The organism is Serratia sp. ME47 (genome assembly GCF_903970925.1).
Taxonomy (GTDB): Bacteria; Pseudomonadota; Gammaproteobacteria; order Enterobacterales; family Enterobacteriaceae; genus Serratia; species Serratia ureilytica.
The window spans coordinates 110,367-165,536 of sequence record NZ_CAJCKE010000004.1 but is presented as its reverse complement, the minus strand read 5'-3'; the positions used below and the strand labels follow the sequence as shown (position 1 = coordinate 165,536).

The 55,170-nt window shown below is 57.9% G+C and carries 59 protein-coding genes, 2 tRNA genes and 1 other RNA gene (2 of these 62 running past the window's edge); 40 read left to right on the top strand and 22 right to left on the bottom strand.

The genetic code is table 11. From position 1 onward, the window contains the following. On the top strand, positions 1-41 hold the 3' end of the coding sequence (locus tag H7A77_RS06465) for a helix-turn-helix domain-containing protein (protein ID WP_033642706.1). 316 nt of this gene lie to the left of the window's left edge; only the last 41 of its 357 coding nucleotides appear in the window; its start codon lies beyond the left edge, outside the window; the stop codon is at positions 39-41. Between the two features lie 286 nt (positions 42-327). On the opposite strand, the gene H7A77_RS06460 is transcribed toward H7A77_RS06465, so the two are convergent. The 4 genes from H7A77_RS06460 to H7A77_RS06445 all read right to left on the bottom strand — a co-directional run bounded on the left by H7A77_RS06460 (position 328) and on the right by H7A77_RS06445 (position 2,280). Beyond that, positions 328-1,212: an SEC-C metal-binding domain-containing protein gene (locus H7A77_RS06460; RefSeq protein WP_147880238.1), complete on the bottom strand. Its 885-nt coding sequence runs from the start codon at positions 1,210-1,212 to the stop codon at positions 328-330. Positions 1,213-1,570: 358 nt separating this feature from the next. Continuing rightward, a non-coding RNA gene (locus tag H7A77_RS06455) (RtT sRNA) lies at positions 1,571-1,690 on the bottom strand. Between the two features lie 46 nt (positions 1,691-1,736). Further along, a tRNA-Ser gene (locus H7A77_RS06450) sits at positions 1,737-1,826 on the bottom strand. 364 nt (positions 1,827-2,190) lie between these two features. Continuing rightward, positions 2,191-2,280, bottom strand: a tRNA-Ser gene (locus tag H7A77_RS06445). A 446-nt stretch (positions 2,281-2,726) separates the two neighbouring features. Between H7A77_RS06445 and H7A77_RS06440 the strand changes: the two genes are divergently transcribed. The 6 genes from H7A77_RS06440 to H7A77_RS06415 all read left to right on the top strand — a co-directional run bounded on the left by H7A77_RS06440 (position 2,727) and on the right by H7A77_RS06415 (position 9,616). Further along, complete coding sequence (locus H7A77_RS06440) at positions 2,727-4,193, top strand: peptide MFS transporter (protein WP_046686867.1); 1,467 nt, start codon at positions 2,727-2,729, stop codon at positions 4,191-4,193. A 127-nt stretch (positions 4,194-4,320) separates the two neighbouring features. Continuing rightward, positions 4,321-5,262 carry a glyoxylate/hydroxypyruvate reductase GhrA gene (gene ghrA / locus H7A77_RS06435; RefSeq protein ID WP_182073956.1) on the top strand — a complete coding sequence of 314 codons (942 nt, stop codon included), beginning with the start codon at positions 4,321-4,323 and terminating at the stop codon, positions 5,260-5,262. Positions 5,263-5,352: 90 nt separating this feature from the next. Next, on the top strand, positions 5,353-6,090 hold the full coding sequence (locus H7A77_RS06430) for a phosphatase (protein ID WP_047026282.1): 738 nt from the start codon (positions 5,353-5,355) through the stop codon (positions 6,088-6,090). Positions 6,091-6,132: 42 nt separating this feature from the next. After that, entirely contained in the window at positions 6,133-6,711 is a 579-nt protein-coding gene (locus H7A77_RS06425) for a molecular chaperone (RefSeq protein ID WP_033642710.1), read from the top strand. Between the two features lie 149 nt (positions 6,712-6,860). Next, positions 6,861-7,514 (top strand): tellurite resistance TerB family protein, encoded by a 654-nt coding sequence (locus tag H7A77_RS06420; protein ID WP_033642711.1) that lies wholly within the window; start codon positions 6,861-6,863, stop codon positions 7,512-7,514. 68 nt (positions 7,515-7,582) lie between these two features. Continuing rightward, on the top strand, positions 7,583-9,616 hold the full coding sequence (locus tag H7A77_RS06415; RefSeq protein ID WP_089191551.1) for a S9 family peptidase: 2,034 nt from the start codon (positions 7,583-7,585) through the stop codon (positions 9,614-9,616). A 35-nt stretch (positions 9,617-9,651) separates the two neighbouring features. Here the strand turns inward: H7A77_RS06415 and exoX are convergent, their stop codons facing one another. Both exoX and H7A77_RS06405 read right to left on the bottom strand, forming a co-directional pair. Continuing rightward, positions 9,652-10,320 (bottom strand): exodeoxyribonuclease X, encoded by a 669-nt coding sequence (gene exoX, locus H7A77_RS06410; RefSeq protein WP_033644251.1) that lies wholly within the window; start codon positions 10,318-10,320, stop codon positions 9,652-9,654. A gap of 26 nt (positions 10,321-10,346) precedes the next feature. Further along, positions 10,347-11,093, bottom strand: coding sequence for a carbon-nitrogen hydrolase family protein (locus tag H7A77_RS06405; RefSeq protein WP_182073955.1), 747 nt, complete (start codon positions 11,091-11,093; stop codon positions 10,347-10,349). 369 nt (positions 11,094-11,462) lie between these two features. On the opposite strand from H7A77_RS06405, the gene dksA reads away from it, so the two are divergent. Next, positions 11,463-11,888: an RNA polymerase-binding protein DksA gene (gene dksA, locus H7A77_RS06400; protein WP_147837897.1), complete on the top strand. Its 426-nt coding sequence runs from the start codon at positions 11,463-11,465 to the stop codon at positions 11,886-11,888. 177 nt (positions 11,889-12,065) lie between these two features. Further along, positions 12,066-13,019 carry a prolyl aminopeptidase gene (gene pip / locus H7A77_RS06395; RefSeq protein WP_164106080.1) on the top strand — a complete coding sequence of 318 codons (954 nt, stop codon included), beginning with the start codon at positions 12,066-12,068 and terminating at the stop codon, positions 13,017-13,019. Positions 13,020-13,050: 31 nt separating this feature from the next. Here pip and H7A77_RS06390 read toward each other — a convergent pair whose 3' ends face one another. Next, complete coding sequence (locus H7A77_RS06390) at positions 13,051-13,281, bottom strand: DNA polymerase III subunit theta (protein WP_033642715.1); 231 nt, start codon at positions 13,279-13,281, stop codon at positions 13,051-13,053. A gap of 340 nt (positions 13,282-13,621) precedes the next feature. On the opposite strand from H7A77_RS06390, the gene ftnA reads away from it, so the two are divergent. The 5 genes from ftnA to H7A77_RS06365 all read left to right on the top strand — a co-directional run bounded on the left by ftnA (position 13,622) and on the right by H7A77_RS06365 (position 17,040). Further along, positions 13,622-14,140 carry a non-heme ferritin gene (gene ftnA / locus H7A77_RS06385; RefSeq protein WP_033642716.1) on the top strand — a complete coding sequence of 173 codons (519 nt, stop codon included), beginning with the start codon at positions 13,622-13,624 and terminating at the stop codon, positions 14,138-14,140. 326 nt (positions 14,141-14,466) lie between these two features. Continuing rightward, positions 14,467-14,850, top strand: a complete 384-nt coding sequence (gene yobA, locus H7A77_RS06380; RefSeq protein WP_004940886.1) for a CopC domain-containing protein YobA — start codon at positions 14,467-14,469, stop codon at positions 14,848-14,850. Positions 14,851-14,852: 2 nt separating this feature from the next. Continuing rightward, entirely contained in the window at positions 14,853-15,734 is an 882-nt protein-coding gene (gene copD / locus H7A77_RS06375; RefSeq protein ID WP_033642717.1) for a copper homeostasis membrane protein CopD, read from the top strand. A gap of 69 nt (positions 15,735-15,803) precedes the next feature. Continuing rightward, positions 15,804-16,145, top strand: a complete 342-nt coding sequence (locus H7A77_RS06370; protein WP_016928154.1) for a YebY family protein — start codon at positions 15,804-15,806, stop codon at positions 16,143-16,145. 490 nt (positions 16,146-16,635) lie between these two features. Then, the gene (locus H7A77_RS06365) at positions 16,636-17,040 is read left to right on the top strand and encodes a hypothetical protein (RefSeq protein WP_147837903.1); all 405 of its coding nucleotides are present in this window, start codon (positions 16,636-16,638) and stop codon (positions 17,038-17,040) included. On the opposite strand, the gene H7A77_RS06360 is transcribed toward H7A77_RS06365, so the two are convergent. Beyond that, positions 17,037-17,255, bottom strand: coding sequence for a hypothetical protein (locus tag H7A77_RS06360; RefSeq protein WP_182073954.1), 219 nt, complete (start codon positions 17,253-17,255; stop codon positions 17,037-17,039). The genes H7A77_RS06365 and H7A77_RS06360 overlap by 4 nt on opposite strands. A 76-nt stretch (positions 17,256-17,331) precedes the next feature. After that, positions 17,332-17,676, bottom strand: a complete 345-nt coding sequence (locus tag H7A77_RS06355; protein WP_033642719.1) for a hypothetical protein — start codon at positions 17,674-17,676, stop codon at positions 17,332-17,334. Between the two features lie 248 nt (positions 17,677-17,924). Between H7A77_RS06355 and H7A77_RS06350 the strand changes: the two genes are divergently transcribed. The 7 genes from H7A77_RS06350 (at position 17,925) to H7A77_RS06320 (ending at position 22,375) form a co-directional block, all read left to right on the top strand. After that, positions 17,925-18,275 (top strand): DUF4377 domain-containing protein, encoded by a 351-nt coding sequence (locus tag H7A77_RS06350; protein WP_049300685.1) that lies wholly within the window; start codon positions 17,925-17,927, stop codon positions 18,273-18,275. 169 nt (positions 18,276-18,444) lie between these two features. Then, a complete protein-coding gene (gene fabV, locus H7A77_RS06345) occupies positions 18,445-19,644 on the top strand; it encodes an enoyl-ACP reductase FabV (protein WP_033642722.1) in 1,200 nt (399 codons plus the stop codon). A 157-nt stretch (positions 19,645-19,801) separates the two neighbouring features. Then, complete coding sequence (locus H7A77_RS06340) at positions 19,802-20,365, top strand: DUF2975 domain-containing protein (RefSeq protein WP_033642723.1); 564 nt, start codon at positions 19,802-19,804, stop codon at positions 20,363-20,365. A 7-nt stretch (positions 20,366-20,372) separates the two neighbouring features. After that, complete coding sequence (locus H7A77_RS06335; RefSeq protein ID WP_025302459.1) at positions 20,373-20,588, top strand: helix-turn-helix transcriptional regulator; 216 nt, start codon at positions 20,373-20,375, stop codon at positions 20,586-20,588. A gap of 637 nt (positions 20,589-21,225) precedes the next feature. Continuing rightward, a complete protein-coding gene (locus H7A77_RS06330) occupies positions 21,226-21,525 on the top strand; it encodes a hypothetical protein (RefSeq protein ID WP_033642724.1) in 300 nt (99 codons plus the stop codon). A gap of 61 nt (positions 21,526-21,586) precedes the next feature. Continuing rightward, positions 21,587-22,006 (top strand): hypothetical protein, encoded by a 420-nt coding sequence (locus H7A77_RS06325; protein WP_182073953.1) that lies wholly within the window; start codon positions 21,587-21,589, stop codon positions 22,004-22,006. 33 nt (positions 22,007-22,039) lie between these two features. Next, positions 22,040-22,375 (top strand): hypothetical protein, encoded by a 336-nt coding sequence (locus H7A77_RS06320; protein ID WP_164106078.1) that lies wholly within the window; start codon positions 22,040-22,042, stop codon positions 22,373-22,375. Between the two features lie 37 nt (positions 22,376-22,412). Here H7A77_RS06320 and dcuR read toward each other — a convergent pair whose 3' ends face one another. From dcuR to H7A77_RS06305, 3 genes are all read right to left on the bottom strand, one after another. Then, a complete protein-coding gene (gene dcuR, locus H7A77_RS06315) occupies positions 22,413-23,132 on the bottom strand; it encodes a two-component system response regulator DcuR (protein ID WP_033642727.1) in 720 nt (239 codons plus the stop codon). Beyond that, positions 23,125-24,738 (bottom strand): sensor histidine kinase, encoded by a 1,614-nt coding sequence (locus H7A77_RS06310; RefSeq protein ID WP_033642728.1) that lies wholly within the window; start codon positions 24,736-24,738, stop codon positions 23,125-23,127. The genes dcuR and H7A77_RS06310 overlap by 8 nt, the downstream gene beginning before the upstream one ends. A gap of 125 nt (positions 24,739-24,863) precedes the next feature. After that, entirely contained in the window at positions 24,864-25,706 is an 843-nt protein-coding gene (locus H7A77_RS06305; RefSeq protein WP_033642729.1) for a class I fructose-bisphosphate aldolase, read from the bottom strand. Positions 25,707-26,202: 496 nt separating this feature from the next. Here H7A77_RS06305 and H7A77_RS06300 point away from each other — a divergent pair, with 496 nt between their 5' ends. The 5 genes from H7A77_RS06300 (at position 26,203) to H7A77_RS06280 (ending at position 31,636) form a co-directional block, all read left to right on the top strand. Further along, positions 26,203-27,132, top strand: coding sequence for a sugar ABC transporter substrate-binding protein (locus H7A77_RS06300; RefSeq protein WP_033652022.1), 930 nt, complete (start codon positions 26,203-26,205; stop codon positions 27,130-27,132). 75 nt (positions 27,133-27,207) lie between these two features. Then, positions 27,208-28,692, top strand: coding sequence for a sugar ABC transporter ATP-binding protein (locus H7A77_RS06295; RefSeq protein ID WP_033642731.1), 1,485 nt, complete (start codon positions 27,208-27,210; stop codon positions 28,690-28,692). A 15-nt stretch (positions 28,693-28,707) separates the two neighbouring features. Then, entirely contained in the window at positions 28,708-29,748 is a 1,041-nt protein-coding gene (locus H7A77_RS06290; RefSeq protein WP_033652114.1) for an ABC transporter permease, read from the top strand. Positions 29,749-29,813: 65 nt separating this feature from the next. Further along, positions 29,814-30,734, top strand: coding sequence for a sugar ABC transporter substrate-binding protein (locus H7A77_RS06285; protein WP_182073952.1), 921 nt, complete (start codon positions 29,814-29,816; stop codon positions 30,732-30,734). Between the two features lie 137 nt (positions 30,735-30,871). Further along, on the top strand, positions 30,872-31,636 hold the full coding sequence (locus H7A77_RS06280) for an SDR family oxidoreductase (RefSeq protein ID WP_089196937.1): 765 nt from the start codon (positions 30,872-30,874) through the stop codon (positions 31,634-31,636). Between the two features lie 46 nt (positions 31,637-31,682). On the opposite strand, the gene metQ is transcribed toward H7A77_RS06280, so the two are convergent. Beyond that, complete coding sequence (metQ, locus tag H7A77_RS06275; RefSeq protein WP_015377546.1) at positions 31,683-32,498, bottom strand: methionine ABC transporter substrate-binding lipoprotein MetQ; 816 nt, start codon at positions 32,496-32,498, stop codon at positions 31,683-31,685. Positions 32,499-32,734: 236 nt separating this feature from the next. Between metQ and H7A77_RS06270 the strand changes: the two genes are divergently transcribed. From H7A77_RS06270 to H7A77_RS06250, 5 genes are all read left to right on the top strand, one after another. Continuing rightward, a complete protein-coding gene (locus H7A77_RS06270; RefSeq protein ID WP_033652024.1) occupies positions 32,735-33,253 on the top strand; it encodes a hypothetical protein in 519 nt (172 codons plus the stop codon). Positions 33,254-33,399: 146 nt separating this feature from the next. Beyond that, positions 33,400-33,825 carry a universal stress protein gene (locus H7A77_RS06265; RefSeq protein ID WP_033642735.1) on the top strand — a complete coding sequence of 142 codons (426 nt, stop codon included), beginning with the start codon at positions 33,400-33,402 and terminating at the stop codon, positions 33,823-33,825. A gap of 110 nt (positions 33,826-33,935) precedes the next feature. Further along, entirely contained in the window at positions 33,936-34,250 is a 315-nt protein-coding gene (locus H7A77_RS06260) for a helix-turn-helix transcriptional regulator (RefSeq protein WP_033642736.1), read from the top strand. Continuing rightward, the gene (locus H7A77_RS06255) at positions 34,247-34,576 is read left to right on the top strand and encodes an SRPBCC domain-containing protein (RefSeq protein WP_033652026.1); all 330 of its coding nucleotides are present in this window, start codon (positions 34,247-34,249) and stop codon (positions 34,574-34,576) included. The genes H7A77_RS06260 and H7A77_RS06255 overlap by 4 nt, the downstream gene beginning before the upstream one ends. Positions 34,577-34,621: 45 nt before the next feature. Then, positions 34,622-35,215, top strand: coding sequence for an ATP-dependent Clp protease proteolytic subunit (locus H7A77_RS06250; protein ID WP_046686880.1), 594 nt, complete (start codon positions 34,622-34,624; stop codon positions 35,213-35,215). A 43-nt stretch (positions 35,216-35,258) separates the two neighbouring features. Here the strand turns inward: H7A77_RS06250 and H7A77_RS06245 are convergent, their stop codons facing one another. After that, positions 35,259-35,675, bottom strand: a complete 417-nt coding sequence (locus tag H7A77_RS06245) for a hypothetical protein (protein WP_046686881.1) — start codon at positions 35,673-35,675, stop codon at positions 35,259-35,261. 621 nt (positions 35,676-36,296) lie between these two features. On the opposite strand from H7A77_RS06245, the gene H7A77_RS06240 reads away from it, so the two are divergent. From H7A77_RS06240 to hutU, 7 genes are all read left to right on the top strand, one after another. Further along, entirely contained in the window at positions 36,297-37,373 is a 1,077-nt protein-coding gene (locus H7A77_RS06240) for an LLM class flavin-dependent oxidoreductase (protein WP_072271514.1), read from the top strand. A 45-nt stretch (positions 37,374-37,418) separates the two neighbouring features. Then, positions 37,419-38,033 carry a cysteine hydrolase family protein gene (locus tag H7A77_RS06235; protein ID WP_046686883.1) on the top strand — a complete coding sequence of 205 codons (615 nt, stop codon included), beginning with the start codon at positions 37,419-37,421 and terminating at the stop codon, positions 38,031-38,033. Further along, positions 38,030-39,118, top strand: a complete 1,089-nt coding sequence (trpD, locus tag H7A77_RS06230; RefSeq protein ID WP_052752684.1) for an anthranilate phosphoribosyltransferase — start codon at positions 38,030-38,032, stop codon at positions 39,116-39,118. Before H7A77_RS06235 ends, trpD begins: the two co-directional genes overlap by 4 nt. Further along, on the top strand, positions 39,078-40,298 hold the full coding sequence (locus H7A77_RS06225) for a hypothetical protein (protein ID WP_116286418.1): 1,221 nt from the start codon (positions 39,078-39,080) through the stop codon (positions 40,296-40,298). Before trpD ends, H7A77_RS06225 begins: the two co-directional genes overlap by 41 nt. A 17-nt stretch (positions 40,299-40,315) precedes the next feature. Next, a complete protein-coding gene (locus H7A77_RS06220; protein ID WP_046686884.1) occupies positions 40,316-41,548 on the top strand; it encodes an MFS transporter in 1,233 nt (410 codons plus the stop codon). Between the two features lie 12 nt (positions 41,549-41,560). Beyond that, a complete protein-coding gene (locus tag H7A77_RS06215) occupies positions 41,561-42,973 on the top strand; it encodes a UbiD family decarboxylase (protein WP_182073951.1) in 1,413 nt (470 codons plus the stop codon). A 79-nt stretch (positions 42,974-43,052) separates the two neighbouring features. Further along, positions 43,053-44,747: a urocanate hydratase gene (hutU, locus tag H7A77_RS06210; protein ID WP_047026273.1), complete on the top strand. Its 1,695-nt coding sequence runs from the start codon at positions 43,053-43,055 to the stop codon at positions 44,745-44,747. Positions 44,748-44,887: 140 nt separating this feature from the next. Here hutU and H7A77_RS06205 read toward each other — a convergent pair whose 3' ends face one another. The 6 genes from H7A77_RS06205 to H7A77_RS06180 form a co-directional block, all read right to left on the bottom strand. Further along, positions 44,888-45,760 carry a hypothetical protein gene (locus tag H7A77_RS06205; protein ID WP_047026272.1) on the bottom strand — a complete coding sequence of 291 codons (873 nt, stop codon included), beginning with the start codon at positions 45,758-45,760 and terminating at the stop codon, positions 44,888-44,890. A 44-nt stretch (positions 45,761-45,804) separates the two neighbouring features. After that, the gene (locus tag H7A77_RS06200; RefSeq protein WP_182073950.1) at positions 45,805-46,554 is read right to left on the bottom strand and encodes a molecular chaperone; all 750 of its coding nucleotides are present in this window, start codon (positions 46,552-46,554) and stop codon (positions 45,805-45,807) included. Further along, on the bottom strand, positions 46,554-47,894 hold the full coding sequence (locus tag H7A77_RS06195; protein WP_089191562.1) for a fimbrial protein: 1,341 nt from the start codon (positions 47,892-47,894) through the stop codon (positions 46,554-46,556). The genes H7A77_RS06200 and H7A77_RS06195 overlap by 1 nt, the downstream gene beginning before the upstream one ends. Positions 47,895-47,921: 27 nt before the next feature. Further along, a complete protein-coding gene (locus H7A77_RS06190; RefSeq protein WP_182073949.1) occupies positions 47,922-50,453 on the bottom strand; it encodes a fimbria/pilus outer membrane usher protein in 2,532 nt (843 codons plus the stop codon). Between the two features lie 20 nt (positions 50,454-50,473). Further along, the gene (locus tag H7A77_RS06185) at positions 50,474-51,196 is read right to left on the bottom strand and encodes a molecular chaperone (RefSeq protein ID WP_182073948.1); all 723 of its coding nucleotides are present in this window, start codon (positions 51,194-51,196) and stop codon (positions 50,474-50,476) included. A gap of 89 nt (positions 51,197-51,285) precedes the next feature. Further along, entirely contained in the window at positions 51,286-51,819 is a 534-nt protein-coding gene (locus tag H7A77_RS06180) for a fimbrial protein (protein WP_042784243.1), read from the bottom strand. Positions 51,820-52,194: 375 nt separating this feature from the next. On the opposite strand from H7A77_RS06180, the gene H7A77_RS06175 reads away from it, so the two are divergent. Continuing rightward, positions 52,195-52,878, top strand: coding sequence for a helix-turn-helix transcriptional regulator (locus H7A77_RS06175; RefSeq protein ID WP_232093919.1), 684 nt, complete (start codon positions 52,195-52,197; stop codon positions 52,876-52,878). Between the two features lies 1 nt (position 52,879). On the opposite strand, the gene H7A77_RS06170 is transcribed toward H7A77_RS06175, so the two are convergent. Further along, positions 52,880-53,380: a helix-turn-helix domain-containing protein gene (locus tag H7A77_RS06170; RefSeq protein WP_069100075.1), complete on the bottom strand. Its 501-nt coding sequence runs from the start codon at positions 53,378-53,380 to the stop codon at positions 52,880-52,882. Positions 53,381-53,535: 155 nt separating this feature from the next. On the opposite strand from H7A77_RS06170, the gene H7A77_RS06165 reads away from it, so the two are divergent. Beyond that, a complete protein-coding gene (locus H7A77_RS06165) occupies positions 53,536-53,964 on the top strand; it encodes a tautomerase family protein (RefSeq protein ID WP_116286412.1) in 429 nt (142 codons plus the stop codon). Positions 53,965-54,018: 54 nt separating this feature from the next. On the opposite strand, the gene H7A77_RS06160 is transcribed toward H7A77_RS06165, so the two are convergent. After that, positions 54,019-55,170: the 3' portion of an efflux RND transporter permease subunit gene (locus H7A77_RS06160; protein WP_182073947.1), read on the bottom strand. Its footprint extends 2,175 nt past the window's final position; only the last 1,152 of its 3,327 coding nucleotides appear in the window; its start codon lies off the right edge, out of view; it ends in the stop codon at positions 54,019-54,021.

Here is a 55,170-nt window from a genome sequence, read left to right as displayed (position 1 = left end):
CACTGGCGCAGCCGACGGCGGTGAGATGCACGCACCACTGAGCGGTTTGGCAGTGGGAATAAAAAAGCCTGAATTTGCGTTCGGGCTTTTTTATGGCGGTGAGGGAGGGATAGATTCGCTGCGCTCACCCTGCGGGCCGCCGTTGGCGGTCCAAAATGCAAGCGTTTTTTCGAACCCTGTCGAGGGTTTCGACATCCACATATTATTTCAATGTTTTTTTGATACACATTAATAAAAATATATCCAGAATTATAATTTAACGCTGTGTTTTTTGGATAATTGGTTGCACTAGTAGATGAGTTTTCAGCAATAGTGATTTATTAATTTTCATACGAGTAACCCATGACATTGCTTGAATCTCAATCCGCTACCACAGGGGCAAGGACCGACTCGAGATTCGGGTTGATAGGGTAGTAATGATGGATTTTGGCGATAAATTAGGCCTGTTTGTATATTCATGCCGGTTCCACAATGTGAAATAAAACAACCTTTAATATTGTTTTTTTGAATGTTAGTTCCTGATGGTTTAAGTTCGATACCTTCTCCGCCTATTATATAGTACACCTCTACAACGGTAATTGGATAATTGATTTCATTATTGGCCTGAAGACATGTGCTCTTATATTTTTTGTACGCTTCTCCTGCTGTTTTTACGACTGAGAACTTAACTGATAGGTGATCACCATTCTCATAGTCGATTCTAAGTTCTTTACCTTGTGGTGGAGAGTTGACATCTTTGGGATCTCCAATATTTGTCCATATATTGTCTTCGATCAAAGCCCTTTCTTTAGGAAGAACACTTAGCATTTTTATGTTTAATCTAAGGTAGCCTTCTTCATCACGCTTGAACCAAACTACATCGTGTCCATCTATCTGTAATACTTTTAAAGTATCGTAGTAGAAATTTCCCCCAACCACCGCTAACAAGTCATTCCTCAACCAATCAAATTGACCTTTAACTTTATCTGCCTGAGTCTTGTTATTCTTGAAAGCTCTTAGCTGATCATTTGTGTATGCACCACCATCAGCTTTTTTATGGTGGTGTATACACAGAGCAATCATTCCTTCGGGGGTGTGATGATTCTTAATATGCCAAGGAGGATCAAAGTGATGCCATTCCAAGTATGGATTTGCACATCCGTCAATGGGGCATCCAAAGCCAACTTCATTTCGTAATTTGCGTATCACATCTACTGGTGGGGTTCGATTCATACATATCCTTTAGCAATAACTATGTAAAAGTTATTACATAGTAATATATCCTAGGCTAAAAGTTGCAAAACATTTCAGTTATAAGATAAATTACCTTATCATTCAATATGTTGTCCAGTCGTCTTGGTGCTCTTATTATATGTGTTTGCATTCAAAAAAGCCTGAACTTTCGCTCAGGCTTCTTCGTAGAAGATGGCGATGAGGGAGGGATAGATTCGCTGCGCTCACCCTGCGGGCCCCTTGGCGGTCCAAAACGCGGGCGTTTTGTCGAACCCTGTCGATGGCTCTCACCCTCCCGGTCGGTGCGCGATGCAAACAAAAAAGCCTGAACTTTCGCTCAGGCTTTCTCGTTAGAATATGGCGGTGAGGGAGGGATTGATTCGCTGCGCTCACCCTGCGGGCCGCCGTTGGCGGTCCAAAACGCAGGCGTTTTGTCGAACCCTGTCGAGGATTCTCACCCTCCCGCTCGATGCGCTATGCATACAAAAAAGCCTGAACGCGAGTTCAGGCTTCTTCGTAGAAGATGGCGGTGAGGGAGGGATTCGAACCCTCGATACACTTTCGCGTATACACACTTTCCAGGCGTGCTCCTTCAGCCACTCGGACACCTCACCATATTTTTTTGTTGCGAAATCATCGCTGCAACGGGGCGCTACTATAGGGAGTGGGGCCGATCCGGTCAAGAATAATTTCTGTGTTTTTGCTTGTCCGCTCAAGCCGTGTTCACTTTGTTGAAAACTGCGGCGAACTACACGTCAGAAGTCATGAAAGGGCGAGAAAATCAGAGAGGCGGTTCGAGGAGAACCGAGAAAAAGGGGAACCTCGGTAGCGTAAGGCGGGAGGCGTTCGCGGCGGGCCGCCGTTGGCGGTCCAAAACGCGGGCGTTTTGTCGAACCCTGTCGAGGCTTCTCACCCCTCTCGGCGGTGCGCCATGCAAAAAAAAAGCCTGGACGCGAATCCAGGCTTTCTCTTTGAATTTGGCGGTGAGAGAGGGGTTCGAACCCTCGATACACTTTCGCGTATACACACTTTCCAGGCGTGCTCCTTCAGCCACTCAGACACCTCACCGTTTTGTTGCCGATAACGCCTTGCGCTGTCGACGGGCGCTAATGTAGGAGAATCTGATCTCAGCGTCAACCCTCTTATTTCATTCTCATGACTGTTTAGCCAAACTTGCAGCAATTTGCTGATTTACCGAACGATATCCTGACTCTCGGCCGCCGGCGGACAGGGCGGCAGCGAGCAAAATGCGTGAAAGCCGATTGTTTGACTTTTTTCTGTACAAATAGCTCAATATCTCGCCATTGAGGTGAGGTTGTTTGCTGTTATATGCATTAATACTGGATTATTAGTCAGATGTGTCGCTAAATGGAATCATGTCGGCGCGGCGTTTTTGGCAAGGAACATCACGTCGCCGCGCAGATTGCCGGTTGACAGGCCGGCGATACCGCAGACAGGGACAGACTCATTACATAATAATGCAGTAGAGGTTCGTTTTGACTCCTTCAGATGCCATGCCGGCGCCGCAAGCGCGCCATGCCATTCCCCCCGGCGCGGGGGCGCTGTTCTTCATCCAGATCTTCGCCACGCTGGGTTTCGCCGTGCTCTATTCCACGCTGGTGCTGTACGCCACCAAGCGATTGGGTTTCAACGAAAGCAGCGCCAATGCCATGATGGGCGTGTTCGGCGCCTTCAACTATGGCCTGCACATGTTCGGCGGCTATCTCGGCGGCCGTTTCCTCAGCAACCGCAACCTGTTCGTGCTCGGTATGGTGCTGCAGGTGTTCGGCTGCGCGCTGATTGCCGTCGCGGGCGTGTGGGGGTTGTACTGGGGGCTGGCGATGTTCCTGACCGGCAGCGGTCTCAACGTGACCTGCATCAATATGATGCTCACCCAGCGTTTCAAACCGGACGATGATCGGCGCGAATCGGCGTTCCTGTGGAATTACGCCGGCATGAACCTCGGGTTCTTCGTTGGCTTTACTGTGGCCGGGTATTTCCAACTGACGGAAAATTATCGCGCGCTGTTCCTGTTCGCCACGCTGGGCAACGCGGCGGCGATCATCGTCGCCGTCTGTCGCTGGCGCATTCTGGCCGATCTCAATACGCCGCTCCACGACGCCAGCCGCAGCCAATACCGCTGGCGCATGCTGGTCGGGTTGGCGGTGCTGGTGGCGCTGGTGCCGATTATCCGCGTGATGCTGACCCATGCCGAGTTCAGCGGCCATTTCGTGATCGTGCTCGGCGCGCTGATCTTCCTGATGCTGTGCGTCGTGACGCTGCGCCACCATCCGCGCGATGAGCGCCGCAGAATGGCGGCCTATCTGATCCTGGCGCTGGGGTCGCTGGTGTTCTGGGCGCTGTATCAGCTGGCGCCGATGGGGCTGATGCTGTTCTCCGAGCACAACATCAATCTGAACGTTTACGGCATTCAGGTGGCGCCGCAGTGGATCCAGAACATCAACACGCTGGTGATCGTGGTGGGCGGCCCGCTGCTGGCCTGGTGGTTCAACCGCCTGCGCGCTCGCGGCTGCAACATCGACATTCCGCTGCAGTTCTCCGGATCGCTGTTTTGCATCGGGCTCGGCATGCTGGTATTGCCGCTGGGCATCAGCATGGCCGGCGGCGACGGGCTGGTGGCGTTTAAATGGATCGTCATCAGCTATGTGCTGCAAAGCGTCGGTGAATTGATGATCTCGCCGATCGGTTACGCGATGATCGGCAAGCTGGCGCCGCCGCGCTATCAGGGCGTGATGATGGGCTGCTGGATGATGGTGACCGGCGTCGCTTCGGTGTTGGCGGGCTACGTATCCGGCCTGATGCCGGAAAACAGCGGCAGCACGCCGCTGCAAACCAATCCTGGCTACAGCGAAATCTTCAGCGCGCTGGGTTGGGGGGCGACGGGCGTCGGCGTGGCGATGCTGATTTTAATTCCGCTGTTGCGGCGTCTTATCCGGCGCGACGGCGCGTCTGCCGCCTGATTTTGCGAACATGCACAACAGCCCCACTGGTCGGGGCTGTTTTTATTTTGGGCTTTAACGCTTGCATCCGGCGATGAATCGCGGAAGGCTGAAGGAAAACCAATAAAAACAAACGGGAGCCCGCAGTATGAACATCATCTATTACCATCCCTTATTTAACGCCCAGGAATGGCTGACCGGCATCAAGCAACGCCTGCCGCAGGCCGAGATCCGCGAATGGCAGCGCGGCGACGAGCGGCCGGCGGATTACGCGCTGGTATGGCGCCCGCCGCACGAGATGTTAGCCAACCGCCACGATCTGAAAGCGGTGTTCGCCCTCGGCGCCGGCGTCGACGCCATTCTCGATCAGGAGCGCAAACACCCCGGCACGCTGCCCGCCGGCGTGCCGCTGCTGCGGCTGGAGGATACCGGCATGGCGCAGCAGATGCAGGAATATGCGCTGAGCTATGTGCTGCGCTATTTCCGCCGTTTCGACGAGTATCAGGCGCTGCAGCAGCGGCAGGAGTGGCAGCCGCTCGATCCGCACTCGCTGGATGATTTCACCATCGGCATCCTCGGCGCCGGCGTGCTGGGGCAGAGCGTGGCGCGTAAGCTGACCGAGTTTGGCTTTAGCGTGCGCTGCTGGAGCCGCAGCGCCAAACAGATTGACGGCGTGCAAAGCTTCGCCGGGGAGGATCAGCGCGCGGCCTTCCTCGACGGCGTCAAACTGCTGATCAACCTGCTGCCCAATACGCCGGAGACCGTTGGCATCCTCAACCGCGAGCTGTTCGCACAGTTGAGCGCGGGCGCCTACCTCATCAACATCGCGCGCGGTGCGCACCTGGTGGAAGCCGATCTGCTGGCGGCGTTGGAACAGGGGCAACTGGCCGCCGCCACGCTGGACGTGTTCGCCCGCGAGCCGCTGCCGCAGGATCACCCGTTCTGGCGTCATCCGCGTGTCACCATTACCCCGCATATTGCTGCCATCACGTTGCCGCAGCAGGCGATGGATCAGATCGCCGCCAACATTCGCGCGCTGGAGGCGGGGCATACCCCTGCCGGCGTGGTCGACAGGCAACGGGGGTACTGATCCTTCAGCCGCCGTTCGGTAACTGATAAGCTGACACCGTCATCGCGCCCGCCCGCACCGCTGCGGGCAGGCCCTCTGGAAGGAGAAACAATGTATCCCGTTGATTTGCATATGCACACCGTCGCCAGCACGCACGCTTACAGCACGCTGCACGATTACATCGCCGAAGCCCGGCAGAAGGGCATCCAGCTGTTCGCCATCACCGATCACGGCCCGGACATGGCCGATGCGCCGCACTACTGGCACTTTATGAACATGCACGTTTGGCCGCGCCGGGTGAACGGCGTGGGCATTTTGCGCGGTATCGAAGCCAACATCAAAAACCTGCAGGGCGATATCGACTGCACCGGCCCGATGCTGACGGCCACCGACGTGATCATCGCCGGTTTCCATGAGCCGGTGTTTGCGCCGCAGGATAAAGCGTCCAATACTGAAGCGATGATCGCCGCGATGGCGCAGGGGGACGTGCATATCATCAGCCACCCCGGCAACCCGCGTTATCCGATCGACATTCCCGCCGTCGCGGCGGCGGCGGCCAAATACGAGGTGGCGCTGGAGCTGAATAACTCGTCGTTCACCCACTCCCGCAAGGGCAGCGAGGCCAACTGTCGGGCGATCGCCGCCGCGGTACGCGACGCCGGCGGCTGGCTGGCGCTGGGCTCGGATTCGCACGTCGCCTTTTCGCTGGGTAACTTTGAGCACTGCGAGCGCATTATCGAAGAGGTGGGCTTCCCGCAGGAGCGCATTCTCAACGTCAACCCTCGCCGGCTGCTGGATTTTCTCGAGCGGCGCGGCAAGCCGGCGATTGCGGAATTGGCCGATTTGTGACATCGTCCCGGCAAAATTTTCCGTATTGAATAAGGCTTTATCATGAATGAGTTTTCGATTGTCTGCCGCGTGCTGGGTACGCTGTTCTACCGCCAGCCGCAGGATCCGCTGTTGGTGCCGCTGTTCGCGCTGATTAAAGAGGGCAAGCTGCAGCAGCACTGGCCGCTGGAGCAGGATGACCTGCTGAAGCGCCTGCAGCAGGGCGGCGACGTCAACCAACTGGCGACCGACTTCAATGCGATGTTCGTCGGCAGCGAATGCAGCGTGCCGCCGTTCCGCTCCGACTATGTCGAAGGCGCAAGCGAGGCTGAAGTGCGCGCCTTCCTGCAGCAGCGCGGCATGCCGCTGGCTGAGGCGCCGGCCGACCATTTCGGCCAGCTGCTGCTGGCGGCGTCCTGGCTGGAAGATCAGTCGCAGGAAGATGAAGCGCAGGCGCAGATCGCGCTGTTCGACGAGTTCCTGCTGCCGTGGTGCGGCCGCTTCCTCGGCAAAGTGGAAGCGCACGCCACCACCGGTTTCTACCGCACGCTGGCGCTGATGACCCGCGACGCCCTCCAGGCGATGCGCGACGAGCTGGCCGAGTACGAGCAGGACGACGAAGCGGGCGACGAAGACGCGTAACGCCGCAGCCATCCTGGCGGGCCGCCCGGCCCGCTAAACACAGGTTTGCATCCCCCAGACGTAAATTGACAAAAGATCCCCTAATCTGGCGGTTTACCGTCGGTTCGGGCGCGCCTGCGCGCCGCGTTTTTTCACGCAAGGGGTAGATGATGAAAAGTAACTGGATGCAGCAGATTCAAACGTTGATCGGGCAGAAGGCCGGCGCGATGGGCGGGGCAGAAGGCATCGGCAAACTGCTGGCGCCCACGGCGCTGGGCGGCCTGGTCGGCGTGCTGTTGGCCAACAAATCTTCGCGCAAGCTGGTGGGTAAGTTCGGCAAGAATGCGCTGATTATCGGCGGCAGCGCGGCGGTGGGCGCGGTGCTGTGGAACAAGTACAAGCAGCGGGTGAAAGAGACCCATCAGGACGAACCGCAGTTCGGTTTGCAAACCACGCCGGTGGATCTGCGCGCCAAGCGTTTGGTGCAGGCGCTGGTGTTCGCCGCCAAAAGCGACGGCCATATCGATGCCGACGAGCAGCGCGCCATCGATCACAGCCTGGCGCAACTGCAGGTGGGGGAAGAGGCGCAGGGCTGGGTGCAGGAAGCGCTCGACCAGCCGCTCAACCCGGCGTTAATCGCCCGCAGCGTGCAAAACGAAGACGAGGCGCTGGAGGTTTATTACCTGAGTTGTCTGGTGATCGACGTCGATCACTTTATGGAGCGCGGCTATCTTGATGCGCTGGCGCAGGCGCTGAAGATCCCGGCGGACGTCAAGCAGGGCATCGAGAGCGACGTCAACGAGAAAAAGCGCGAGCTGGCATAGCGCCGCTTGGCAAGCCGGGGGGAATCGTGTCACTCTTGCCGCAATCTATGTAAGCGGATGATTTAGCAATGATGACCCCACCGAAAGCGGAAAAACGGCCTTATCCCATCACTATCCACGGCGATACGCGCGTGGATGACTACTACTGGCTGCGCGACGATGAGCGCGCAGACCGTCAGGTGCTGGACTACCTGCAGGCGGAGAATGCCTACACCGATGCGATGTTGAAGCCGCAGCAGGCGTTGCGCGAAGCCCTGTACGAAGAGATGGTGGCGCGCATCCCGCAGCAGGAACATTCGGTGCCTTACGTGCGCCACGGCTATCGCTATCAGACGCGCTACGAGCCGGGCAACGAATACGCGATTTATGTGCGCCAGCCGCAGGCCGAGAGCGAGCAGTGGGATGTGCTTATCGACGGCAACCAACGCGCCGAGAACCACGAGTTTTACACCCTGGGCGGGCTGGACGTCAGTCCCGACAATCAGCGTCTGGGGGTGGCGGAGGATTTCCTGTCGCGCCGCCAGTATGACATTCGTTTCAAGAACCTGGCCGACGGCAGCTGGGCCGACGAAGTGCTGGAAAACACCTCCGGCAGCTTCGAGTGGGCCAACGATTCCTCGACGGTGTACTACGTGCGCAAGCACGCCAAGACGCTGTTGCCGTATCAGGTTTATCGCCACGTAGTCGGCAGCGATCCGCAGCAGGACGAGCTGATTTACGAAGAGCAGGACGATACCTTCTACGTCGGGCTGGAGAAGACCACCTCCGAGCGCTTTATTCTGATCCACCTGAGCAGCACCACCACCTCGGAGATCCTGTTGCTGGATGCCGATCGTGCGGACGCCAAACCGCAGCTGTTCGTGCCGCGCCGCAAGGATCACGAGTACGCCATCGATCACTATCACCAGCATTTCTATATCCGCTCTAACAAGGACGGCAAGAACTTCGGCCTGTACCAAAGCGAACAGGCGGACGAAGCGCAGTGGCAGACGCTGATCGCCCCTCGCGCCGACGTGATGCTGGAGGGCTTCAGCCTGTTCCGTGATTGGTTGGTGGTCGAAGAGCGCAATGCCGGCCTGACGCTGCTGCGCCAGATCCACTGGCAAAGCGGCGAAGAGAAGCGCATCGCCTTCGACGATCCGACCTACACCACCTGGCTGGCGTATAACCCGGATCCGGAAACCGCGCTGCTGCGCTACGGCTATTCGTCGATGACCACCCCGACCACGCTGTACGAGCTGAACATGGACAGCGGCGAGCGGACGATGCTCAAACAGCAGGAAGTGAAGAATTTCACGCCGGAAAACTACCGCAGCGAGCGGGTGTGGGTGAAGGCGCGCGACGGCGTCGAGGTGCCGGTTTCGCTGGTGTATCGCCAGGACAGCTTCCAGCGCGGCGCCAACCCGCTGATGGTGTATGGCTACGGCTCTTACGGCAGCAGCATGGATCCGGCGTTCAGCGCCAGCCGCCTGAGCCTGCTGGATCGCGGTGTCGTGTTCGCGTTGGCGCACATTCGCGGCGGCGGCGAGCTGGGGCAGCTGTGGTATGAAGACGGCAAGTTGTTCAACAAGCAGAACACCTTCAACGACTTTATCGACGTGACCGAAACGCTGGTCGCCCAGGGGTACGGTGATGGCAAGCGAGTGTTCGCGATGGGCGGCAGCGCGGGCGGCCTGCTGATGGGCGCGGTGATCAACCAGGCGCCGCAGCTGTTCCACGGCGTGGTGGCGCAGGTGCCGTTCGTCGACGTGGTGACCACCATGCTGGATGAGTCCATTCCGCTGACCACCGGCGAATACGACGAGTGGGGCAACCCGAACGAGCAGGCCTATTACGACTACATCAAGCAGTACAGCCCGTACGATCAGGTGAAAGCGCAGGAGTACCCGCATCTGCTGGTGACCACCGGCCTGCACGATTCGCAGGTGCAGTATTGGGAGCCGGCCAAGTGGGTGGCCAAGCTGCGCGAGCTGAAAACCGACGATCGGCAGCTGCTGCTGTATACCGACATGGATGCCGGCCACGGCGGCAAATCCGGCCGCTTCAAGGCCTATGAGGATATTGCGCTGGAGTACGCCTTCATTCTGGCGCTGGCGGAATAACGGCGTGCGGCGGGCGGCCTGAGCCGCCCGCTGTGTTAGCCAATCAGATAGTATTTCAGCGTGTGTTTCATGTCCGGGCTCAGATCGTCGATGGATTTCAGCATCCAGCGCAGATAGCCGGGGTCTTCCTGGGCGATGCGGTCGATCTCCTGCCCGCGATACTTGCCGAACTTGAACTTCTTCAGCAGCACCGGCTGTTCGGTGATCTGCACCATTTGCTCCGGCGTCCAGCCCGAATCCTTGATGATGCGTTGCAGCAGCGCGGCGGTGACGTAGCAGTCATACAGCGCGCGGTGCGGGTACAGCGTGGCGTCTGCCGGCAGCTGCACGTCCAGATTCAGCGCGTAGCGCAGATACTGGTTGCCGTACTTGATGTCCGGATACAGCGTGCGCGCCAGCTTGAGGGTGCAGATCCAGGCGCCGTTCATCTCCGGCAACACCCCGCGATCAAAGGCGGCGTTGTGCGCCACATAGTAGGGGCTGCCCTGATAGCGGCCGATCGCCACCGCAATGCGCGGTTTGCCTTCCACCATCTGTTCGGTGATGTGATGAATCGCCATCGCGTCGAGGCTGATGGGGCGGTCCGGGCTGATCAGGTCGCTCATCGGGTTGGTCAATTGGCCGTCGAGCAGATCGAGGGAGGCCACTTCCACCACGCCGCCGTCCAGCCCGCAGGTCTCGGTATCTATTACGCGTAACGTCATGCTTTCCTCCGCGTTGCCGTCAGGTTTCAGCTTAACCGGCACAGGCGGCCGTGCCAACCGTCGTGGATCCTGTCGGCGATGATAAGACCAGGGGCGTCATCCGGCGCGGCAACCAAAAGCGCTCCCGTTTCATTCCAGATGGCGCTGCGGCCTGCCGGGATCCAGCCTCCGGTCGGCGCCGCATGGTTGGCCATCAGCGTGACCATGCCATAACGACGGGCATAGCCTGCCAGCGCAGCGCTGTCTTTCGCGTAACCGGCTTCAGATACCAGCACGCCGGCGGCATAAATCTGCGCCCCCGCCAGCGCGGCGGCGCTTGCGTGGCCGGGTTGCGAGGTGTCGGCGCAGATAGCCAGCGCGATGCGTTGCCGATGTATTTCCAGCAGCGTGCCGCCATTACCGGGCAAGAACCGTTGTTGTTCCGCGCCGTGCAGATGTTGCTTGGTATAGGCGGCCACCGCGCCGTTGGGGTGAAAGATCAAGGCGGCGATATGCAGCGCCTGGCCGCTGCGCAAGGGCGCGCCGACGATGATCGTCATCTGATGCGATTGCGCCGCCGCAGCGAGCGGTTGCAGACGCGGATCGCCCAGCGTCAGCGCCAGTTCGGCGGCATCGGCCAGCTCATAGCCGCTTAGCGACAGTTCGGGAAAAACCAGCAGTTGCACCTGCTGTTCGGCTGCCTGCGCGACAAATTCAAGGTGACGTTCAAGGTTGCAGGCGATATCGGCCGCAGCGGCGGGGTATTGGGCGGCGGCGAGGGTAAAGCAGGACATTGGCCATCTCTCCAGTGAGGCAATAAAAAACCCGCCTTGGCGGGTTTAATGACGGATGGAAGGACGCTTACTCACCAGACGGATGCGCTTTTTTGGCGCGTTTCTCCGCACGTTTCTCTGCTGGGGTTTTCAACGGCTTCTTCTTCGCATTTTTTTTGCTATCCATTCCCTTACTCATGATGGCCTCTCGTTACCTATGATTGGGTGGCTTGCTCAGCCATTAACCGCCTAAAGCCGACAGGATGCAAGCGACAAAGTGCAAGTAGTATGTAACCGGCTGTTTGCACGTGAAATTTTGTTTTTGGATGACCGGGTGCTTAAAATAATTATTATGTTATAATATTACACTTTTGGGGTTCGGAGAACGCAATGACAGTGATGACATTACCGGATGCGCAGCAACTGCTGGCCATGCCGGATTCTGATTACATGAACTCGGTTCAACGGGCTTTTTTCCGCCAGCTGCTGCAGGATGAGCGGCAAAAACTGCTGCTGCACATCGATGAGCTGAAGAAGGCGATCGACAACGGCGAAGCGACGGGCGATGAAGCCGACAAGGCGGCGCGCGAAGAAGAGCTGCGCCTGTTGTTCCGCCAGTTGGATCGCGAAAGCCGCCTGCTGCCGAAAATCGATGCGGCGCTGGCGCGGTTGCAGAACGGCGAATACGGCTACTGCCGGGAAACCGGCGAACCCATCGGCTTGGCACGCCTGATGTTGCGCCCGACGGCGGAGCTGAGCATCGAGGCGAAAACGGCACAGGAGATGCGCGAGCCGCATATGCGTAAAGGCGTGTAGGCGTAACAAGGCGTGAACTGATCGGGCCTGTGGGCATTTTGCAGGCGGGTCGTTGCGATTTTGAGCAAACGCGCGCCGAGTTCCCGGCGCGCGTTCGAGTTTTCAGGTTTTACCGTTGACCTGCCGGGCGGCTTCCGCTTTGATGAAAGCATGACTCACAGAGAGACGGAAAGCGCCATGGAACAATTACGAGGTTTGTACCCGCCGTTAGCGGCATACGACAGCGGTTGGCTGGACACTGGGGATGGCCACCGGATCTACTGGGAGCTGAGCGGCAACCCGAACGGTAAACCGGCGGTCTTCATTCATGGCGGGCCGGGCGGCGGCATCTCTGCGCATCATCGCCAGCTGTTCGATCCCGAGTGCTACAAGGTGCTGCTGTTCGATCAGCGCGGCTGTGGCCGCTCCCGTCCGCACGCCAGTCTGGACAACAACACCACCTGGCATTTGGTGGCCGATATCGAGCGGCTGCGCGAAATGGCCGGCGTCGAGCAGTGGCTGGTGTTCGGCGGCTCCTGGGGATCTACGTTGGCGCTCGCCTATGCGCAGACCCACCCGGCGCGCGTCAGTGAAATGGTGCTGCGCGGTATCTTTACCCTGCGCAAGCAGGAGCTGCATTGGTATTACCAGGACGGCGCCTCGCGCTTCTTCCCGGACAAGTGGGAGCGCGTGCTGTCCATTCTGTCGGATGACGAGCGCAAAGACGTGATTGCCGCCTATCGGCAGCGGCTGACTTCAGCCGATCCGCAGGTCCAGCTCGAAGCGGCCAAACTGTGGAGCGTGTGGGAAGGGGAAACGGTGACGCTGTTGCCAAGCCGTGAATCCGCTTCGTTCGGCGAGGATGATTTCGCGCTGGCGTTCGCCCGCATTGAAAACCACTACTTCACGCATTTGGGGTTCCTGGAGAGCGATGACCAACTGCTGCGCAACGTGCCGCTGATCCGCCATATCCCGGCGGTGATCGTCCATGGCCGCTATGACATGGCCTGCCAGGTGCAGAACGCCTGGGATCTGGCCAAGGCCTGGCCGGAGGCGGAGCTGCATATCGTGGAAGGGGCGGGGCATTCGTTTGATGAACCGGGCATTTTGCACCAGCTGATGATCGCCACCGACCGATTCGCCGGCAAGTGACACGAAAAACCCGCCGTAACGGCGGGTTTTGTTATTTGGCCTTCGGTTCGTAAGGCAGACGCGAAAACTTGTGGGATTCCGCGCGGTAGTGCGCCACGCGCTCGCGAAAATAGTCGCGCAGCGGCTCCGGCTGCTCGCGCTCCACCACTTCCGGGATCACCGGCATGTTGTAACGCTCTTTGTACGCCACGCCTGAGGCGGCGAGATCCACATTCACCCTGTCCATTTCTTCTTTGGACAACTCGGCCAGATTGTAACCCACCTTATACTCCTTACTTTACCGCATTGAATCTGCGCAGAAGGTAATCCACCCGGCGGCGCTTGGCAAGCCCGTTGCGCCGCGGCGGCGGGCGATATTTATCCAAGAGTAATGCAATCTATTTATTCTTTTAAATAAGAATGATTCGCTTTTTGATTAAAATAAAAGATCTAAATAATTATCATGTTAATTACCAATAATTTTATGATATTTTAACTTATTGATATAATTTGTTTTTGTAATTGATTTGGTTTGAATGTAAATAAGGTGTTTTTATTTTTACGGCGACAGGGCATAATGCGCGGAAATTAAATTCATGACCTGCAAAATAAAAGGAATGATTATGCTGACGCAAGAAATGACTCAAAAGCTGAATGAGCAACTGAATCTGGAGTTCTACTCCGCCAACCTGTATCTGCAGATGAGCGCATGGTGCAGCGACAAAGGCTTTGAAGGCGCCGCCGCATTTCTTAAAGAGCACTCTCAGGAAGAGATGCAGCATATGCAACGTCTGTTCGACTACCTGAGTGACACCGGCTCTCTGCCGCTGCTGGGCACCATCGCGGCCCCGCCGGTGGCGTTTGAGTCGCTGGCGGACGTGTTCGAGCAGACCTACGAACACGAGAAGCTGATCACCCGTCAGATCAACGAGCTGGCGCACGCGGCAATGTCCTCTCACGATTACTCCACCTTCAACTTCCTGCAATGGTACGTGGCGGAGCAGCACGAAGAAGAGAAACTGTTCAAATCCGTGCTGGATAAGCTGGCGCTGGTGGGCACCAGCGGCAAAGGCCTGTTCTTCATCGACAAAGACCTGAAGAAAATGGGCGCGATGGGCCAGGGCGGCAACGGCCAGGCCTGATTCCTGACTGAACATTGAAAAACCGCGCGCGGGGCAAACCCGACGCGCGGTTTTTTTTACCCTGCGTTTATCGCGGTTATGCGGCGATACGTGCTGCCGGATCGCAAAATGCCAGTGATGCGCTCGACTTGCTGAGGCGTGCTCGTTATGATTTACCGCGATACGCTACAGGGATGGTAGAGTCAAAACAGCGGGTTAGCCGATACAACCCGTTTTTCTGTTTACCCGTGGCGCAATCATTTGCGGTGGGTTGGGGCCGCTGATACATCGCCTTGGCTGTGGCCTTAACCCTTATGACCCTCTTTATATTGTTAAGGGATACCACTGTGATCGGTAAAATTCGTTCCTCCTGTCGCCTGCTTTCCACCGTTTTCGTCCTGTTCGTTGGCCTGTCTTCACAGCAAGCCTTGGCGCACGCTCACCTGAAAGTGGAAACGCCGAAGGCCGACGCCAGCGTCAGCCCGGCGCCGAAGGCGCTGACTCTCAGCTTCTCCGAAGGCATCGAGCCGAACTTCAGCGGCGTGAAAATCACCGGCCCGGATAACGCCGTGGTGAAAACCGGCAAGCTGCAGCTCGATCCGAACAACAACACCCAGGTCAACGTGCCGATCGAAGGCGAGCTGAGCGCGGGCAAATACAACGTCAGCTGGCATGTGGTGTCGGTCGACGGGCATAAAACCAAAGGCCAGTACAGCTTCACCGTAAACTGATCGTGAGTTTGGCGACCCTGTTCGTTCTGTGTCGCTTGGTGCACTTTGCGGCGGTGATGCTGATGTTTGGCATCAGTCTGTTCACCGCCTTATTGGCACCGCAGCGCCTTTCCCCGATCCTCTCCCGCGATGTGCGTCCGCTGCTGCTTGCCGGCACCTGGATTGCCGGGCTTTCCGCCGTGGCGCTGCTGGCCATTCAGGCCGGGCAGATGGGCGACGGTTGGCAAGACACCTGGCGGCTGGAGGTTTGGTGGGCGGTGCTCGGCACCACCTTCGGCGAAGTGTGGCGCTGGCATCTGGGCCTGTCGCTGCTGGCGATCCTGAGCCTGCTGCTGCCGAAACGGCCGCGCGCGCAGGCGTTGGCGCTGTGTTCAGCGCTGCTGCTGGTGAGCCTGGCGTTCATCGGCCACGCGGCGATGCACGAAGGCGCGCTGGGCGCGCTGCACCGCGCCAACCATGCGGCGCACCTGCTGGCCGCCGGTTACTGGTTCGGCAGCCTGGCGCCGCTGCTGGTTTGCCTGCGCTACCTGCAGCCGCCGCAATGGCGCAGCGATGCCATCACCACGCTAATCCGTTTCTCGCGCTGGGGGCACCTGGCGGTGGCGGCGGTGATCGTCACCGGCATCGTCAACAGCCTGATCATACTCGGCGGTTGGCCGCTTAATCTCAGCTCGCCTTATCAGCGCCTGCTGCTGATCAAAACCGCGCTGGTGGCGCTGATGGTGATGGTGGCGCTGGCCAATCGCTATGCCATCGTGCCGGCGATGAGCCGCGTACCGGCGCTGGCGCAGCGCGGGGTGGTGCTGGCGTGCTGGCTCGAAGTCGGGCTGGGGATGGCAGTGCTGCTGCTGGTCAGTTTATTTGCAACCTATGCGCCGGTTTGACATTTCAGCTTGCCGCAGGCCGGCAAGCTGCGGGAAAATCGACGCGAATAGCAACCTTAAGGCCATCACATGAAATCGGTATTACTCGGCATTACGCTGCTGGCAACCGCGACCGGCGCGCTGGCGGCAGACAAACTGGTTAACATCACCAAACTGGAGTACGGCAAACAGTGGGCGTTCACCAAGGAAGAGGTGACGCTGCAGTGCCGCAGCGGCGGCGCGCTGTTCGTGCTGAATAACAGCACCCTGATGCAATACCCGCTCAACGACGCAGCGGAGCAGCAGGTGAAGAAGGGCCATCAGCGCGCACAGCCGCTGGACGTGATCCTGCTGGACGATCCCGCTGAACCGGGGAAGAAAATGAGCATGGCGCCGTTTATCGAACGCGCCGAGAAGCTGTGCGCTGACTAACCGCTTGTTTGCCAACGCCTTGCCCAGCGCGCGCAGATTGATGCGCATTTGCCGCATAGTTATTTCGTCACGAAACTATCACGCGGCCGCCGGGCGGCTGGCAAAACTGGCGCGGTAGGCTACTCTTAAAGTGCACGGCTGAACAAGCCCTGCATTAAATGCCAACTTTTAGCGCACGGCTCTCTCCCAAGAGCCATTTCCCTAGACCGAATATAGGAATCGTATTCGGTCTTTTTTTGTGTGATTGATTTATAAGTAAATTTTACCTAAGACGCCAGCAACAATCCCCGTTTCTCTTTTCGCGTCACAGCCATCAGCCCGAGCTCCCGTCTCACCCCCCAACCGCACACATCGCTAATTTGGCCGCACCAAAAGTCATTACGTCATCTATGGCGCTGATAAGCTTCGGCCATTGCTCCCATCAACGGTTTAACGAGAGTGTCATTATGGGAAATATCCCGGCATCAGGCGCTATAAAAGGTAACCCGCAGTGAACGAGCAACTGAGTCAATTAAAGATGATGTTGCCCGGCTATCTCGAGGCGTGGCGTGAGGGGGCCTTACCCTCTGACTGGGAGCAGGTGGCTAATCCTGAAGTGATCGCCTCCCTGTTGGCGGAGTGGGAGGAGCTCAGCGAGTTGGCCTCTCGGTTCGACACCGCCACTGAAACACGCGCCGACGCCACCGCGTTTTGGCATGCGCGCGCCGAGCTGATGGCGCAGCGCAATCGTGATCTTATGGCCCAACTGGCGACGCCAATCCGTTTGCCCAGCGCACGGGTGGCCTTTTTTGGCTATGTGAAAACGGCCGTGATGGACGCCAGGCAGGTTAAGGCGGCGATTCGCGATGCCGGTTTTATCGTTGCGGGCGGCGCTCCCAATAAGAACACGGCTTAACGCGGTTTCTTCTCAAATTTCTCGGCAAAAAAGAACCGCAGCAATTTATGGGTCCACAGCAGGATGGCGCCGACCACCACCAGCGAGACGACGAAATGCGACAGATTTTTAGGCGCGGCGTAGCCGTGGGTAAAGGAGACCCCCGCGCCGCTGAGCAGCAGGGTGGCGATCCAGAAGCCGAGCAGCAGGCATATGGTACGAAACAGTTTAAACATGGTTATCACCCAAAATACGGAAAGCACCGACCGAACGGAGAGAGGCTCAGCCGGGGCTTTGATTAATTAAAACCGCTTAGCGCGAACAGGTATTGCCGCCTTTATTGCTATTGCAGTTGCTGCCGCTGTTTTTGTTGCCGCCTTTCCCCATGCCGACGTTGCCGCCGCCTTTGCTGCCTTCCTTGAAGCAGCCGCCGTTGAGCGCGCCCACCGCCAGGCCGCCAAGGCCGCCCAGAGAACCGGTGATCACGCCGTTAACGCAATCCGGCGAGGTGTGCTTGCCGTAGAATCCCTGATTGGATGACCCGCCCCCGTTCTTGTTGCCGCCGTTGTTGTTGACGCGGCCATTGCTGCCGCGGTTGTCGGCAAAGTTACCGGCGCCGGCGATCAGGTGAAAGTGTTTGGCATCGATCTCTTGCATAAAATTCCCTCTTTATCGATTCAGTTAAATTCAGTAAAGCTTGCGCAAGCCAGCTGTTTTTAACAGAAAAAATAGCGGGGGTAATTACCGGTTCGGATAAGAACAGGGGGTTTATTTTGCGATATTTTCCAGATTGATAGAGCACCGAGGAATGATATTTTGGGCGTGTGGATCCGTATCGTTATCCGTTCTCTTGAGCCGGTTAATTTGTTAGCATGGCGCCCCTGGATGACTATTGGTGCAGTACATTGAAAATTAAAGCGTTGTTATTTGTTGCGTTGGCCGCGCTGGCCGGCTGCAGCCAGGAGGGAACCTCGATGAATCAGCCCGCAAACGAGAAAGGCGGCCAAACGGAAGTGTTGTTGGTCAACAGCGCGCTGGTGGACTGCGTGGGCGTCGGCCCGATGAAGTGCATGCAGGTGCGACGCTCCGCGCAGCAGCCGTGGGAGTTGTTCTATACCGGCATCGAGGGTTTCACCTTCGAACCGGGCTATCAGTATCGGCTGAAAGTGCGCGTCACCCCGGTGGAGAACGTACCGGCCGACGCCTCATCGCTGCGTTACACGCTGATCGAGCAGTTGGAAAAGCACAAGGCATGACCCTCAACAGGCCGGGCAATAGCAACCTGGCCTGCTATCATTATCCTTTGCCTGTGTCGCAGGGCCGTTGACTGGTCTGTTCACTGCGCTTGTTTTCGCACTTTCTTAAGTATATCGAGAAAATCAGGTATATTGTCCTTCGGTTTTTAGCTACCAAGAAAAAATTACTATGATTATCAAACCTAAAATTCGTGGTTTTATCTGCACCACCGCTCACCCGGCAGGCTGTGAAGCCAACGTCCGTGAGCAAATCGCTTACGTTAAGTCGCGCGGCGAACTGAAAAACGGGCCTAAAAAGGTGCTGGTCATTGGTGCATCCACCGGTTACGGTCTGGCCTCGCGCATCAATGCCGCTTTCGGCAGCGGTGCGGCCACCATCGGCGTATTTTTCGAGAAGCCTGGCAGCGAAGGCAAAACCGGTTCCGCCGGTTGGTACAACTCCGCCGGTTTCGATAAGGCAGCTAAAGAAGAAGGCCTGTACGCGAAAAGCATCAACGGCGACGCATTTTCCAACGAGTGCCGTCAGACCGTTATCGATCTGATCAAGAAAGACCTGGGTCAGGTTGACCTGGTGGTTTACTCGCTGGCTTCGCCGGTGCGTAAGATGCCGGAAACCGGCGAAGTGGTGCGTTCCGCACTGAAGCCGATCGGCGAGCCGTACAAATCCGTCGCGCTGGACACCAACAAAGACGTGCTGGTTGAGGCCGTGGTCGAGCCGGCCAACGAGCAAGAAATCGCCGACACCGTGAAGGTGATGGGCGGCCAGGACTGGCAGCTGTGGATGGACGCGCTGGACGAAGCGGGCGTGCTGGCGGATAACGCGCAGTCTGTCGCTTACTCCTACATCGGTACCGATCTGACCTGGCCAATCTATTGGCACGGTACGCTGGGCAAGGCGAAAGAAGATCTGGATCGCGCGGCGCACGCCATCAACCAGAAGCTGCAGGCCAAAGGCGGCGCGGCTTACGTTGCGGTGCTCAAGTCGGTGGTGACGCAGGCTTCTTCCGCCATTCCGGTGATGCCGCTGTATATCTCCATCGTGTTCAAGATCATGAAGGAGCAGGGCATTCACGAAGGCTGCATCGAGCAGATCCAGCGTCTGTTCGCCACCAAGCTGTACAGCGGTGCGGCGCCGGATACCGACGAGAAACACCGTCTGCGCCTGGATGACTGGGAACTGCGTGACGAAGTGCAGGAAACCTGCCGTGAAATCTGGAAGCAGCTTAATGACAGCAACATCAACGAACTGACCGATTACCAGGGCTACAAGGCGGAATTCCTGCGCCTGTTCGGCTTCGGTCTGCAGGGCGTTGATTACGATGCCGATCTGAGCGGCGAAGCCAACTTCGATGTGATCGAACTGGTCTAAGCGCGTCGAGCGGTCAAACAAGGTCGGGTTAGCCCGGCCTTTTTTTTTGTCCGCGCGTTGGCGACCACCGCCTGACTCATCAGTCCACTTGATCATTGACAGCAATAAATTATCGTTTTACGATAATTTATTGCTGTTGATTAAGGGATAGAAAATTATGGGCGCTGCGCCAAGGATCCATCTGCCGCTGTATGTGCGTTGTCTGTGTTTGCTCATTATGGCGATGCTGATCGTCAGCACCGGCGTTGAGATGTTCATCATCGTGCGGGACTGGCTGCAGGGCGTAGCCTATCGCGATATCGTCGCCTCTTACCGGGAATATTACCCGGAGCTGCTCGCCTACGCGATCCCGCAGCAACGCTGGGCGCTGTTCGCCACGCTGGTTATCGACATGCTCGGTTATTTGCCCTATTACAGCGCGCTGCTGTGCGGCGCCGGGCTGTTTTATCAATTCTTCCGCGGCAACGTGTGGCATCGCAACAATATGGTGCTGTTGCAGATCATTGGCATCTTGCTGATCGTCGATGTGTTGTTCCCGTCGTTAGCCGGTCTGCTGCAGGTGATGGTATTGACCGCCGATGAAAAAATGCTGTTTATCCTTTATTATGGCGTCAATAGCGAGTCGGTGCGCTCGCTGATCGTAGGCTGCGCAATCCTGGTATTTAGCCGGGTATTTCTGGAAGCGTTGCGGCTGAATGAAGAACAGCTTTCTTTCGTGTGAGAATAGAGTGGCAATAATCGTAAGTCTTGATGTCATGTTGGCCAAAAGGAAGATGCGTTCAAAGGAGCTGGCGGAGCAGGTGGGGATCACCGAGCAAAACCTGTCTCTGTTGAAAAACGGCAAGGTCAAGGGAGTCAGGCTGGAAACGCTGGACAAGATCTGCCGCATTCTCGACTGCCAGCCTGGCGATCTGCTGGCCTGGCAGCCGGACGGCGAAGAGTAAGATCCCAGCGCACTCGGAAGTGCGCTGAGCCTGCTGGCCCATTTCTGCGATTAGCGTTGTCTTATTGAACGATATTTGTTTGATTCAGGTTAATTAAAATAACGGGTGATTAACACTTGCGTATTCTTTTTGTCGCAGGCGATTGCATGCGGCGAAAGTTATTAAACTAAATAAACTCGTTTTTCATTTACCGTCACTACCAATAGCGTTATTTTAAGGGAAATAGTATGACATGGCGTAATTCTCTTCTGGCATTGTGTCTTGTATTAAACGGATGCAGTGCCATTCACCCCACTGTTTCATCCTCATCCTCCTCCACTCACTGGGGGAATTGGGGAACACCGCAGCCCGCAACGCGAGAACAGAAACAGCGCATTATCGCCGGCGAATCCGCCGCTGCCGTACTGAATGAAGGCCGGGTCGGTATCGGCGGTACGCTGGACTGGTCGAAAATAGGGGGGCGCTAACCGCCGCTCTTTATTCGGCGGGGCGGCAGACGTTATCTCAAAGATATTGTGGAACGGTTTATTATTAATTCGCTACTCTGTTTTTCCGATGCGTTATTTATCTTTAAACGATGAATCTCTGCTTGTTGAATATATATCAACATACCCAGACATCCTTACAGGAGTTTTCAATGGCAAAGCGTATTGTCGCCATGTTGATAATGTCGTTGTTGAGTCTGCAAGCAAATGCGGCCCGTTACGATCGGCAATGCGAGGGAATTTCTCCCGTGCTGTTTCAGAAGAAATTGAAAGAGCTGGCGCATGGCCTGCGACAAGAGATGGCTGAGCCGACCCCGCCCACGGAGAATGAGGCCGAAACCTTGGCGCGTCTGGCGGAATGCGATGCCGAAAACGCGAAAGCGCCGGCGACGGGAGGGCAACATGCGCCCGATCCCGCGGAGCCTCAGGTGTCTTCACTCAACGGCTGTTGAACGGTTCTCTGCGTCGTTTTTCGCGGCGCGCCCCAGTCGGCTTATTCATGGAGCTTGTGTATTGAAACTACCTTCGTTAATCGCTGCGGCGCTGCTGGCCTCATTTTGCAGTCAGGCGTTCATCGATCGCCATTCCTCGCCCGGCGCCTCGACGGAAAGTCCCTCTGCGGCGGGGTGTCCGGCGCGGCTGGATGGCTTGTTGCAGCATATTTGGTTGGCTGAACAGATTCAGGCGGAGCGCATGCAGCTGGCGCTGCTGCGTGCGGAGCGGGAAGCGTTGGAAATCCGGTTGCAAACGCAGGAAGCGGCGAGACCTTCCGCGCAGGGGCATCAGAGCGCCCGAACGGCCTGTGAGCAGGGTGCCGATATCGTCCGTTGCCTGTCGCTGCGTCTGCGGCGGACGTCTCTGACGGGGCCGCATCGGCCGTTTGTCGGCGTTTATTGCCGCGCCTGGCTGAATGGCCGGCCGCTGAATTGCTAAAGATGAGAACAGGGATTTGTCAGGAGTTTATCGATGAAAAGGCTAGTGTTGGCCGGCGTGGCCCTGTGTTGCGCCTGCTTTGCGCAGGCGCGGGTGGATTTGGAATACCACGCGGCGCCGCCGAAGGACAATAAAGTCCCCGAGGAGTACCAGAAAAAACGCAGCGCGCTGCGCCACAAGGTGTGGAATGTCGACAGCCTGACGCAGGCCAATGAGCAGGCGATCGCGCGTGAGCAGCAGCGCGAGGCCGCAGAAGCCGCCAAGCGGCAGCAGCGTCAGCTGGAGCAACAGCAGAAAAAGCAGCGCTGCCTGCGGATACACTCGAAAGATCCTCACCGCGAGGCGAGGTGTTACATGTACAACTTCTAGCTTTCAACGTCCGGGCGCTTGCAGCGCCCGGCGTCGTTTATGCCGGGCGGCAATGCTCTTTCAGCATGGCGATCGCATCCGGCTTCAGCTGATACAGATAGACTGGGCGGCCCGTCGCGCCGTACAGAATGCGGGTACCGAGAATGCCGCTTTCCGCCAGATAGATGAGGTACTTGCGGCAGGACACCCGCGAAATGCCGATGGCGTTGGCCAGGTTGTCGGTGGAGAATTCGCTGTCGTGCTGCTGTTCTATCCACTCGCAGACCGTGCTCAGGGTGATGCTGGTCAGGCCCTTCGGCAGCTTTTTGCTCTCCTGGCCGCCGGGCTGGCGGCGCAGCAGACTGTCGACGTCAGCCTGCGAAAACTCGCGCTGCGCCAGCAGCTGCGACTGTTGTCGATAGTGGCTGAGCGCCTCTTTGAAGCGGCTAAACTGGAACGGCTTGATCAGGTAATCCACCACGCCGTAGTGCAGCGCCTTTTGCACCGTGTTCACATCGCTGGCGGAAGAGATGATGATCACATCGGTCTTCTCGCCGAGCTCGCGCAGGCCGGGCAGCAGATCCAGCCCGTTCTCCTGCTGCATGTAGATATCCAGCAGCACCAGATCGATGCTGACGCTGGCGTCGGCCAGCAGGGCGCGCGCCTGGCCCAGGGTGGCGACCGTCGCCTGGCAGTGAAAACCGCCGATCTGGCTCAGGTAATATTTGTTCAGCTCCGCCACCATCGGGTCGTCGTCGACAATCAGTACGTTAATCATGGGTTTCGCTCTTGGCCTGATAGGGAAGGTGCACGAAAAATTGGGTCAGCTCGCCCGGTTCGGACTCGACATCGATGCCGCCGCCCAGTTTCTCCAGATGGCTGCGGATCAGCGCCAGGCCGATGCCGCGTCCCGTTCCCTTGGTGGAAAATCCGTGTTCAAAGATGTGCGCGGCGATCGCCGGATCGATGCCGGGGCCGTCGTCGCTGACGATACAGTGTAATTGATCGTCGTGGTGATGGAAGCTCAGGCCGATCTCGTGGCCTTCAACGCCGTCGATGGCGTCGATGGCGTTTTCGATCAGGTTGCCGAGCACGCTGATCAGCACGTGCGTGGTTTCCGCGTCGTCGGTTTCCGGCAGCAGGCTGGTTTCCTCGATGGTCAGTTCGATGCCGGCTTCGTGGGCGCGGCTGATCTTGCCGATGAAGAAGCCCGCCACTTCCGGCGAGTGGATCTTGCGCAGCAGCGCGCCGATCTCTTCCTGGTAGTTGCTGGCGGTATTGATGATGTAGTTTTCCAACTGCTGATAAGCCTTCATGTGCAGCATGCCGAGTATCACGTGCAGCTTGTTCATAAATTCGTGCGACTGCACCCGCAGGGCATCGGCGTAGTGCGCCATGCCGCTCAGGCGCTGCAGCAGGCGGCTGACCTCGGTCTTGTCGCGGAAGGTGGCGATGGCGCCGGTCACCTGGCCGTTGACGATCACCGGCACGGTATTGGTCAGCAGTTCGCTGCCGTTGAAGCTGATCTGTCGATCGCGCAGCGGTTTGCCGCTGGCCAGCACTTCCGCCAGATGCAGCTGCGCCGGCCAATGCTTGCTGGCGGCGTCCAGCAGCAGGTTTTCCACCGGGCCGCTCTGGCGCAGCAGGCGCTTGGCCTCGTCGTTGACGATGGTGATGCGGGAATCATTATCGACCGCGATCACGCCTTCTTTAATCGACTGCAGCATGGCGTTGCGCTGCTCGAACAGGGTGGAGATTTCGTAAGGCTCGAAACCCAGCATGATGCGTTTGAGCGCGGAGACCAGGAAAAAAGTGCCCAGGCTGCCGACCAGCGCGGCGAAGGCGATGGTCCAATAGATGATCCAGCGGCTTTCCGCCACCACCCGCTGCACGGTGTCCAGCGCGATGCCGAGCGCCACCACGCCGATTTGCCGCCGCTGCTCGTCATACACCGGCACGAACACCCGTAGCGCCGGGGCCAGCGTGCCGCGGTTGATGGCGCTGTTGACGTTGCCCTGCAGCGCCGGCGCCAGATCTTCGCCGATGAAATGTTTGCCGATCAGCCAGGGTTTGGGATGCGAATAGCGGATGCCCTGCATATCCACCACCACCACGAACAGCAGCTCGTTTTGATGGCGAACCTGCTCGGCGAAGCGCTGCACGGCGCCGCTTTGATCGCGTCGCTGCAGGCCGTCTATCACGGTGCTCGAGAGCGCCAGCGTGTTGGCGATAGCGATGGCTTTTTGCTGCAGCTGATCTTGCCCTTCGCGGCTCATCTGCACGAAAAACAGCGCGAACACCACCAGCAGCACCGAAGCGATGATGGCGGACACCATCAGCGTGATGGAGGTGCTCAGCTTGAGCGGCACCCGTTGTTTTGGCATGGCGGTTCTCCGAATGGCGATATCACGGCGTATTCTAGCGAGGAATGAGGCAAGCTGCAGTTACCGGCAGCAGGTTATAGCATGCTGCCGGGTCGCGAAGGGGTTATTTTAGTTACAAAAGCGGGTCACTGCTGGTGGTAGATCTCCAGCGCCTGTTGGCCGCTGGCGCCTTGATGGATGATCGCCATCAGGGCGCGCACCACCTGCGACGGATTGCTGTGTTGATACACGTTGCGGCCATAGACCATGCCGGACGCGCCCTGGGCCATCAGCGCCGCGGATTTCTCCAGCACCGGGCCCAGCTCCCCCTTGCCGCCGCCGCGCACCAGCGTCGGGCAGCGCGCCGCTTCCACCACGCGGTGGAAATCTTCCACCCGTTCGGTCGGGTCGGCCTTGATGATGTCGGCGCCCAGTTCGCGCGCCAGCCGCACCAGCGGCACGATCTTTTCCACGTCGCCGAGCGACCCGTAGGCGGCGCCCTGGCCGGCCGGGGCCATCACCAGCGGTTCGATCATCAGCGGCATGGCGTAGCGATCGCAGGCGTGGCGCAGGCGGCCGATGTTCTCTACGCACTGGCGGAAAATGCCGGGTTCATCCGGGATCATATACAGATTGACCACCACCGCGGCGGCGTCCATTTGCAGCGCGGCGAGGATCGGCGCTTCCGGGTTGTGCAACACCGCCCACATCTCACGGTGGCGTGCTGCGTTATAGGCGTTGCCGACGTCGGTGCGCATCACCAGCGCCGGCTTTTCGCGCTGCGGCGCGCGCTGCAGCAGCTCCGCCTGGCCGTAGTTGACCTGAATGGCGTCGGGGCGCGCGGCGATCAGGTTGCCCATCACCCGTTCGATATCTTCCAGACCGATTAAGAAATCTGGTTCGTTGGCGATGCCGTGATCGATCGCCACATCCAGGCACTTGCCGTTATTGAACAGGCGGTTCATCCGCACCTTACTGCTGAGCTGCATGTCAGGTCCTCCTGAGATAGGGATATGTCCATTATTGCCGAGTAAGGATGGTCGGGAAATGCGGAAACCGCAAACTGCGCGCCCGCTCGCAGTTTTTGCCGACGCCCGGCGTGGCGCACGCGCGGGGCGCGTTACCCGATGGCTTTCACTTCATTTGTTAGATCCGTGTCATGTTTTTGTTAATAAGCCATTCCAAAACGCATGTTTCGCTTGTTTGGGTTAAAAAGTTTCAATAATCTCAATTATGAAATAAACATTTAAAAAAGCGGCGAAGACGCGGCTTGCTCTGCCAGGGGTTTATTTCAATTGATTGTTTTTAATCTGTTTTGAGATATCGATCACCATTTTGTTCACGGCCTTAATACGGTGATAACGCGGTAATTTCGCCGTATCAAAGGGATAACACCGACCGTAATGTTGTTTGAATGTAAAAAATATCTTTCATTAGCTGTCAATCAACAGACCACTTCATTCTAACGATTAAAGGGTAACGAACATGAAGCTGAAGAAACTGATCGCCGCCTCCGTACTGATGTGCATGCTGCCGGCCAGCGTGTTGGCGAAAGACATCAAGATCGGCGTTTCCATGGCTTACTTCGATGACAACTTCCTCACCATTCTGCGCCAGTCGATGCAAAACAAAATGAAAGCCGACGGCAACGTCAGCGGCCAGTTTGAAGACGCCAAGGGCGACATCGCGCAGCAAATTCAACAAATCGAAAACTTCGTCAGCCAGGGCGTCGACGCCATCATCCTCAACCCGGTGGATACTCAGGGCGTCAAGCCGATGATCAAATTGGCCGAGAACGCCAAAATCCCGCTGGTGTTCGTCAACCGCAAGCCGGAAGTGACGCTCCCGGCCGGCATGGCCTACGTCGGCTCCGATTCCAAGCTGGCCGGCAAACTGCAGATGGAAGCGTTGGCCAAGCTGATGAACGGCAAGGGCAACGTGATGATCCTGATGGGGGAATTGTCGAATGAATCGACCCGCGACCGCACCCGCGGCGTGGAAGAGGTGGCGGCCAACTATCCCGGCATCAAGATTGTCGATAAGCAAACCGCCAAGTGGACGCGTAAAGATGCGGTGGATATCACCACTGACTGGGTGCTGACCGGCCAGCAGATCGACGCCATCGCCTCCAACAACGATGAAATGGCCATCGGCGCCATCCTGGCGCTCAAGCAGGCTAAAAAGTCCGGCGTGCGGGTGGCCGGCGTGGATGGCACGCCCGATGCGCTGGAATTCATCAGAAAAGGCGATCTGGCGCTGAGCGTGTTCCAGGACGCCAAAGGCCAGGGCGAAGGCGCGGTGCAAACCGCCGTTCAGTTGGTGAAAGGCGAGAAGGTGGAGAGCAACGTGCTGATCCCTTATCAGTTGATCACCCAGGCCAATTACCAGCAATTCGCCGATAAAAACAAAAAATAAGCCTTGAAGCCTGCCGCGGGCGCTCCACCTGAGCGCCCGCGGCAGAAAACGTGGGTCAGTGCGGAGGTAAGCGGTATGTACCCTTATGTTCTTGAGGCCGAAGGCATCAGCAAGCAGTTCCCCGGCGTCAAAGCGCTGGATAAGGTCTCGATTAAAATCAAACCCGGCAGCGTGCATGCGCTGATGGGCGAAAACGGCGCGGGCAAGTCGACGCTGATGAAATGCCTGATCGGCATCTATCACCCGGATGAGGGCTCGATCAAAATCAAAGGCCGGCCGGTGACCTTCAGCGACACGTTGCAGGCGCTGCATTCGGGCATTTCCATGATTCACCAGGAGCTGAACCTGGTGCCCTACATGACGGTGGCGGAAAACATCTGGCTGGGGCGTGAGCCGGCGCGGCTGGGGTTCGTCAACCACGAACAGCTGAATGAACAAACCCGCGAGCTGCTGGCGCGGCTGAACATCAAACTGCGGCCGGAAACGCTGGTGGGCGAACTGAGCATCGCCAGCCAGCAGATGGTGGAGATCGCCAAGGCCGTATCCTACAACGCCGACGTGCTGATCATGGATGAGCCGACCTCGGCGCTGACCGAAGGTGAAGTGGTGCACTTGTTCGCCATCATTCGCGAGCTGCGCGAGCAGGGCAAAGGCATCATCTATATCAGCCACAAGATGGACGAGATCTTCGCCATCACCGATGAAGTGAGCATTTTCCGCGACGGCACCTTCATCGCCTGCGACAAAACCGAAAACCTGACCAAACAGTCGCTGATCACCATGATGGTGGGGCGAGAACTGACGCAGATGTTCCCCAAATTCAACAACAATATCGGCGAGGAAGTGCTGCGGGTGGCGGGGCTGCGCCGCAGCGGCTGGTTCCATGACGTATCGTTCAGCGTCAAGCGCGGCGAGATCCTCGGCGTTGCCGGGCTGGTGGGCGCCGGGCGCAGCGAAGTGATGGAGAGCCTGTTCGGCATGCACCCGGCGGACGGCGGCGAGATCTTTATCGAAGGCCAGGCGGTAAAAGTGGATTCCCCGGCGAAGGCGATCGAGAGCGGGCTGGCGTTCCTCACCGAAGATCGCAAGAAGTCCGGCCTGTTTCTGGTGCTGTCGGTGGTCGAAAACATGAGCATCGTCAACCTGTCGGAATACATCGGCAAGAACGGCTTCGTCAGCCATGTGCAGATGGCCAAAGACTGCATGGCGCAGATCAAGAAGCTCAACATCAAAACGCCGACCATGGATCAGATCATCAATAACCTCAGCGGCGGCAACCAGCAGAAGGTGCTGATCGCGCGCTGGCTGCTGGCGCAGCCGAAAATCCTGATACTTGACGAACCGACGCGCGGCATCGACGTGGGAGCCAAAGCGGAAATCTACCGCCTGATCAGCGAGCTGGCCAACCGCGGCGTCGCCATCATTCTGGTGTCTTCCGAGCTGCCGGAGATCCTCGGCATGAGCGATCGGGTGATGGTGATGCACGGTGGCCGCATCACCGGCATTTTGGACAAAGACGACGCGGACCAGGAAAAGATCCTGGCGCTGGCCTCAGAATAACGAAGGGTGAACATCATGAGTAACGTAAAGATTGAGAAGCCGCTCTCCGCCGATTCAACGGGCAAGGGATCGCTGTTCTCCGGGCTGAGCGGCAAAATGCCGAAAGACACCGGTATTTTCATCGTGATGCTCGGCATTGCGCTGATCTTCGAAATCCTTGGCTGGTACATGCGCGATCAGTCGTTCCTGCTTAACCCGAACCGCCTGCTGCTGATCGTGCTGCAGGTGGCGATCATCGGCATCATCGCGGTGGGCGTCACCCAGGTCATCATCACCACCGGCATCGATCTCTCATCCGGTTCGCTGATTGCGTTGACCGCGGTGGTGGCGGCCAGCCTGGCGCAGACCTCGGACAGCATTTCGCCGATGTATCCGGGGCTGCTCGATCTGCCGGCGGCGATCCCGATCGGCGCGGGGATCGGGGTGGGCATCGTCTGCGGCTTTATCAACGGCTTCCTGATCACCCGCACCGGCATTCCGCCGTTCATCGCCACGCTGGGGATGATGGTATCGGCGCGCGGTCTGGCGCAGTACTACACCAAGGGTAACCCGGTCAGCTTCCTGTCGGATGGCTTCACGGCGATCGGCCAGGGGGCGATGCCGGTGATCATCTTCCTGGTGATCGCGGTGATCTTCCACATCGCGCTGAAGCACACCCGTTATGGCAAATACATCTATGCCATCGGCGGCAACATGACCTCGGCGCGGGTTTCCGGCATCAACGTCAATAAGTACCTGGTGACGGTTTACACCATCGCCGGCGGGTTGGCGGGGCTGGCGGGCGTGGTGCTGGCGGCGCGCGTCAGCAGCGGCCAGTCGAGCATGGGCATGTCCTATGAGCTGGACGCCATCGCCGCGGCGGTGATCGGCGGCAGCAGCCTGATGGGTGGCGTCGGGCGCATTACCGGCACGCTGATCGGCGCGGTGATCCTCGGCCTTATCAAAAGCGGCTTCACCTTTATCGGCGTCGATTCTTACATTCAGGACATCATCAAAGGCGTGATTATCGTCGCCGCCGTGTCGATCGACATGCGTCGCAACCGCAAAAAACACTGATTGCCGTGAATTGCCGCCGGCGCCAAGGTTGGCCGGCGGCGTTTTTTTACCCGGGGGGACACATCATGAACTTTCTGAAAGGGCTGTGGCTGGCGGCGGCGCTGTGCGCTTCCGCGCCGGCATGGGCGCAAACCATCGGCGTATCGATGGCCTATTTCGACCAGAACTTCCTCACCATTATCCGCCAGGCGATCGACAAGGAGGCCAAAGCGCGCGGCATTACCGTGCAGCTTGAGGACGCGCGCGGCGACGTCGGCCGCCAGACCGATCAGGTGCAGAGCTTTATCAGCGCCGGGGTGGACGCGATTATCGTCGATCCGGTCAACTCGGCCAGCACGCCGGTGATGACCAAAATGGTGCAGGCCGCCGGCGTGCCGCTGGTGTACGTGAACCGCACGCCGGGCGACGCCAGGCTGCCGCAGGGGGTGGTGTTCGTCGGCTCCGACGAGCGGGAGTCCGGCACGCTGCAGATGGAAGAACTGGCGCGGCTGGCTAACTATCAGGGCAACGTGGCGGTGATGATCGGCAACCTGACCGACGCCGGCGCGCTGCAGCGCACCAAAGACGTGGAGCAGGTGGTGGCCAAATACCCGAAGATGAAGGTGGTGCAGAAACAGAGCGCCAACTATTCACGCAGTGAAGGTATGGACCTGATGATGAACTGGCTGACCAACGGCGAAACGATCGACATCGTCGCCGCCAACAATGACGAGATGGCGATCGGCGCGATCATGGCGCTGCAGCAGGCCGGCAAAGCGGACAAGAACGTGCTGATCGGCGGCATCGACGCCACGCCCGACGGCCTCAAGGCGCTGGCCTCCGGCAAGATGCAGGTCACGGTGTTCCAGGATGCGGTCGGCCAGGGCAAGGCGTCGGTCGATGTGGCGCAGCGCATGATCAACGGCGAAAAGCTTGAGCCGTATTACTGGATCCCGTTCGAGTTGGTGACGCCGGCCAATCAGGAGAAATACGCGGCCAAACCGTGAGTTCGCCGTCGGATCCGCGTTGCCGGGGCGCTGCTTGCAGCGCCTTTTTCATGGCGCCAATTGCATGTCCGCTTGCGGCCAGCGCTGCGCCGGATGTTGCGTCACACTGAGGCTCTTTTACGGTGTGAGGATAAGAGATGAACGCATTGAACGGTAAGGTGGCGGTGATTGGCGGCGCCAGTTCGGGGATCGGGCGGGCGGCGGCGCTGTTGTTCGCCCGGCAGGGGGCGACGCTGGTGTTGGGCGCCCGGCGCGAGCGGCTGCTGGCTGAACTGGTGGAGGACATTCGGCGCGAGGGCGGCCGGGCGTTGGCGGTAGCCGGTGACGTGCGCGACGAAGCCTTCGCCGAACGGTTGACGGCGACGGCCGTCGATGAATTCGGCGGGCTGGATATCGCCTTCAACAACGCCGGCACGTTGGGGCCGCTGGGGCCGTCGCTGGCGCTCAGCGCGTCAGAATGGCGCGACGTGCTGGAAACCAACCTGTCCAGCGCTTACTACAGCGCCAAATATCAAATCCCCGCCATGCAGGCGCGCGGCGCGGGCTCGGTGATCTTCACCTCCACGTTCGTCGGCCACACCGCGGCGTTTCCCGGTACGGCGGCCTATGCGGCCAGCAAATCGGGGCTGATCGGCCTGACGCAGGCGCTGGCGGTGGAATTTGGCGGACACGGCATTCGGGTGAACGCGCTGCTGCCGGGGGGCACCGACACGGCGATGGGGCGGCAGATGAGCAATACCCCGGAAGCATTGGCGCAGGTGGCCCAGCTGCACGCGCTGAAGCGGTTGGCGATGCCGGAGGAGATCGCGCAGGCGGCGCTGTATTTGGCGTCTGACGCTTCCTCGTTCGTCACCGGCACCGCAATGCTGGTGGACGGCGGCGTTTCCATCCAGCGCGGCTGAGGCTGTCATCGCCCGTGGCCAGGCGCCACGGGCTCTACGCGCGGCGTTACCAGCCTTTGACGGCGTCGCCCTTGTAGATTTCGGCGGCGCTGGCCGCCACTTCATCGGTCTGATAGGCCTTGACCAGATCCTTCACTTTCTCGCTGTCTTTGTTGTCGATGCGGCTGGCGAAGATGTTGACGTAAGGCGAGTTTTTGTCCTCGACAAACAGCCCGTCCTTCGCCGGCGACAGACCGATCTGGCTGGAATAGTTGGTGTTGATGATCGCCAGCGTCACCTGCTGGTCGTCCAGCGCGCGCGGCAGCTGCGGCGCTTCAATCTCGACGATTTTCAGCTTTTTCGGGTTGCTGACGATGTCCAGCGCGGTCGGCAGCAGGCCGACGCCGTCTTTCAGCGTAATCAGCCCCTGTTTTTGCAACAGCAGCAGCGAGCGGCCCAGGTTGGTCGGATCGTTCGGCACTGCCACCTGCGCGCCGTCCGGCAGTTGGCTGAGCGCGGTGATTTTCTTCGAATAGCCGGCGATCGGGTAGACGAAGGTGTTGCCTACCGCCGCCAGTTTGTAGCCGCGCTCCTGCATCTGTTTGTCCAGATACGGCTTGTGCTGGAAGGCGTTGACGTCCAGATCGCCGTTGTTCAGCGCTTCGTTCGGCAGCACGTAATCGTTGAAGGTCACCACCTCCACGTCCAGATCGTATTTCTGCTTGGCCACTTTCTGCACCACCGCCCACAGCGACTGATCGATGCCGGCGCTGATGCCGACCTTGATGTGGTGATCGTCCTGTGCGGTCGGGCCGCAGGCGGTCAGCAACAGCGTGCCAGCGGCGGCCAGCGCCAGCGTGAGGTTTTTCAGCGTAAATGTCATTTTCCCAGGGTCCTTGTCAACATTGCCTGCTAATTTAGGCGGGCAGAATAGTGGCAGTGACTGTAGGTAATCGCTGAGCTAAAACAAAATACTGATTCACTATGACTAATAGCGATTGGCTATGAGTAGCCGCCGCCCGGCGCGATGCGGATTGCTTTGACGGCGAATCGGCGGGCTTATTATGATAGCCGCTGGCCCGCGAGGGCAGACTGGGTACTGAAACGAAGGAAAAGACAATGCGATTGAACACTTGGAGCAAGGCGCTGCTGCCGCTGGTGGTGTTGGCCTGCGTCTCGGCGACTCAGGTTCGGGCGGCGGAGAGCGATACCGGGCCGATCCCTAAACAGCTGCTGGGCAACTGGCGCGTCAGCAAAATCGTGCCGACCCAAACCACCGGTTGCTGGGATCAGCAGCAGGCGCAGAGCCTGATCGGCGGCAAGATCAGCTATAAAGCGGATGCGTTCAGCTGGAACGGCACGGCGCTGAAAAGCGAGGGGGCTACCGTCAGCACCGTAGAGGCGCAGGAGTTTGTCGAGGACAACGCCGGCAGCAGTTCCTACATCGATTTCCCGATGCTGGGCATCAGCACGCCGTCGGTCGAGCGCGTGGCCATTCAGCATGCCGATACCGCCATCAAAGGCATCACCGATCAAGGCACCGAAGGGGTGCCCGGCGACAACGTGCTGGTGAAAGACGCCAACACGCTGATCCTGTCGTTGTGCAACGTCTGGTTTGAGGCGCAGCGCGAGAAGTAATTTCTGCCTTCAGCCCCGGCAACGGGGCTTTCCCACCGCATCACCTCCCGCCACGAGCGCCATTCTGAACTAAAATTAACCATAACGATATGACCCCGGCGTGATATCGGAGCCTCGGCTCTACCGAGTCCATGACAGGAGGCGCTATGTGTTACCACCATATTGTCATCGCCACCGATCTGAGCGATGACGGCAAACGGCTGGTCGAAAAGGGGGCGCTGCTGGCGGAAGCGCTGAAGGCCAAACTCTCGCTGATCTATGTGGACGTTCACTACGACACCTACCACGCGGCGATCGGCTTTTCTGAGCGCAGCGACGACGGCGTGCCGTTCGAAGAGAAGATCCGCAAAGAGCTGGAACCCACCACGCAAAACGTCAATTACCCGATCGCGGAAGTGATTATCGGGCGCGGCGGCTTCGTTGACGAACTGCGCACGGCGATCGTGGATAAAGACATCGATCTGCTGGTGTTCGGCCATCACCACGATCTGTGGAGCAATCTGTTTTCTTCCACCCGCAACGCCATCAACCAGTTGAATATCGACGTGCTGGTGATCCCGATCCGTTCATAAGCGCGATCATGCCTCGTCCATTCACTCCGCGCTGCGGCGCGGAGTTTCTTTTGCAGCAAAAAATGCCTTGCTCGGTTGCATAATACATAAGTGAATACTAATGTGTTTGTATGAACGAAAATGACATCTTCAAGGCGTTGGCCGATCCGACCCGCCGCTGCATCTTCGACAAACTCGCCGCCGGCAGCATGAACGCCAGCGCGCTGCGCGAAGGGCTGACCATCAGCCAGTCGGCGATGTCGCAACACCTGGCGGTGCTGCGCAATGCCGGACTGGTGCGCGAGGCGAAACAGGGGCGCTTCGTCAATTATCAGGTCGACCCGGAGGGGCTGGCGCAGATCGCGCAGTGGCTGGCGAAGTACCGTGCTTACTGGCCGGCGCGCATCGACGCGCTGCAAACCTTGCTGAAGGACATGGATCAATGAACAAACAGGCCGAGCCGCCGCCGCATGAACGGCTGGTGTTGGAATATTCGCTTGATGCGCCGCCGGAAAAAGTGTGGCGAGCGCTCAGCGTGCCCGAATTGCGCGAGCAGTGGCTGCCGACGGGAGATCTGGCGCAGGCAGAACCGTTGGCCGCCACGCCGGGCGAAGCGGTGAGCTATCGCCTGCGCGACGACCAACCGCCGTTTCTCGAAAGCGTCGTCACCCTGCAGATCGTGCCGGACGCCGGCGGCGGCAGCCTGCTGCGGATTATCCACCAGCTCGACGCCGCCAACGATGGCCCGACGACGGTAATGCGCGCCGCCTGACGCGTTAAACACCTTTCTCTTTGTTGCCAACCCAGGAGTTCACCGATGCGTGAGAAGATGATGCTCGTCCCGATGGTGGTGGAGCAGACCAGCCGGGGAGAACGTTCCTTTGACATTTACTCGCGCCTGCTGCGCGATCGGATCGTGTTCCTCAACGGCGAAGTCAACGACGACGTGGCCGAAATGCTGTGCGCCCAGCTGCTGTTTCTGGAAGCGGAAAACCCGGAAAAACCGGTCCACCTGTACATCAACTCGCCGGGCGGGGCGATCACCAGCGGGCTGGCGATTTACGACACCATGCAGTATATCCGCGCCCCGGTGCATACGCTGTGCATGGGCACCGCGCGCTCGATGGGGTCGTTCCTGCTGATGGCCGGTGAACCGGGGCACCGCATGGCGCTGCCCAACGCCAGTCTGCATGTGCACCAACCGCTGGGCGGCTTTCAGGGGCAGGCGTCCGACATTCTGATCCAGGCAGAGGAAATGAAACGCACCAAAGACCGGGTGATCCGGCTGTATGCCCAACATTGTGGCCTGAGCGAAGAGGAAGTGGAGCGGGTGTTGGATCGCGATCGCTTTATGACCGCCGACGAAGCGGCGGCCTGGGGATTGATCGATCGGGTATTGCGGGCGCGGTGAGTGTCGGCTCCGATAGCGGAATGAAGGGGGCAATATCACTCGATTATTGGTAGGTGAGCGCCGTTGAGGTGATCCAGCCACGCTGACCGGCACATTCGCCGGTAATGATGGAGATTTCTTTCCATTCCGCATTGCCGATGTCCATTGCAGCGCTTTTACCTGTCAATGCGACCTGTGTGCCGGCGATGAGCTGGCAAATATGTTTGGTGGGTTCCAACAAGTTACCCATATTGGGTTGAGCAATTAAAGGCATCGGCCGCTTCAGCACTAGCTGAGGCGCCTTTTCACCCGGTGTGTTAGTGATGGTGATATTTCCGCTATTACTACCAATCGTCGTATTCGCGCTGCCATTAACGAACTGACTGCGTGTTTCCGTTGAAGATGAAAAGGCAGAATAACCAGCGAAGAGGGTGCCGATAATGGTGGCTATGCCCGCGAGGATGGTGAGTTTATTTTGCAAGATATTTCTCCAGAGATATTTATTATATTGATGTTTGGTAAATATACCTTTCTCAATAAAATGGGTAAAGCGTAAATGAAACTATAATCCATCATATTTAAAAATGCATTTATGTTTAATTATTCACTTGGAATATAACTACAAATGCGTGTCATTCTAATTATTGTATTTGGTTGTTTCCTTATGTTAATAAACCAAGTTGGGAGAAATGTTTCATCTTTCTCACAATCATTCACGCGGGGATGTTTGTTTTTTCTTTATTTAACAGTAAAGTTAGCCATTTTTTGTCTCACTTTTGCACACTTCACGTTGCCTCTTTTTTTGAACCAGTAATGTCTTTTTTTCTTCATGGCTAATTGTTATGAATTTGTTATTGATCACAAATTAAGCAATTTCGTGTTGCCATTGCCTTGTCTATACAACTATATACTTAAGGGGAAAGTAATGTTCAATAATCATCTTAACTTTTCGTGGTTAACTTTTTCAGGTGTTTGATTTTACGACTTAATAATGTCTAAGCATTAATTCATTTTTAATTTGAATGAAATTGATGGGTTGAATGTCAATTTGCCGTATATCACGTGCTAATCGGGATTTTACGCTTCAAGGAGATAATCGAACATGAAACTTGGCGCATTTTTAATGCCGGCACATCCGCGTTATCGCTCGTTGCACGATGGGCATTACCACGATCTTGATACCTTGAGGTTTTTGGACAAAATCGGTTTTGATGAGGCTTGGATTGGCGAGCATTATACGATGCCGGCTGAACCGTGCCCTTCTCCAGATTTGCTCATCGCTCAAGCCATTTTGCAGACTGAGCGCATAAAATTGGCGCCGGGCGCCTTTATGCTGCCGTTTCATCATCCAGCCGAGTTGGCTCATCGCATTTGTTGGCTGGATCATATATCGAAGGGGCGATTAATGGTGGGAATTGGCGCCAGCGGTACCACGTTGGATCTCGACATGTTCGACATAGATCATAAGTCGGGTGTGCATCGGGAGATGACGGCAGAATCGATAGCGATCATGATGCGATTTTGGAATAGCGATGGGCCATTCGAATTTAAAGGTAAGTATTGGACAGCGCGTCGGCCGGCGGATCAGTGGGATAAAACCTCCGGTTATCACCTCAAGCCCTATCAATCACCCCATCCGCCAGTAGGCGTGACCGGCCTTTCACCTTCATCCTCGACGTTAAAGATTGCCGGTCGTAATGGCTGGATCCCTATCAGCTTTTGTTTTACGCCGCAGTATCTCCATACCCATTGGCAAGTTGTTGAAGAGGGCGCCGCATTGAATGGAAGGGTTCCTCCGGCCAGGGATACATGGCGTGTCAGTCGTCCTATTCTGATCGCCGACACAGATGCGCAAGCATGGCGGCTTGCTGTCGAAGGCGAAATGGGACGTTACTTTCGTGAGGATTACTTGCCGATGATCGCCGGCAACAAGGCGCTTGGTTTGTTCAAACATCACCCGGATGTACCCGACAGTGAAGTCACCGTCGAGTATTGCGCCAAGCATTGCTGGCTCCTTGGATCGCCGGAGACGGTACGTGAACGCATAGAAGAAATGCAATCGCTGTCTGGCGGATTCGGTGTGTTGCATGTCATGGGGTTCGATCATTTGGATGAATTGAAACCCGTACGTGAAAGCCATCGCGCATTGCAAGAGATCGTCACGACGTATTTCGCCTGACCCAGACCGAATATCGGCACCGTGCGGTCATTCATGGAGAGAAAGATGCAACGTCAAAAAGCAACTCAGCCCCCCAATCGGACACGTCGATTTGCCGTTTTGGTGATCGACATGCAATACGACTTTCTGGATGAAGATGGTCCTGTTCCTTGCGAAGGAGGGCGGGAGATTATCGCGTCGCTTCAAGTTTTGTTGAGCTTTGCGCGCGGTGCGGGCATCCCGGTGATCTATACCCAGGAAAGTCACCGCGTCAACCGTGTGGACTTCGGCCGGGAGCTTGACTACGGCGAGACACTTCATTGCCTCGAAGGGAGTCGTGGCGTTGAGATCATCGCAGATTTATCTCCACAGGTTGGCGATCAGGTATTAATCAAACGCCGTTACAGTGCGTTCTTCGCCACCGACCTGGATCTTCTGCTGCGTGGGATGGGAGTAGATACCGTCGTTCTGACCGGTGTTGCCACGGATGTTTGTGTTCGTGCGACTGCTCAGGACGCCATGCAATTAGATTATCGCGTCATAGTGCCGCGCGAGTGCGTCGCGGGGACGCGTCAAGTGCGACATGAGGCGGCGCTTGAGAACATCGGTTATGTATTTGGCAGTATTCAGAGTTTGACTGAGGTTATGAATCTCTTGCGGGTGGGATTGGAGGAAACATGAACGCAACGCTGTCGATAAAACCGCTGGAAGAGCGATTCAGAAACGTCTTGCAAATCTTGGTTGAAAAACGGCTTAGCTTGAGCCGGGAACAGACCCGAGATCTGGTCCAGGCCATGCTGGGACAGCAATTGGATGATATGCAGATCGGCGCGTTGCTCGTCGCTATGGCACAAAAGGGCGAGTCCGCTGATGAGATCGCCGGTGCGGTTGACGCAATAGCGGCACGTTGCCGGCCATTGGTAAGCGGTTTGCCGCTTACGTTGAATATCGGTGGTACTGGAGGAGACCGGAGCGGGACCTTCAATATTTCCACCACGGCAGCCTTGGTTGTGGCCGCAACTGGCGTGCCAGTGATCAAGCATGGCAATAGTCGCGTGACCAGCGTCAGCGGCAGCAGCGACATGATGTCGGCGTTGGGCATTGATGTTTCGCGCAAGGGTGATGAAGCGTGGCTGCGGCGATCGTTGGCAACGAGCAACTTCGCGTTTCTCTCTACTTCGTCTTGGTATGCGTTTCCTGAACGGCTGACTGCTGTACGGCGCGCTTTGGGTGTTCGTAGCCTGTTTAATCTGAGTGGGTCGTTGGTTCATCCTGCTAACGTGACGCACCAACTGATAGGCGTTGCGCATGCTTCGCTTTTGTATCCCATGGCTGAGGCGCTGGTGAGGTTGGGCAAGGTGACGGCTTTTATCGTACATGGTGCCGGAGATTTGGATGAAGTCAGTTGCCTGGGAGAAACCCAGGTCCTGTGTGTAAGTGATGGCTGTATAGGTCGGTTTTCCGTGCAGCCGGATGATTTTGAGGTCCCTGCCTGTGAATTACGGGCGCTGCGAGGGGGGTCTGCGGAGCGTAACGCGAAAATCTGCCTGGCAGTGCTTAACGGCGAGCGGGGGACCTATCGCAACGCGACTATAGTGAGCGCCGCGACGGCGCTGGTGTTGGCCGGCAAGACGCGCTCCTTTGGCGAGGCGGCGAAACTCGTGCGGCAAGTATTGGATAACGGGCGGGCGTATCAGGTTCTTAAACGATTCAAGGAGACGATGAATGAGAACGAGAGTGAAAGTCTGCGGCATCACGCACCTTGAGGATGCTCTGGCGGCATTAAACGCGGGGGCCAATGCATTGGGGTTCATTTTTTCACAAAGTCCACGTCAGGTTTCGCCCGACGAAGCCCGTTCGATCATTGAACGATTGCCGCCTTTTACTCAGGTGGTCGGCGTGTTTGTCAATGAACCCAGGGAATGGGTGCAAAACATTATATGTTATTGCGGCCTGGCAGCGATTCAGCTTCAGGGTGACGAAACGAATGAGTATTGCCAGGCATTTGATGTCCCGGTCATTAAAAGTTTCCATCTCGAAAGCACTTTGGCTCTGGACAGGATAAACGACTATCAGGTTAGTGCATACCTATTGGACACACAGGTCGAGGGGCTGAGCGGCGGTTCTGGAAAGCCATTCGATTGGAGTTTGTTGAAAAACAAAACATTTGCGCGGCCGGTAATTGTTGCGGGTGGACTGCATGCCGGCAATGTCAGCCATCTGATTCAGCATTGTTTCCCCACGGCCATTGATGTCTGTTCTGGCGTCTCTCGGTCCGCGCGCCGTAAGGACCCTGTGCGACTCCAAACCTTTTTTGACGCTGTCGCCTATGCCGATCGCCTTCGCGTGCAGGCGCCGGCTGAGAGTGGGCAAGAGGACATCCTCAAGGCGTCTTTTGATCGGCAGCCTTTGGTGGAGATTCAGGGGCGGCGGTTTTTGTTGAATGCTCTGACGGAACAGATCCCGGCAACCCCGGCTGAACTCTTGCGTGAAGCAGCCAGGCGAGTCTGCGATGCGGCGCAATTTCCGCCGGGAACCAAGCTGGTGGGGGAGGAAGACAAAGGAGGCGGTTTATTGGCTGCCGTTTCGCTGCTTTCAGGCCTGTCATACGGCATTGCCCGCTGGTACCCATCCGGTCTTGAAGGACAGGTTAAGGTTGATTTCGATTGCGAATATACCGGCGGCAGCCTCTTTTTGAACGGCGTGGAGCCCGGCGATAACGTTTATATCGTGGACGATCTCATCAGCACTGGCGGAACATTGGTGGGGTTGGTTTGTGCAGTGCGGAAAGCAGGGGCTGATGTATCAGGCATCTTATGTGTGGTGGAAAAACGCAATTATGGTGGAGCCAGGCGCGTGTTCGAGGCGACGGGGATCTCGGTGCAATCGCTTATTGAAGTGGATGTGAGCGGCGAGCATTCGGTCGTTGTCGGCGTTAATTATTAAATAAAAAGGAGGCTGTGATGGTCAAGGAAAGAAAATTCCGCGGTTGGTACATGGTCGGTGCCGTTCATCTTTTACTGGCGGTTATTTTTGGCGCTGCTTACTCATTCGGGGCATTTTTTACTGCATTACAGACGAACTTTGACGCAGGGCGTTTTTCTACCGCCTCAATCTTCTCGCTGACGGCGTTAATTTACTATGCCGTTGGGGTATTTTCCGGTGCCTGGAGCGATCGTACTTCGGTAAGGACGGTAACCGGCATTGGTATTTTACTGCTTTCGCTGGGATTCTTCGGCAGTAGCCTGCTGGCGTCGTCACTGACGGCGTTTTTGCTCACGTTTTGCCTGTTGGTAGGGGTTGGCGTCGGATTGGTTTACGTGCCGGCTGTTTCAACCATTCAACGCTGGTTCGTCGTTCATCGCAGCTCGGCTTCCGGCCTGGCGCTGGCTGGCACCGGCTTGGGAACGCTGGTGGGGCCGATGGTGGCCGGTGGGCTGATGCGACATTTGTCCTGGCAAAGCACTCTGCAAGTGTATGCCGTCGCTATCGCCGTGTTGGGGTTGGCTGCCGCCTTCATTTTACGAGGCCGGCCAGAGGACGTGGGCGAATATCCCGATGGGCTTCGTCCCGTTGAGGTGACCTCAATGCAGCGTCCAGGCTTCAGCGGTAGCGTCACGCTGCGAGAGGCCGCTGGCCGAGCTCAATTTTGGTGGTTTTTTATCGCGATATTTTTCGGCTCTATCGGACTGTTCCTGGCGTTGGTTCATATCAATCCTTATGCGCAGCAACAGGGGCTGCATGTAACACAAGCCAATCTGCTCATCGGTTTGATCGGCGTGGGCAATATCGGCGGCCGTCTGGTTTTGGGACGAATAGGCGACCGTCTGGGCGCGCGGCGTTTTTTGGTTATCGTCACGTTGAGTTTGGCCCTGTTATGCGGTTTTTGGAGTGTGGCGCACAGCTTTACCGCGCTGGCGATTTTCGCGCTGTTGTTCGGCGCGGCCAACGGCGGCTGTATTGCGCTGTACCCGGCAGTGGCCAGTACATGGTTCGGCACCGCCAATCTGGGCGCCATTCTGGGGGCATTGTATATCGCCGTGGGGATCGCCGCCGTTGGCGGGGGCAGCGCCGCCGGTTGGCTGTATGATTTGTATCAAAGTTACACGTTGTCTATTGCGTTGGCCGGCATGGCGGCGCTGCTGTCTGCGTTGGGGATCGTCTTGGCTTCTCGCTGTACTTCCCGGATGGGATGAGGGAGGAGTCAAATGCTATTGCCTAATGACTTGCGCTCTGCCTTGGCGTTGTTGCGGCAAGCAGGGGATGAGATTACCCCGGTGGAGAGATCGATTTCTCCCGAGGTGGAGATGATTGAAGATTTTCTCGATGCCTATCGCCAGCCTGGCGGTTCCTGGTTTGCCGATGAGCAACCGTTACGGCTTTATCGACGACCAACGCGGGGCGAGTTTCCCGTTTTGATGGGGATGTTTGGTAATCGCCGTCGTTGCAGGCTGTTTTTGGATCCCTTCGGACGTTATTCCGCAGACATATCAAATGCTCAGTTGTTGCTGCAGGCGGCGAGTAGGCCGATAGCGCCCAGATTACTGGGCGGGGAGGAACGCAACTTTCACAACGTGCGTAAGCCTGCTGAAATCCTGGCTTTGCTGCCGATCCTACGTTATCTGCAAGATGATCCTGGGCCGACGGTGACGTTGGGGTTGATCTATGCGCACGATAATCGAACCGGAGCCGCGAATTGTTCTTACCACCGAATTACCTTCAAAGAGGATTCGGCGGTGGTGGCGATTGACTCTCGTGGTCACTTGCAACACATGCTTTCGACACATCTGGCGCGCGGAGAGCTACTGCCGATTTCCGTCAATATCGGGCTTGATCCGGCCATTTATCTGGCTTCGACATTGACTCGGCCTTGTCTTTCTTACGGTAGCGACGAGTTAGGCGTTGCGGGGGCCCTGCGCGGCAATGCGATGGAGATTGCGCCATGTCACGCCAATACGGGGCGATATATCGCCCATGCCGAGATCGTTATAGAAGGGATGTTGGGGGCGGAAAAAGAACCGGAGACAGCGGAGGTGGCCGGTTTTTCCTTACCTGAGTATCTCGGTTATCGCTCGCCATGTGGTATGGCCACAACACTGCAGGTTCAGGCGGTAAGCCACCGCGCCGGGGCGATATATCAGACGCTGTCGGGTCCTGGTGTGGAGCAATCCATTCTGCTTGGTTTAGGCCAAGAGTGTTCGCTGCTCGCCCGACTAAAAACAGAGGGGCTTGAGAGGCTGTTTTGTCGCGTCGCGGCTCTGCCTTCCGGCGGCGGTCACTTGCTTACCGTATTGCAAGTCGTTAAACGCGCTTGCAGTGATGACCTGCGCGTTATCGACGCAGCCAAGAGATTGCTCGGTGAGGTGCCGTCACTCAAAAATGTGTTACTGGTGGATGAGGATGTTGACCCTTATTCGGAGCGTGATGTCCTCTGGGCTATGAGTACGCGCGCCCGACTTGAACGCGATATTCATGTCAGCGCTTTGCTGCCCGGCACTTCCCTTGATCCCTCGCAATTGCCGCTCTATGGCGGGAGTGATGCGAATGGGCTCGTCAATAAATGCGTCGTTGATTGTACGGTTCCTTTTAGCTCTCGGCGGCGTTTTCAACGGGCGTTTTAATGTGAGCGGTACGCCTTTCTGTAGCCTGCCTGACCAGGCTGGCGAACCATGATGTCTGTCATGTTGAAGGAGACAAACCATGACGAATACTCTCGATCCTCGTTTCGATTCCACCCGGACTATTTGTGCTCCCAGGGGCAACGAATTGACCTGCAAAAATTGGCTGACCGAGGCGGCCTATCGCATGATTCAAAATAATCTGGATCCCGACGTCGCCGAAAACCCGCAAGGGTTGGTTGTGTATGGCGGTATCGGTCGCGCTGCGCGCAATTGGCAATGTTACGATCAGATTTTGGCCTCACTTAAAGCGCTCAATGAAGACGAAACTCTGTTGGTTCAATCCGGAAAACCGGTTGGTGTATTCCGCACCCATACCGATGCTCCCCGAGTGTTAATCGCCAATTCTAATTTGGTTCCACAGTGGGCCAATTGGGAACACTTCAGCGAGCTTGATCGCAAGGGATTGTTCATGTACGGGCAGATGACTGCCGGTAGTTGGATCTACATCGGCAGTCAGGGCATTGTGCAGGGTACGTTTGAAACATTTGCCGAAGCAGGCCGCCAGCACTATGGCGGGGATCTGACCGGACGCTGGATCCTCACCGCCGGGCTGGGGGGGATGGGCGGGGCGCAGCCGTTAGCGGCGACATTGGCCGGCGCGGTTTCGTTGAATATAGAGTGTCAGCAGAGTAGCCTGGATTTTCGTTTGCGTACGCGCTATCTCGATAAACAGGCAAAAGATCTGGATGAAGCTATCGCCTTGATCAAGGAGCACACGGCGGCCGGACAGGCGGTTTCTATAGGCCTGCTGGGCAATGCCGCAGAGGTGTTGCCTGAACTGGTTAAACGCGCGCATGCAGGCGGTATCCGACCCGATCTGGTTACCGATCAGACGTCTGCGCACGACCTGATCCACGGTTATTTGCCGGTGGGATGGAGCGTGGCGCAGTGGAAAGCAGCGCAACGCGATCCGGGGCAGCATGCCAGGTTGGCTGACGCCGCAGCCGCTAGCTGCGCCATTCATGTGCAGGCAATGCTTGATTTCGTTGACATGGGTGTGCCGGCTGTTGATTACGGTAACAATATTCGCCAGGTCGCACGCGATATGGGCGTGGAAAATGCTTTCGATTTTCCTGGCTTCGTGCCGGCTTATATTCGCCCCCTGTTTTGCGAGGGCAAAGGGCCGTTTCGCTGGGTGGCGTTATCTGGCGATCCGGAAGATATCTACAAAACGGACGCCAAGGTTAAAGCGCTGTTTCCTGAAAACCAGCATATCCATCGTTGGCTGGATATGGCGCGTGAGCGCATTGCTTTCCAGGGATTGCCGGCGCGTATCTGTTGGTTGGGGTTGGGCGAGCGTCATCTGGCAGGCCTGGCTTTCAACGAGATGGTGCGTAGAGGGGAGCTTAGCGCGCCGGTTGTTATCGGCCGAGATCATCTGGATACTGGCTCCGTCGCCAGCCCCAATCGTGAAACCGAAAGCATGAAGGATGGAACCGATGCCGTTTCCGATTGGCCGTTGCTGAATGCATTGCTCAATACTGCGGGCGGCGCTACCTGGGTGAGTTTGCATCATGGTGGCGGTGTGGGGATGGGATATTCGCAGCATTCGGGAATGGTGATCGTGTGCGATGGCAGTGATGAGGCTGACCGGCGGCTTGCTCGGGTGTTGGTCAACGACTGCGGTTCCGGCGTGATGCGCCATGCCGATGCTGGCTATGAGCAAGCCGTTGCTGCCGCGAAAAGGTTTGGATTGAAACTGCCGATGCTTTGAGAATAAGAGCATATTGAGGCTTTATAGCGGTTCTTATCGGGTAGAACCGCTATTTCTCTATAGGATGATTTTTACACCGTATTGCCTGTCTTGTGAGTATTTCACCTCTGGGCATGTGACGATTTAGTCTTGGCGTCAACTTACGGTTTTGCTGTCTGGCCTTCTTGCCAGTTTTGCCAAACGTGTTCAAGCCCGAATTCGACCATCGCGAAATAGAGACTGAAATAACGCTCCGCCATGATGAAAAACGAACTGTTGAGTTCGATCACCACATTATTGGTGGTGGTCAGCAGGCCGGATTTTTCCGCCGCCTGCAGAATGCGGTTCACGTGAGCGCGAGAGACGGAACACGACTTGGCGATTTTCGCCGAGGAGAGCAGCAGAAAGGGGGAGTCCTGTCGGATGCTTTCGATAAACAGCATCAACAACACCATGTGGCCGGCGTCTTTGCTGATAAACAGCCCGGACTGTTGCACCAGATCGATCAGGTAGATCTCCTTGAGCATCAGTTGCCCGTAGGCGGCGAAAAAGGTGGGCAGAAAGTCGGGCGCCGCCAGCAGCGCCGCGATGGGCATCTGTGGCGCCAGCGCCTGATAAGGCCGCGCCATTGAGGCGATCAGCGCCTGGGTTTCCGCCAGCGCGTGCGGCGTAGGCTTATAGCGCAACTGGCGTTTGTCATGCTCGCAGGGTTTGACCTCCAGCCGGCGCCCGACCCGTAAAAAGAACAGAAAGGAATCCAGGGAGTTCTCGCTGATCATATTCTTCCCTTTGAAAAAGGCTTTGATGTCTTTCAGCGCGGCGGCGGGCTGGTGGTAATAAATGGACAGGATGGTGGAGCAGATGATGAACCGGCTGTTCCTGAAAATGATTTTGTAAAACAGCGGATGCTTCTTGTAGGTCTCCCTCAATAATTCCCCGTGTTTGACGATGGCGGTGTGAAACGCCGCTGACTGCCTGATGTTGTTGGCCTGTTTCTCCAGATGAAACTGTAGCTGGAATCTGCTTAGACTCATTTTCCCTATTTCCTGTACTTAAAAAAATGCGCTGCTTTTTATCGTTATGGGTTTGCTGTGTATGGCTTGACGATCTGCTGGCCCTGGTCGTTGATGAGGGTGGCCTGAACGGTGACCCGAGAGGGGAGCGCGGATGCCGAAACGCCGTCGAGGTGATAATCCCGCGAGCTGAATGGCGCGGTCATCATGTCGCTTTCTTGCCGCACCGGGTAATCGCGCCTGTCGGCGTGCACGGCGATGCGCGCGAACGAGAGATAAAACGCCGATCGGTTTTGACAGCGCAGCAGATAACCGTCCGGCGATTTTTGCAGCGTGAATGAGACGGCCTCGGCCGCGTTTTCGGCTTTTCCCTTCAGCGCCCTGGGCCGGTAGAAGATTTTCATCTGGGTGTTCATCGCCAGCGTCACGCGCGACGCCAGCGGCGGCGTGGTCGGCCGGGTGGGCGGGATCTCATACAGGTTAAGCCAGAACACCGACTCTTTGTCGGCGGGCAGGTTCGCGCCGGCAAACAGGATCCGCAGCCCTTTCAGCGCCGAAGGCTGCAGCGCGAATACGCTGGGCAGGGCGACAAACGGCGCGCGAGACAGTTCGGGGGCGGCGTTGACGTCACCGTTATCGACCCAGGTTTGCGCCACGATCGGGTAGCCGTTGGTGTTGAGCAGCATCAGGGTTTTTTCCGTCTCGCCCTCGTGAAAGATCACCCGCGTGGCGGAGGCGATGATGCCCGCCTGCGCGCCGATGGAGGTCAGCGCCAGCAGCAGGGCGCATCCCATAATCAGGTATTTCTTTCTCATCATTGCACCTTAACCCAGACGTAGGCCCTGGCATCCACCTTGCCGGCGGTGACGGTCTGGCCAGGCAGCCGGGCGAGCGTGGCGGTGAGCTGGGTGGTGTAGTGGGTAAACCCCGCTGCGGTGCTGCCGCCGCCGCTGGCGCCGTTGAGCACCGGATACCAGCCGGCGTCGCTACCCTGCGGGCATTGCCCGGCGCTGCAGCGCGCCCAGCCGACAAAGTTCATCGGCGCGCCGTTGCCGGCGTTGGCGAGCGCGATGCCCACGCCGGTGGCGACGCTGCTGTCGGTGCCGTAGCCGCTGGAGAGCAGGTAACTTACGCCGCCGTTGGCGCTGACCAACCCGAGCCGCTGCGCCGCGACATAGCTTTCATACGGCACCTGCAGGCCGAGGGCGGTATTGTTGCTGCTGACGCCGGACACGGCGGCGTTGTCGCATTCGATATTGAGGGTGAACTGCGCCTGCGAGGTTTGCCCGGCGGTCAGTTGGCTGACGGAGAGGGTCGGCAGGATCACCAGCGGCGTGACGTTGCGCGCCACGCAGGTGGCGGTATAGGTCAGCGAAGAGATCGGTGCGGTACCCATGCCCATCGCGTTCCAGCGCCCGGTGCCCCAGGTGGCGTAGTTGGTGGCGGAGTCGCTGCCGATAGGATCCGAGGCGATGCCGGGCCCCTGAAAGGTGACATAGCCGTTCGGCTGCGTGCAGGTATAGTTCGAATTGCCGGTGGTCGACGCCATGCCCACCAGCGGGTTGCCGGCGCTGTAGCCGCAGTAGTTGCTGGCGCCCGCGCCCGGCAGCGAGCTGATGCGGATCAGATCGGCGCGGATGGCGCTGAAGTCTTTCACCCGGATCTGGATTTTGTTGCCGACGGTGGCGTAGCGGGTAATCGGCGCCGACTGCCAGTAACGGGTAAAAACCTTGCCGGAATCCAGATGGGTCAAACGAATGCCGACGTAAGGGAAGTAGGTGGCGTAATAGTTGGGATTGCCGTCCCTGGCGCCCAGATCGTAATAGCCGCCGACGCGATCGTCGCCGTTGGTGGCGAAGACTTCATAAATTTGCCCAACATCGCCGACATCGCATTCATACAGCACCTTGTTTGGGTCGGGATAGCGGGTGCCGGAGGTCAGATCGAACACGCTGGTGCCCAGCGGCGTGCCGACGGGCTGCAGATAGGTGCTGGTCAGGTTGACCCGACCCAGCGCCGTGCCCACCCCGCAAGGATCGCAGCCAGAGTCGATCCAGGGGGCGACGCGCGTGCATTGCGCCAGCGCCGCGGGCGCGCCGAACAGCGACAGGGCGAACAGCGCCGGGGCGGCGACCAGATAAGAAATGCGTTTCATCGTCTCTCCTGAGATAAGTTAAACGGGTTAGCGGCACGGGGCGCTGAGCCGCTGAATCGGGCTGTCTTCCGCGGCGGGCAGGCGATAGTGCAGCGTGCACTGTTGGCCGGGCGCGTCGCCCCAGTTCAGCGTCAGCGTGCCGGCATTCCGGTCGCTGCGCAGATACACCTGATTGGCCTGGCCAACCATGCCTACGCTGTTGCCCGCGTTGTCCAACACGTTGGCGCCCATCGGGATCGGCGCGTTGTCGGGACGCTGTGCGGTAATCAGCAGCGCCTGGCCGCGCACGGTGTTGAAGCGCAGGCGCACCGTGGCGCCGGCGTACGGGGCGACGCGTTGCTGGCCGTCCTCCAGTTCCGCTTTATCATTCATGCCCTCGGGGTTCAGCGCGACGGTGTTGTAGTGATAGGGCACCAGCGCCGGCGCCAGCGCATAGCCGAAGCGATCGACGCGCGCGCCTTGGCCGCCCATCACCTGCGCGCCGTTGGCGCCGGGCGCCTCTATCAGGGCGAAGGTATCACCGACATACGGCCCTAATGTCACGCCGCCGCGGTGCGCCACCACCGCGCCCTGCAGCGACAGTGAGCCTTGTCGATACTGGCGCGCGGTGGAGAACGAGCCGGTGACGTTGGCGTAAGGCAGGCGGGTTTGCAGGTTGCCGCCCCAGATGCTTTGTTGGCGATCGTCGTCGGTGGTGAAGTTCAGGCCGTAGCTGACCGGCTGTTCGTCGCCGACGCTGCCCGACAGCGCAGCCTGATAGTTGCCGCCCTGACCCTGGCTGTGGTTGGCCAGCAGCGAGACGCTGGGGGCGGATGACGAACGCCCGAGCGGGAAGCTGAGCGACAGGGCGGTGACGGTTTGCGTGTTCTGCGCCAGCGGCGCGCTGTAGACGTTATCCAACGGCCCGTAGCCGCGATAGTCGCCGTTGCTGTAGCCCAGGCTGCGGGTGCGGGTGACGGAGAGGTTAAGCGCCACGCCGTTGCCGAAGGTTTTCCCCCAGCCCAGCTGGAGCTGATTGTCGCGGCCGCGCTGATCGCGGTAGTCCTGGGTCGAGCCGGACATCGTCAAGCTGCCGAACGCGCCCATGCCCTGATTGACGGCCACCTCGAAACGCGAACGCTGGCGGTAGGAGTCGGATTGCCAGCGTTGGCCGGTGACGGCGGCGCGCCGCACGCCGAGCACGTCGCTGAGATCGCGGAAGCCTTCGGTGGAGTAACGGTAGCCGGCGATGGATAAGGTGGTGTCCGTCGGGCTGAAGGTTCGGCTGTAAGAGAGATGCAGCATCCAGCCTGAGGCGCCGCCGTCCGGCAGGCTGGCGTGGGAATAGGTGGTGTCCATGCCGAAGGCGCCCAGTTCGCTGCTGTACACGCCGCCCAGCATCATCGCCTGATAGCCGTCCGCCAGCTGGTTGCCGACGTTGAAGGTCAGGGCGTTGGTCAGGCCGTGTTGCCAGGTCAGTTCGCTGAACAGGTCGTTATCGCCGACGTAGCGGGAACGGCCGACGATGGCGGAGTAGCGCGACTGGCCGGGGCGGATGGATTCCGGCACCGCGGCGAACGGCACGGTGAAGGTGCTGACGCTGCCGTCGGCCTCGGTCACCACCACGGTCAGATCGCCGGCGTAGTTGGTGGCGTACAGATCGTTGATGGCGAACGGCCCCGGCGCCACGGTGGTTTCGTACAGCGTGCTTTTACCCTGCAGCACCGTCACGCGCGCGTTGCTTTTCGCCACGCCGCGCACCACCGGCGCATAGCCGCGCTGTGAATCCGGCAGCATGCGATCGTCCGAGCTGAGCTGAATGCCGCGAAAGCCCAGGCCGGAAAAGAAGTGCCCGTCGGTAAAGCCTTCGCCCAGCAGCATTTCACTGCGCCAGGGCAAGATCGCGCGCTGCACGTAGCGGCGGCTGGTGTCCAGGTGGCCGCCGAACTCCCGATCGTAGCGGTAGCTGGATTGCTGGCGGTAGCGCCAGAGCCCGAGGTTGAACCCGCCGTTCAGGTTGGCGTAGGTCGAGTCGAGGTCGCGGGTTTGCCCCTGTCGATAGCTGACGTGGTACTGGTTGAGGTTGTAATTGACGAAGACCATCGATTCGCCGCCGTCCAGGCTGGCGGGATTGACGCTGCCGCGCGGCTGGCCGTTCAACAGCGCCTGCGGAATGCTCAGATCCAGGCGCAGCCGCGAGATATCGGCGTTCACCGTGATGTCCTTCAGATCCCGGCCGGGCAGCAGGCATGCCGTTTCGGCCGCCGGCGGATTTTTCAGCCCGAAGCGCGTCAGCTGCGCGCGATCGAAACAGGGCAGTACCTGCTTGCCATCGCGCACGAAACGAATTTGATCGCGCTCGAGAAACTGGCCGTTGAGGTACAGATCGATCTGATAGCTGCCGGGGGCGACGGCGTCCTGTTGGTTGAATTGACTCAGGGCGCTGTTGCTCAGCACGCTGCCGCGCAGCAGCGTGGGATCGAAGGTGTAGCCATCGGCGGCGGCGCAGCCCAGCGGCAGCGCCAGCAGCGCGCAACACCAGCGTGCGGGAAGCGGCGTCGCCTTGCGAGCATCGAACATGAAAACCTCCCTGTCTGGTTTCAGCGCGCGACGTTCAGGGTGCGTGTGATTTCCACCCCATAGTCATTGATGACGCGCAGCGCGATCTGCCGCACCTCACCGTTCACCGGCCAGCTGGCCTGCGAAAACGGCGGGATCAGGTCCGCCTGCGGGATCGCGGTGCGTTTTGCGCCGCTGAGTATCGCGGCCTGGCTGACGTTGGCGTAGTAGCCGGTCGGGTTGTCGACGCGCAGCGCGTTGCCGACCTGGCGCAGGCTGAGCTTATCGATGACGTGATTGGCGTCGCCGGCCAGCCCGGCCGGGCGATAGAACACTTTCAGGCGATTGGTGACCACCAGCAGCAGTTTGTTCTTGTCGCTGTCCGTCTGACGCACGGCGGGCACCTGCAGGAAGTTGAGGTAGAACAGCGATTCGCGATCGCGCGGCAGCGGCTGGCCGACGAACGACAGCCGCACCATCTGCCCGCTGTGCGGATTCATGCGGAAGATTTGCGGCGAGGCGACAAAAGGCGCTTCGGCGTTTTCCGGCGTGGACTTGGGGTTATTGATATCGAGCCAGATCTGCATCAGCGCCGGGGCGCCGTCGTCATTGGTGAATTGCAGCGTTTTTTCCCGCGCCTCGGCGGGGTAGATCACGCGATTGCCGAGCAGCGTGACGCTGGCCGACGCGTAGCTGGCGGCAAAACTCATCAGGCAAAACGATAGGGCGGCCCAACGGCGGGCGTAACGGGTTATCTGCTGCATAAACGTGAACCGATAAAGGGAGCGAGTCATTCAGCGCCGTCCGCTAAGGAACGGCGCTGTCATCAACAGGTATGGCGCCTGACGCCGGCTTATCTGTAGGTAATGGCGAACTGGGCGGTGGCGATCACCGAACCGGCCGCTACGCCGGTATCTTCCGCGTAGTAGCGAGCCACCAGGTTCTGCGAGGTGGACGTGGCGTCTTTCGCCAGCGTCATCGCCGACGTGGTGACGGTAGAGCCGCTGGCGAATGACAACGGCGTAGTGGCGTCGCTGTCCAGCAGTTGAATGGAAACCTTGGCCGCATCGCCCGCGTTGCCCAGGTTGCCGTTAACTGTCGGGTTGTTGCCCGCCAGCACGGTTTTGATCGCCGTATCGCTGGTTGCCGCCGCACAGCCCGTGACGTTAACGGTAAAGGTGGTGTCGCCGGCGGTGGCGCCTTTGGTGGCGAGCTGGCTGGCGGCGACGGTCGGCAGCAGAACAACCGGGTTGGATTGGTTGCCGTTAATATTCACCGAACAGGTTTGCGTGCTGACTTCGCCTTTAAATTGCACCGTATTGGACGAGGCGGCCGCACAGGCGCCGGAGAGAGCCAGCATGGATAATGCGACTAATTTAACATTCATGTGAAATGCCCTTTAATTTACTTTAGAGAAAAGCTTTCCTGACAGTAATAATTTACTGACGTGCGGTTGTTGATTAATCATGTTGCGCAATTGTTTTTTAAACGCGTCGGCAAACATGGATTTTCATCCTAACAAACTAAGAATTTTCCCTATAGATATTTTGAATAAGGCAATAAGGCGATGGCTCCTGTTGTTACATTTGCTTTCATTTTCGCTTATATCATACAAAATAGAAAATAGATCTATATCATTGCGTTGCATTTTTATTGAATTGTCAGTTTTTGCGAATGAAATAATTTGAAACATTCATGCCTTTTTTGCGTATTAATCAAAGCGCTGGCTGTTGCGTGATTATTTGAAAAACATGTTATCAAGATGTTTTATATCGGTGTGCTTTGCAGGCGAATTACCCCAAAAAAGAGCAGCGACAAGCCGCCTGAGGTGTGGAAGCATACTTTTACGCTGATAAGGAGAATTAAAGTGAGAGTGATTTATATCGACGGTTCACCGCTGTGCCGTTTGGGGATGAAAACATTATTGGGAGAAGGAGTGATAACCTTATCCTCGCCTAATATTAATATTATTAAAAATATAAGCCCTGCGCCTGATTTAATTATCATGGATTTTCCCCATGAAATTTATCGGTTCGAAGCGTATTTGCGATTTATTCACGCCTCACGTGCTGAATATGAAGGCGTCCGGATACTGTTCTTCGTCGATAAGACTTCGCCGCTGATCCTGGCGTTTATCGCGGCGGCGCAGCCGGATGCGATTTTGCACAAACGGGAAGCGTTGCAGGTGGTGCGGGAGACCTGCGCGGCGCTGAGCCGCCGGGAAAAGGCGGGCGAACGGCGCGCGCTGAACAGGCATCAGGCGGCGGCGATCACGCCCGGTGAGGCGGCGGTGCTGTGTGAAACGGCCCGTACGGAAGATATCCGCCTGACCGCGCGGCGGCTGAATTTGCACCCGAAAACCGTTTATTCGCACCTCAACAATGCCGGCAAGAAGTTCGGCATCCGCAATCGGGTTGAATTGCTGAAGATGATTGCGCTGCTGTAGATCACAACGAACGGGCTTGGCCGACGGCCAGCCGCCATTGCGTCATTTCGTCGGCGCCCGGCCCGGCCGCCAGCGCCAGGTTTTGCGCCGGCAGCGATTCGCCGGTCACGGCATCCACCGCGCGCAGGGTGGCAGGGTGGCCGGTTACGCGGTCAACCACGCGCAGCGGCGGCCCGGCCAGCTCGGACAGATTCCATTTGTCGCCAATCTGAATCATCGCCATCACCAGCAGCCCGAGATCTTTTCCTTTCTCCGTCGGCAGATACTCATAACGAGCGGGGCGCGTTTGGTATTGCCGCTTTTCGATAAGGCCGTGGCTTTCCAGGGCCTTGAGCCGGTCGGCCAGCGTATTGTTGGTGATGCCGGTCGAGTGGCGCAGATCGTCATAGCGCGAGAGCCCCAGCAGCAGATCGCGCATGAGAATAGCGCCCCAGCGATCGCCCAATGCCGACAGCACGTGCGCCACCGAGCACGTCATGCCTTCAAACCCTTTTGCTTTCACGTTGCTTTACCTCCGCTTGCCGCCTGATTGCCGAGAATGTTATCGCCTCGGCTTGATAACTTCAATAATTGGAGTTATTACTCTTATTATTGGAGTTTATCATTAACAGCGGCTGATGGCCTGAGCGCCGGCCGGAAACCCTAGGAGACAACGCGATGCCACTGTGGCAGATTTACCACCCTGAGCCGGCCTTCAGCGCCGCCGATAAACGCGCGATTGCGCAGAAGGTCACCGCCCTGTACCAGGACTTTTTGCCGCGCTTTTACGTCAACGTGTTCTTCCACGCGCTGCCGCCAGGTTCGGCCTATCTCGGCGGCGAACCGGCCGATGATTTCGTGCGGGTGACCATCGACCATATCGCGCGCGCCATGGACAACGACGCAGAGCAGCAGCAATTCCTGGCGGCCTGCACCCGCATCCTGCACCCCTACATCGCCGCCCGCGGGCTGCGCTGGGAATTGCACGTCGACGAAACGCCGTTCTCGCTGTGGACGATAGACGGATTGAAACCGCCGGCGCCGGGGACGGCGGCGGGGGAGAGGTGGCGCAAGGAGAACCGGCCTTCGGCGTGGGAGGGAAGTTGATGGGGGAGCGGCGGCGGCAAAACGCTATTCGCCACCGCGAACCGTTATCAGCGCTTAGCCTTTTCGCTTAAAGACCTTCTGCCGCAGCCAGTGTTTGATCTGGCCCCAATACTCTTTGCCCAGCAGGGCGACGGCAATGACAAACAAGGTTTCACCGACCACAACAAGCGTAGAGACAACGACAATCTTGTAGGGGATGTCGAGGAACGGAATGACAGGGAAGGCAAGCCAATACAGCAGAACCACGAAAAGCATGGCAAACCCGGCTTTTTTCCTCCCGCTCAGATTCTTGCTGCGTGCCAGCAGGCTAGGCAACTTGCGCAGCCAGTTTTCAAGATCGTCAATCAGGGTATAAACGACAGGGATAACCAGCAGGCTCAGCACGGTGGAGGTGATCAATCCTCCGATGACGGCCACCGCCATCGGGCTGCGGAAGCTGGGGTCGGCACTGCCGAAACCCAGAGCCACGGGCAACATGCCCGCCCCCATCGCTAACGTCGTCATGATGACGGGGCGGGAACGTTTGTGGCAGGCATCAATCAGCGCCTCTGTCCGGCTCATGGGTTTATTCAGCACTTCGCCATTCGGGCCGTAATGGCCGCGCCGTGACTCGATCGCATAATCGACCAGCAGTATCGAGTTTTTGGTCGCAATCCCCATCAATATGATTAACCCGATCAGGGATGACATCGTGAACGACTGGCCCGCCAGCAGTAACCCAACGAATGCGCCGCCCAATGACAGCGGGAGCGCGGCCAGGATGGTGATCGGTTGGAAGAAGTCTTTGAACAGCAGAACCAGCACGACATAGATGGCCAGGATGCCGGCGACCATAGCCGTGCCGAAACCGGCAAACAGTTCCTTCATCATTTCGTCATCACCCTGTACAACCTGGTGCACGCCGACCGGCAGATTCTGGATTGACGGCAGCTTCGCCACCTGAGCGGCCAGATCCCCGAGTTGGGTGCCCGACAGTTCCACGTCAAGGGTCACGCTGCGTGTGCGATTGATGCGATTAATCTGCGCCGGCCCACTGCCTTGCTCGATATTGACGATCTGATTGAGCAGCACCGGGCCTCTGGCGCCGGGTACGGTCAAACGTTCAAGTAGCCCCAAATCTTCACGGATGTCCTTTGACAGCTTGACGACGATCGGGATCTGGCGCTGCTCCACGTTGAATTTAGACAGAAACTGATCGTAGTCACC

Excerpts from the sequence above, each read along its gene's own strand:
- H7A77_RS06285 (WP_182073952.1), top strand. The coding sequence starts at position 29,814 with ATGAACTTTCTGAAAGGGCTGTGGCTGGCGGCGGCGCTGTGCGCTTCC.
- H7A77_RS06305 (WP_033642729.1), bottom strand. The coding sequence starts at position 25,706 with ATGCAGCTCAGCAGTAAGGTGCGGATGAACCGCCTGTTCAATAACGGC.
- H7A77_RS06220 (WP_046686884.1), top strand. The coding sequence starts at position 40,316 with ATGGTCAAGGAAAGAAAATTCCGCGGTTGGTACATGGTCGGTGCCGTT.
- hutU (WP_047026273.1), top strand. The coding sequence starts at position 43,053 with ATGACGAATACTCTCGATCCTCGTTTCGATTCCACCCGGACTATTTGT.
- H7A77_RS06320 (WP_164106078.1), top strand. The coding sequence starts at position 22,040 with ATGAAAAGGCTAGTGTTGGCCGGCGTGGCCCTGTGTTGCGCCTGCTTT.
- dcuR (WP_033642727.1), bottom strand. The coding sequence starts at position 23,132 with ATGATTAACGTACTGATTGTCGACGACGACCCGATGGTGGCGGAGCTG.
- H7A77_RS06460 (WP_147880238.1), bottom strand. The coding sequence starts at position 1,212 with ATGAATCGAACCCCACCAGTAGATGTGATACGCAAATTACGAAATGAA.
- H7A77_RS06425 (WP_033642710.1), top strand. The coding sequence starts at position 6,133 with ATGAATGAGTTTTCGATTGTCTGCCGCGTGCTGGGTACGCTGTTCTAC.
- H7A77_RS06175 (WP_232093919.1), top strand. The coding sequence starts at position 52,195 with ATGTTTTATATCGGTGTGCTTTGCAGGCGAATTACCCCAAAAAAGAGC.
- H7A77_RS06330 (WP_033642724.1), top strand. The coding sequence starts at position 21,226 with ATGGCAAAGCGTATTGTCGCCATGTTGATAATGTCGTTGTTGAGTCTG.
- H7A77_RS06240 (WP_072271514.1), top strand. The coding sequence starts at position 36,297 with ATGAAACTTGGCGCATTTTTAATGCCGGCACATCCGCGTTATCGCTCG.
- ftnA (WP_033642716.1), top strand. The coding sequence starts at position 13,622 with ATGCTGACGCAAGAAATGACTCAAAAGCTGAATGAGCAACTGAATCTG.
- H7A77_RS06180 (WP_042784243.1), bottom strand. The coding sequence starts at position 51,819 with ATGAATGTTAAATTAGTCGCATTATCCATGCTGGCTCTCTCCGGCGCC.
- H7A77_RS06405 (WP_182073955.1), bottom strand. The coding sequence starts at position 11,093 with ATGTCCTGCTTTACCCTCGCCGCCGCCCAATACCCCGCCGCTGCGGCC.
- H7A77_RS06430 (WP_047026282.1), top strand. The coding sequence starts at position 5,353 with ATGTATCCCGTTGATTTGCATATGCACACCGTCGCCAGCACGCACGCT.
- trpD (WP_052752684.1), top strand. The coding sequence starts at position 38,030 with ATGAACGCAACGCTGTCGATAAAACCGCTGGAAGAGCGATTCAGAAAC.
- H7A77_RS06340 (WP_033642723.1), top strand. The coding sequence starts at position 19,802 with ATGGGCGCTGCGCCAAGGATCCATCTGCCGCTGTATGTGCGTTGTCTG.
- H7A77_RS06290 (WP_033652114.1), top strand. The coding sequence starts at position 28,708 with ATGAGTAACGTAAAGATTGAGAAGCCGCTCTCCGCCGATTCAACGGGC.
- H7A77_RS06280 (WP_089196937.1), top strand. The coding sequence starts at position 30,872 with ATGAACGCATTGAACGGTAAGGTGGCGGTGATTGGCGGCGCCAGTTCG.
- H7A77_RS06185 (WP_182073948.1), bottom strand. The coding sequence starts at position 51,196 with ATGCAGCAGATAACCCGTTACGCCCGCCGTTGGGCCGCCCTATCGTTT.
- H7A77_RS06370 (WP_016928154.1), top strand. The coding sequence starts at position 15,804 with ATGAAATCGGTATTACTCGGCATTACGCTGCTGGCAACCGCGACCGGC.
- H7A77_RS06440 (WP_046686867.1), top strand. The coding sequence starts at position 2,727 with ATGCCGGCGCCGCAAGCGCGCCATGCCATTCCCCCCGGCGCGGGGGCG.
- fabV (WP_033642722.1), top strand. The coding sequence starts at position 18,445 with ATGATTATCAAACCTAAAATTCGTGGTTTTATCTGCACCACCGCTCAC.
- H7A77_RS06420 (WP_033642711.1), top strand. The coding sequence starts at position 6,861 with ATGAAAAGTAACTGGATGCAGCAGATTCAAACGTTGATCGGGCAGAAG.
- H7A77_RS06260 (WP_033642736.1), top strand. The coding sequence starts at position 33,936 with ATGAACGAAAATGACATCTTCAAGGCGTTGGCCGATCCGACCCGCCGC.
- H7A77_RS06195 (WP_089191562.1), bottom strand. The coding sequence starts at position 47,894 with ATGAAACGCATTTCTTATCTGGTCGCCGCCCCGGCGCTGTTCGCCCTG.
- H7A77_RS06300 (WP_033652022.1), top strand. The coding sequence starts at position 26,203 with ATGAAGCTGAAGAAACTGATCGCCGCCTCCGTACTGATGTGCATGCTG.
- H7A77_RS06225 (WP_116286418.1), top strand. The coding sequence starts at position 39,078 with ATGAGAACGAGAGTGAAAGTCTGCGGCATCACGCACCTTGAGGATGCT.
- dksA (WP_147837897.1), top strand. The coding sequence starts at position 11,463 with ATGACAGTGATGACATTACCGGATGCGCAGCAACTGCTGGCCATGCCG.
- H7A77_RS06270 (WP_033652024.1), top strand. The coding sequence starts at position 32,735 with ATGCGATTGAACACTTGGAGCAAGGCGCTGCTGCCGCTGGTGGTGTTG.
- pip (WP_164106080.1), top strand. The coding sequence starts at position 12,066 with ATGGAACAATTACGAGGTTTGTACCCGCCGTTAGCGGCATACGACAGC.
- ghrA (WP_182073956.1), top strand. The coding sequence starts at position 4,321 with ATGAACATCATCTATTACCATCCCTTATTTAACGCCCAGGAATGGCTG.
- H7A77_RS06310 (WP_033642728.1), bottom strand. The coding sequence starts at position 24,738 with ATGCCAAAACAACGGGTGCCGCTCAAGCTGAGCACCTCCATCACGCTG.
- H7A77_RS06205 (WP_047026272.1), bottom strand. The coding sequence starts at position 45,760 with ATGAGTCTAAGCAGATTCCAGCTACAGTTTCATCTGGAGAAACAGGCC.
- exoX (WP_033644251.1), bottom strand. The coding sequence starts at position 10,320 with ATGACGTTACGCGTAATAGATACCGAGACCTGCGGGCTGGACGGCGGC.
- H7A77_RS06200 (WP_182073950.1), bottom strand. The coding sequence starts at position 46,554 with ATGAGAAAGAAATACCTGATTATGGGATGCGCCCTGCTGCTGGCGCTG.
- H7A77_RS06265 (WP_033642735.1), top strand. The coding sequence starts at position 33,400 with ATGTGTTACCACCATATTGTCATCGCCACCGATCTGAGCGATGACGGC.
- H7A77_RS06415 (WP_089191551.1), top strand. The coding sequence starts at position 7,583 with ATGATGACCCCACCGAAAGCGGAAAAACGGCCTTATCCCATCACTATC.
- H7A77_RS06250 (WP_046686880.1), top strand. The coding sequence starts at position 34,622 with ATGCGTGAGAAGATGATGCTCGTCCCGATGGTGGTGGAGCAGACCAGC.
- H7A77_RS06295 (WP_033642731.1), top strand. The coding sequence starts at position 27,208 with ATGTACCCTTATGTTCTTGAGGCCGAAGGCATCAGCAAGCAGTTCCCC.
- H7A77_RS06215 (WP_182073951.1), top strand. The coding sequence starts at position 41,561 with ATGCTATTGCCTAATGACTTGCGCTCTGCCTTGGCGTTGTTGCGGCAA.
- H7A77_RS06235 (WP_046686883.1), top strand. The coding sequence starts at position 37,419 with ATGCAACGTCAAAAAGCAACTCAGCCCCCCAATCGGACACGTCGATTT.
- H7A77_RS06255 (WP_033652026.1), top strand. The coding sequence starts at position 34,247 with ATGAACAAACAGGCCGAGCCGCCGCCGCATGAACGGCTGGTGTTGGAA.
- H7A77_RS06165 (WP_116286412.1), top strand. The coding sequence starts at position 53,536 with ATGCCACTGTGGCAGATTTACCACCCTGAGCCGGCCTTCAGCGCCGCC.
- metQ (WP_015377546.1), bottom strand. The coding sequence starts at position 32,498 with ATGACATTTACGCTGAAAAACCTCACGCTGGCGCTGGCCGCCGCTGGC.
- H7A77_RS06190 (WP_182073949.1), bottom strand. The coding sequence starts at position 50,453 with ATGTTCGATGCTCGCAAGGCGACGCCGCTTCCCGCACGCTGGTGTTGC.
- H7A77_RS06355 (WP_033642719.1), bottom strand. The coding sequence starts at position 17,676 with ATGCAAGAGATCGATGCCAAACACTTTCACCTGATCGCCGGCGCCGGT.
- H7A77_RS06360 (WP_182073954.1), bottom strand. The coding sequence starts at position 17,255 with ATGTTTAAACTGTTTCGTACCATATGCCTGCTGCTCGGCTTCTGGATC.